Genomic DNA, 56,263 nt, shown 5'->3' with positions numbered 1-56,263 from the left:
CGGGCCAGACGCAGTGCGGCGATAGGACGAATGCTCTCGTCACCACTGGTAGCCACCTGGGTCAGCTGCTCGGCAGCCAGATCCAGCTTGTCCGCCTTGACCGCGGCCGCCGCCAGTTGCAGCGCCGCCAGCTCGGCGTAGGAGTCGCCCTTGTGGGCGCTGATGAAGCTTTGTGCCTGCTCGAAGCCGGCCGCGTCACCCTTGGCCAGCTGGGCGCTCATCTCGTTGTAAGCCTGGGAGGCGGCTTCCTGGGTGGTCTGCTGATGCTCGTTGTAGTAGCGCCAGCCAAAGAGTCCAACCAGACCGATAACAGTTCCTGCGATCACCGAGGTTCCGTTCTCTTTCCACCAGTTCTTGATGACCTCAACCTGTTGTTCTTCGGTGGTATAAACTTCCACAGCTTACTCTCCTTTCGCTGCCAGCAGGGCAATGGCGGCGTCGACCGTGACGGTCTGTTGCTCGGCCTGGCCACGCAGATATTTGATGGTGATCTCCCCGTTTTGTACCTCGGTCTCGCCAAGGATCAGGGCAATGGCCGCGCCGCTTTTGTCGGCACGCTTGAGTTGTTTCTTGAAGTTGCCGCCGCCGCAGTGGCTCATCAGGCGCAAGTCAGGCAGGGCATCGCGCAGCCGCTCGGCCAGCTGGAAACCGGCCTGTTCAGTGCCCTCACCCACCATGCAGAGATAGACATCCACCGCCGGGCGGATATCGGCATTGAGTTCGAGGGTTTCCAGCATCAGCACCAGACGCTCCATGCCCATGGCAAAGCCCACTGCCGGAGTCGGCTGACCGCCCAGTTGCTCCACCAGGCCGTCGTAGCGGCCACCGGCACAGACGGTGCCCTGGGCACCCAGGCTGTTGGTCACCCACTCGAACACGGTGAGGTTGTAGTAGTCGAGGCCGCGCACCAGACGCTCGTTCACCTCGTACTTGATGCCGGCAGACTCGAGCAGGCGCTTGAGCCCCTCAAAGTGGGCCAGGCTCTCTTCGCCCAGGTGATCGAACAGACGCGGGGCGCCCACCAGAATGGCTTGTACCTTCTCGTCCTTGGAGTCGAGCACCCGCAGCGGGTTGCTGTACATGCGACGCTGGCTCTCTTCGTCCAGCTGATCCTTGTACTGCTCCAGGTAGGCCACCAGGGCATCACGGTAAGCCGCACGCTCACTGCTCTGGCCCAGGGTATTGAGCTGCAGGGTGACGTGATCCTGGATGCCGAACAGACGCCACAGGCGGTGAGTCAGCATGATGAGCTCGGCATCGATGTCCGGCCCGTTGATGCCAAACAGCTCGACCCCGAACTGGTGGAACTGGCGATAACGGCCCTTCTGGGGACGCTCGTGACGGAACATGGGGCCCATGTACCACATCCGGCGTTCCTGGTTGTAAAGCAGACCGTGCTCGATACCGGCACGCACGCAGCTGGCGGTCCCTTCCGGACGCAGGCTCAGGCTGTCGCCGTTGCGGTCTTCAAAGGTGTACATCTCTTTTTCGACCACGTCGGTCACTTCACCGATGGCGCGCTTGAACAGATGGGTCTGCTCGACAATCGGCATGCGCACTTCGCTGTAGCCATAGCTGGCCACGACCTGGCGCAGGATCTGTTCTACTTTCTGCCATACCGGGCTCTGCTCCGGCAGGCAATCATTCATACCGCGAATAGCTTGGATCTGTTTTGCCACGTTGATACTCGAGAAAAAGAGGTAAAATTTGGCCGCATTATAGGGATTTTCGACCCCGAGGTAAAATCAGGGTATTCCAATGCGGGATGTAAAATCAGCAACCTAAAGACAGGGCCACCCTGAGTGGCCCTTGGTTGCTCAACCCTCGTCCACCTGGATCTGGTTGGCCGGATCCAGCATGGCGGCCCGGGCGCGAATGCGGCGCTCCAGGGTCGGAATGAGATCCTTGTTGTCGAGCCGGTCGACCCGCTGACCACCCTCGTAGAAGGCGCTCTTGTTGGCCGCGCCGGCAAGGCCCAGATCGGAGACCAGCGCCTCCCCCGGACCGTTCACCACGCAGCCGATGATGGAGACATCCATCGGAGTGATGATGTCTTCGAGCCGCTCTTCCAGCGCATTGACGGTGCCGATGACGTCGAACTCCTGGCGGGAGCAGGAGGGACAGGCGATGAAGTTGATGCCGCGGGAACGGATGCGCAGGGACTTGAGGATATCAAAGCCCACCTTGATCTCTTCCACCGGATCGGCCGCCAGCGAGATGCGCAGGGTGTCACCGATGCCTTCACTCAGCAGCATGCCAAGACCGATGGCAGACTTCACCGCGCCGGCGCGAAAACCGCCCGCCTCTGTGATGCCCAGATGCAGCGGCTGTTCGATCTGCTTGGCCAGCAGGCGATAGGCGCCGACCGCCAGGAAGACGTCGGAGGCCTTGACGCTCACCTTGAAGTTGTCGAAGTTCAGGCGATCCAGATAATCCACGTGGCGCATGGCTGACTCGAGCAGCGCCTCGGGGGTGGGTTCGCCATATTTTTCCTGGATGTCCCGCTCCAGCGAGCCGCCGTTGACGCCGATGCGGATCGGGATGTTGTAGTGGCGGGCACAGTCCACCACGGCGCGCACCCGCTCCTCGTTGCCGATATTGCCCGGGTTGATGCGCAGGCAATCGGCGCCGTATTCGGCCACTTTGAGGGCGATGCGGTAGTCGAAGTGGATGTCGGCCACGATGGGGATGCGGGTCTGCTGCTTGATGAGCTTGAATGCTTCCGCCGCCTCCATGGTGGGGACGGAGACCCGGACGATGTCGGCACCGACCCGCTCGATCCGCTGGATCTGCTCGACGGTGGCGGCCACGTCCGTGGTCTTGGTGTTGGTCATGGTCTGTACCGTGATGGGGGCATCGCCCCCGACCGGTACGTTGCCGACCATGATCTGCCTGGATTTACGACGAATGATGGGAGATTCGTGAGCGGACATGGCGGACAGATTACTCCTGCGGCAGTGAGAGGCGAGCAGTCCGGCCGTTGTTGTAACGGCTCATGTCGATGGACTTGCCCTTGTATTCGATATTGATGGCCATGGGCGCACCAATGATGAATTTGAGCGGCTCGGGTCCTTCCAGTACCAGTTCGTCATTGGCCTTCTTGAGGCCGCTGAACAGGGTCTTGCCATTGGCATCCTTGACGTCCAGCCAGCAGTCGGCGGTGAAGCTCATCTTGAGCTGGGGCACCTTGGCAGGCTCGCTCGCGGCGGTGTCGTCAGCCGGTTGCGTGGCGGCAGCGACAGACGTCTCGGCAGTGGTGGTCGCCACGGCGCTGCTGGCATCCGCCGGCAGAGTGGTCGGCGCGGCATCGCTCACCACGGGGGCTACGGCAGCGTCTGCGGCGGCGGACGCGGCAGGAGCCAGTACCGGCTCGGCAACATCGACGGCCGGAGTGGCGCTCGGCGTATTGGTGTTGCGGGCTGCGCCCATTTCGGTCGCGGCCAGGGCCTCGTCACCGGCGGAGCGACGCGCCGTGCTCTGCCACCACCAGACGACGGAGAGGGCGATCAGCACCAGGATCACCAGCCAGGTCACCACCTTGAGGCGACTGTCATTGGCCTGCTGGCGGGAGCGGCGGGAGAAGCTCTGCATGTCGATGTTGTCGGGCGGCGTCAGGCCCAGCTTGTCATAAGCGGCGAGGATGGTCTCTTCCGGAATACCGACCAGCTTGGCATAGGTACGCAGATAGCCGCGGATGAAGGTATGGGAGGTATGTTTGTCATACGTATCCGATTCAATCGCGGCAATCAGGGTCAGACGAAGGTGAATGCGGGACGCAACCTGTTCTCGCGTCCAGCCGAGCTGTTCACGGGCGTTGCGCAGCAGCTGGCCTGGGCCAACTGCCTGGGAGTCGTCTTGGAAATCGTGTGGCTGTTCAGTAGTCATTGGCTAAGTAACGCTTGGCTTGTTGCGAAGTGGGATATTGCCTTACCAGCTCAGTCCCGAATTGGTGAAGTAGTGCCGGTTTGTCCATGGCCTGCGCCAGCCGCAATCTCAACCAGAGACTGTTCTCGTTCTCGTCCGATACATCGGCAAAACGGGCGAGATAGGCCTGCACATCAGGCAGCTTGCCATCTTTCATGGAAAGCTCCGCCATGTCCAGCAATAACCTTGGATTGCGGGGATTATACCCCAAGGCCAAGCGATAGTACTCGCTTGCTTTATCATTTCTGCGATTTTGCGCGGCGCAAAGTGCCGCGTTTTCATAGGTATCGGCGATCTTGATGTAGTTCGGCTGGCTGACGGCCTGCAGGAAGGCTTTCTCAGCCTCGTCGAAACGACCGCGATTGCAAAGGAAGGCGCCATAGTTGTTCATCGCGTCAGCATTGGACGGATCCACGGCAAGGGCTTTCTGATAACTGGCTTCGGCTGCCTTGTAATCTTGCACCTGCTGGTAGAAGTAGGCAAAACCGATGTAAACCTGAGGATTGGCGGCGTCGTACTGGAGGGCGCGATCAAGGTTGAACTTGGCCTGCTCGGCGTTGCCCTGCTGCAGATACTGGATGCCCAAATCCAGACGGGTCTGGGCTGCCGCCTTGAGGTCGGGACCGACCTCACGCTGGGTGGAATTCTGGCCAGCGTAAGTGGTCTCGGTAACACAGCCTGGCAGCGCACAGAGCGCTGCCACTACGATCAATGTACGTGTATCCATTCCCTGACTATACAATGGCTTAGCAAGTTAAACCATTTTGACGGAAATCCCATCCTGTTGCATCCGATTTTTCATGGTGCGCTTGGTGCGATCGATCACCTCCCCCACCAGCTGACCGCAGGCGGCATCGATGTCGTCACCACGGGTCTTGCGGACGATGACGGTGAAGCCGTACTCCATCAGTACCTTGGAGAAACGGTCGATGCGACTGTTGCTCGGCTTGCCATAGGGGTTGCCCGGGAAGGGGTTGAACGGGATCAGGTTGATCTTGCTCGGGGTGTCCTTGAGCACCTTGGCCAGCTCATGGGCATGCTGCATGTCGTCATTGATGTGATCGAGCAGCACATACTCCACCGTGACTCGGCCGCCGTTGGCGTTGGACTTGCCGAGGTAGCGACGCACACCGGCCAGGAAGGCTTCGATGTTGTACTTGTCGTTGATCGGCATGATCTCGGAGCGCAGCTTGTCGTTGGGGGCGTGCAGGGAGATGGCCAGCGCCACGTCGATCTGGTCGCCCAGCATGTCCAGCGCCGGCACCACGCCGGAGGTGGAGATGGTGACCCGGCGCTTGGAGATGCCGTAGCCGTAGTCATCCATCATCAGGCGCATGGCCGGTACCACGTTGGCGAGGTTGAGCAGCGGCTCGCCCATGCCCATCATCACTACGTTGGTGATGGGACGCTTGCCGCCGACGATCTTGGCGGCGCGCCACACCTGACCGATGATCTCGGAGACTTTCAGGTTGCGGTTGAAGCCCTGCTGGGCGGTGGAGCAGAACTTGCACTCCAGGGCGCAGCCCACCTGGGAAGAGACGCACAGGGTCGCCCGATCGTCTTCGGGGATGTAGACGGTCTCCACCTCCTGGCCGCCAACCTGCAGCGCCCACTTGATGGTACCGTCGGAGGAGCGCTGTTCGCGGCTCACTTCCGGCGCCCGGATCTCGGCGATCTCCTTGAGACGCTCGCGCAGCACCTTGTTGACGTTGTTCATCTGATCGAAATCATCACAACCAAAGTGATAAATCCACTTCATTACCTGATCTGCCCGGAACGGCTTCTCGCCCAGTTCGACGAAGAAGGCACGCATGGCATCCCGATCGAGATCCAGCAGGTTGGTTTTTGTTTCGCTCATCAAGGGCCTCAGCTCACACACTTCATAAATTATCGGCTGACCTACGTCAGGGGGCGGCATTGTACAAATTATGGGTCCGGCTTTCCACCTGGAGAATAAGGGGATATTGACCGAATGACCAAAAAACAAAAGGGAGCCGAGGCTCCCTTGAGATTCTGCTGACGAAAATCAACCGCGCGGGCAGATCTCGGCGTCAGAGAAGAAGTAGGCGATTTCACGAGCGGCAGAGGCCGGCGCATCGGAGCCGTGCACGGCGTTGCGATCGATGCTCTCGGCGTAGCAGGCGCGCAGGGTGCCGGCCAGGGCCTCTTTCGGGTTGGTGGCGCCCATGATTTCACGGTGACGACGGATGGCTTCTTCGCCTTCCAGCACCTGGATCATGACGGGGCCGGAGGTCATGAAGCTGACCAGACCGTCATAGAAAGGCTTGCCCTGGTGCTCGGCGTAGAAACCGGCGGCTTGTTCGCTGCTCATGTGCAGCATCTTGGCGGCGATGACTTTCAGGCCAGCGCTCTCGAAACGGTTGTAGATGGCACCGATCAGGTTCTTGCTGACGGCGTCCGGCTTGATGATGGAGAAGGTACGTTCGATGGCCATTGAGATCTTTCCTTAACTACAGAGATTTATTGTTAGAATCCATGTTCGGCGGCGATTATACGTAAACAAAAACCGAAATAACACACAGAAAAGCAACTTTTTATTAAACAATTCCATCCCTAAAACAACATCACCACTCATCTTGGCCCAGGCCGGCAGGAAAAAATGTGCGCTTGCGCACGATCACCATGCTAACCCCCTGAAACATTGGCTATTGCCCATCTTCTGCAATATGGGAAAGGGCACCCTCAGGTGCCCTTGATGTGGTTCTCTCAGCGGGTCTCCGCCAGCAGGGTGTGGGCGATGGTGCGCATCCCCAGGGTATTGGCCCCCGGTGCCCACAGATTGTCGCCGTTGTCGCTGAAGCAGGCAGCAAGATCCACGTGCAACCAGCCTCGCCCTTCGTTACCCACGAAGCGGGAGAGGAAACCGGCCGCATTGGAGGCGCCGCCCGGGCCACCACCCGGCACGGGGCGGCTGTTGGCTGTGTCAGCATAGTGGGACGGACACTGCTGGCTGTGCCAGGGCTCCAGCGGCAGCGGCCAGGCAGGCTCTTGCTCCGCATCCGCATAGGCCATCGCGCGGCTCACCAGCCCCTTGTCGAGGCCAAACAGCGCGTTGTAGCGTCCGCCCAGCGCCATCACCGCCGCCCCGGTCAAGGTGGCGGCGTCGATGACAAGCGGCGCGCCCGACTCCCCGGCCAGTTGCAGACCGTCGGCCAGCACCAGGCGCCCCTCGGCGTCGGTGTTGACTATCTCCACCGTGGTGCCGTTCTTGTAGGTGAGGATGTCACCCAGCTTGTAGGCGTGACCCGAGACCAGGTTCTCGGCGCAGCAGAGGATAAGCTTCACCCGCTTGTCGAGGCCGCGCAGGATGGCCAGCGCCAGCGCGCCGGTGACGATGGCGGCGCCGCCCATGTCGTGCTTCATGGTGAGCATGCCCTGGGAGGTCTTCATGGAGTAGCCGCCGGAGTCGAAGGTGATCCCCTTGCCCACCAGGGCCGCGGCCACCGGTGCCTTGGGATCCCGGCCTGGGTTGAAGTCCAGCTCCAGCATCACGGGCTCGCGCTCGCTGCCACGACCGACCTGGTAGAGACCGACCCAGCCCGCCTGTTGCAGCGCCTCCCCTTTGAGGATGCGATGGCTGATCTTGTCGGGGGCCAGTTCGGTGAGGAAGGCGGCGGCTTCGACCGCCAGCTCCAGCGGTCCCAGCTGCTCGGGGGTAGCATTGGTCATCTCTCGCACCCAGCGCCCGCACAGCCAGCGCGCTTCCAGCTCCTCCCTGTCCTCTTCGGACGAGGTAGCCCACTGCAGCGCCACCTCCGCCTTGGGTGTCTGCAGCCCCTGGGCAAAGGCCCACTGCTGCTCGCGCTCCCAGTGACCGGCCAGCACCACCTGCTGGATCCCCTGGCTGCACAGGCGCCGCGCCGCCTGCTGGATGTCCAGCAAGGGGGTGGCGGTCACCAGATGGATCACCATGCCATCAGCGCGGTGAGAGAGCAGCGCCCCCTCCCCCCACTCGGCCGGCGCAAATTCTCGGCTCAACCAGACGTTCATGCGCCCACCTCCTGCAACCAGCGGGCAATCGTGCGCAGACCGTGGCCCTTGGCCCCGGTCGCCCACAGATCGTTGCCCGACTTCTGATAGGAAGCGGCCAAGTCCAGGTGCACCCAGCCCTTGCCTTCATCACGCACGAAGCGCGACAGGAAGGCGGCTGCCGTGGTGGCGCCAGCGGTGCCTTCGGCAGAGGCCACGTTGCCCAGCTCGGCAAAGGCGGAGGTGAGCTGGCCCGCGTGCCAGGGCTCCAGCGGCAGCGCCCAGGCCTGCTCGTTTTCGGCTTTGGCGGCCGCCAGCGCGCGCGCCTGCTCGGCCTCATCGAGGGCAAACACGGCGTTGTAGTCGCGACCCAGCGCAGTCTTGGCGGCGCCGGTCAGGGTAGCGGCGTCGAGGATGTAGGCTGCCCCGCTTTCGCTGGCGGCCAGCAGGCCATCGGCCAGCACCAGACGGCCTTCCGCATCGGTGTTCTGGATCTCGACCGAGATGCCGTTGCGATAGGTGAGGATGTCGCCGAGCTTGAAGGCGTGGCCGGAGACCAGGTTCTCGGCGCAGCAGAGTATCAGCTTGACCCGTTTGTCGAGGCCGCGGCTGATGGCCAGCGCCAGGGCGCCGGTCACCATGGCGGCGCCACCCATGTCGGATTTCATCGGCAGCATGTTGTCGGAGGACTTCATGGAGTAGCCACCGGAATCGAAGGTGATCCCCTTGCCCACCAGCGCCGCCAGCACGGGAGCGTTGGCATCTCCGGTCGGGTTGTAGTCGAGCTCGAGCAGCACCGGCTCGCGCTCGCTGCCACGGCCCACCGACCAGATCCCGATGTGACCGGCCTCCTGCAGCGCCTCCCCGGCGGTAATGCGGGCGGTCACCTTGTCACCGGCGAGGCTGCGAATGAGCAGCAGGGCGGACTCCGCCAGGCTCATGGGATAGATCTCCTGCGGGCAGCCGTTGGTCACCTCGCGCACCCAGCGAGCCGCTTTGAGCAGGGCTTCCAGCTCACGGGCCTCCTGTGCTGACTGCTCACCAAAGTCGAGCTCGCGCACACCCTTGGCGGCATAGAAGCCCTGGGCGAAGGCGTAGCGACGCTCCCGATCCCAGCCCTCACCCACCAGCTTGACGCGCTTGATGCCGCTCGACTCGAGGCGTCTGGCCCCGCGCTGGATGGCGCGCAGCGCCTCCTTCTCCTGGCCGCCGCTGCCCAGATGGAGATGGGCTTCGTCGCCGTTGAAACTGAGCAGGGCACCCTCGCCCCAGTGGGCGGCGGCAGCCTGGGAAGACAACCGTACGTTCATCATGTCAGCCATGTTCTCTTGCTTCCTTTTTATTGGCACTTTCATCAACGAATAGGGAAATCGCGGGCACAAAAAAGGCCGCGCCCTCAAGGGTCACGGCCTTCACCATATCATTACTGCACCACGAGATGCTGCACGCGCAATTCACTCATGTGTAATTAAGGGGTCATCAGTGGCGCTCAGACGCCAGATTCAGGGTGTACTTGGGCAGTTCCACCACCAGATCCTCGTCCGCCAGTCTGGCCTGGCAGCTGAGACGGGATTCCGGCTCCAGTCCCCACGCCTTGTCCAGCATGTCGTCTTCCAGCTCGTCGCTCGGCTCGAGGGAGTCGAACCCTTCCCGCACCACACAGTGGCAGGTGGTGCAGGCGCAGGACTTCTCGCAGGCGTGCTCGATCTCGATGCCGTTGCGCAGCGCGATGTCCAGAATGGTTTCACCGGTCGTGCCTTCGAGGGCCGCGCCGTCCGGACAGAGCTCGGGATGGGGCAGAATAATCAGTTTTGGCATATTACACCTTGTTGACGTTTTGTCCGGTCAGCACCTTGCGGATGGAGGCATCCATCCGGCGGGCTGCAAATTCGCCACTGGCAGCGTCCGCCGCCTCGATGGCCTCTTTGATCTGGTTGGTGGTACCCGTGCTGCGCATGGTCAGCAGATGGGCGATGGCAGCATCCAGCTCGGCCCGCTCGGCGGCGCTCAACAGCGCCTCGCCATCGGCGGCCAGAGCGGCGTTGAGGCTCTCGACCACCCGGTCGGCCTCGACCTGCTGCTCCGCCAGCATGCGGGCGTCCATGTCCTGCTGGGCATTGGCGATGGAGGCGCTCAGCATGCTGAGGATGTCGTCTTCCCCCAGCCCGTAGGAGGGCTTGACCTGGATCTCGGCCTGCACGCCGGAGGATTTCTCCATGGCGCTGACCGACAGCAGACCGTCCGCATCCACCTGGAAGGTGACGCGAATGTGGGCCGCCCCCGCCGCCATGGGCGGAATGCCGGTCAGGGTGAAACGGGCCAAGGATCGGCAATCCGCCACCAGCTCGCGCTCGCCCTGCACCACGTGGATCGCCATCGCAGTCTGGCCATCCTTGAAGGTGGTGAACTCCTGGGCGCGGGCCACCGGAATGGTGGTGTTGCGCGGGATCACCTTCTCGGCGAGGCCGCCCATGGTCTCAAGGCCCAGAGAGAGCGGAATGACGTCCAGCAGCAGCATCTCGGCATCGGGCTTGTTGCCCACCAGGATGTCGGCCTGGATGGCGGCACCGATGGCCACCACCTTGTCGGGGTCGATACTGGTCAGTGGCGTGCGTTGGAAGAACTCCCCCACCAGCTCGCGCACCAGCGGCACCCGGGTCGAGCCGCCGACCATCACCACTTCCAGCACCTCTTCCTGTTCGAGACCCGCATCGCGCAGGGCACGGCGACAGGCCAGCAGGGTGCGCTTGACCAGCGGCTGGATCAGCTCGTCAAACTGGCTGCGGGTGACAGAGCCCTGCCAGCCGGCAAAGGCGCAGGCAACGGCATCGGCATCGGTCAGGCCGTGCTTGACGGCGGCGGCAGCGTCCAGCAGCTCGCGCTGGGTACGGGCATCGAGCTGACCGGACAACCCGGCTTGCTCTTTGAGCCAGTCCGCCAGCAGGTGATCGAAATCATCGCCACCGAGGGCCGAGTCGCCGCCGGTGGCCATCACCTCAAACACCCCGCGATGCAGACGCAGAATGGAGATGTCGAAGGTACCGCCACCCAGGTCATAGACGGCGATCACCCCTTCCTGACCGGAGTCGAGACCATAGGCGATGGCGGCGGCGGTCGGTTCATTGAGCAGACGCAGCACGTGCAGACCGGCCAGTCTGGCCGCATCCTTGGTGCCCTGGCGCTGGGCGTCGTCGAAATAGGCGGGCACTGTGATGACCACGCCGTCAAGATCGCCACCGAGGGCGGCGGCGCCCCGCTCGGCCAGTTTTTTGAGGATCTCGGCCGAGACCTGCACCGGGTTGACCAACCCCTGACGGGTCTGCAGCTGCGGCATGCCGTTGTCGGCCGCCACGAATTCGTAGGGCTGCTGGCGGGTATCGATGTCGGCCAGCGCCTTGCCCATCATCCGCTTGGCGGAGACGATGGTGTTGTGGGGATCGAGGGCTGCCTCACGCTTGGCATCGAAGCCGACCCGGATGGTATCGGCCTGGTAATGCACGACGGAGGGCAGCAGATCACGCCCCTGCTCGTCACAGAGGGTGTCGGCCTGACCGCTGCGCACGGCGGCGACCAGCGAGTTGGTAGTGCCAAGGTCGATGCCGACGGCACGCTTGTGCTGATGAGGTGCGGCGCTCTGGCCGGGCTCGGCGATTTGCAGTAATGCCATGGGTAATCAAACTTCCAGCGTTAAAGGATCAAGACTCGAACAGGGAGTCTTCGAATCGTTCCAGCTCCTCGAGGAGCTTGTCGACAAACTTGAGCTTGCGAACGCAGTCAGCGGCCTTCTGATCATCGCCGGTGGCGAGGCTCAGGGTCAGCTGCTGCATCAACTGCTGGTGATCATGCCTGATCTCCTGGCGAAAATCCTTGATGGTCCGCTCAGGGTCGGCTTCGCCTTTCAGATCGGCCAGCCGCTCGCGCCACTCCAGTTGCTGCATCAGAAAAGCGGGATCTTGCAGCGTCTGCTGCTCGCCGCGGATATCGGTACCACGCAGGGAGAGCAGGTACTCGGCTCGGCGCAGGGGCGCCTTGAGGGTAGTGAAGGCATCGTTGATCTGGGCGGCACGTTGCACCGCGGCCAGCTGTTCCCGCTCGGGAGCCGTGGCAAAACGATCGGGATGAAACTGGGTTTGCAACTGACGGTAGGTATCCGCCAACTGACGGGTATCGAGCTCGAAGCCTTCCACCAGCCCAAACAGCTCGAAATGATTCATGCAGACCTCTTAGACCCTGATGCGACCGCCGTCCTGCTCGCCCTCGGCAAACGGGACGGCGTGGTTGAACTGGCCGTGGCCGGCCGGTTCAACACATGCGCAATCAGGTGTAGCAAACATCTCAGACACTGAAGCTTTCGCCGCAACCACACTCGCCCTTGGCGTTGGGGTTGTTAAACTGGAAGCCCTCGTTGAGGCCCTCCTTGACGAAGTCCAGCTGGGTACCATCCAGGTGGATCAGGCTCTTGGCATCGACGATGATCTTGACGCCGTCCTGCTCGAATACCTGATCTTCATCCGCCAGCTCGTCGACAAATTCGAGCACGTAGGCAAGACCGGAACAGCCGGTGGTCTTGACGCCGAGGCGCAGGCCGATGCCCTTGCCACGGTTGGCCAGAAAAGAGGAAACCCGTGCCGCTGCGGCATCTGTCATGGTAATGGCCATACTGCGCTCCTGACCTTAGAGACCTTTCTTCTGCTTGTAATCGGCGATGGCGGCCTTGATGGCATCCTCGGCCAGAATGGAGCAGTGGATCTTCACCGGCGGCAGCGCCAGCTCTTCGGCGATGTCGGTGTTCTTGATGCCGGCTGCTTCGTCCAGGGTCTTGCCCTTGACCCACTCGGTCACCAGGGAGCTGGAGGCGATGGCGGAGCCACAACCATAGGTCTTGAACTTGGCATCTTCGATGATGCCGTCGTCGCTGATCTTCAGCTGCAGCTTCATCACGTCACCACAGGCCGGCGCACCGACCATGCCGGTAGCGATGCTGGGATCGTTCTTGTCGAAGCCGCCTACGTTACGGGGGTTCTCGTAGTGGTCGATTACTTTTTCACTGTAAGCCATATCTAACTCCTGCTAATTCCGTTGTTCACCAAACACTTGCTCTCTTGGCAAGGATCAGTGATGAGCCCATTCGACCGTGTTCAGATCGACGCCGTCCTTGTACATCTCCCACAGGGGAGACATCTCGCGCAGACGACCGATGGAGTCACGGATAAGCTTGATTGCGTAATCAATCTCTTCTTCGGTGGTGAAGCGACCCATGCTGAAACGGATGGAGCTGTGCGCCAGCTCGTCGTTCAGGCCCAGGGCGCGCAGCACGTAGGAGGGCTCCAGGCTGGCCGAGGTACAGGCAGAACCGGAAGAGACCGCCAGATCCTTGAGCGCCATGATCAGGGATTCCCCTTCCACATAGGCGAAGCTGACGTTGAGGTTGCCCGGCACGCGCTGTTCCAGGTCACCGTTGATGTAGACCTCTTCGATATCCTTGATGCCGTCCCACAGACGCTGACGCAGGGCCATGATGCGCTCACCCTCGCTCGCCATCTCTTCCTTGGCAATGCGGAAGGCTTCGCCCATGCCGACGATCTGGTGGGTCGGCAAGGTGCCGGAACGCATGCCGCGCTCGTGGCCACCACCGTGCATCTGGGCTTCCAGGCGCACACGGGGCTTGCGGCGCACATAGAGGGCACCAATGCCTTTCGGGCCATATACCTTGTGAGCAGACATGGAGAGCAGGTCAACCTTGAGCGCTTCCACGTCTACCGGAATTTTACCCACGCTCTGTACTGCATCCACGTGCAACAGGATCTTGCGGGAGCGGCACAGCTCGCCGATGGCGGCGATGTTCTGCACTACGCCGATCTCGTTGTTGACGTGCATGATGCTGACCAGGATGGTGTCATCACGCAGGGCGCCTTCGAGCTGCTCCAGAGTGAACAGGCCGTTGGGCATCGGTTCGAGGTAGGTTACCTCATAGCCTTCGCGCTCCAGCTGGCGGCAGGTATCCAGTACCGCCTTGTGCTCGGTCTTGGAGGTAACGATGTGCTTGCCCTTGCCGGCGTAGAAGTGGGCGACGCCCTTGATGGCCAGGTTGTTGGACTCGGTGGCGCCGGAGGTGAAGACGATCTCGCGCGGGTCGGCACCGATCAGCTCTGCCACTTGATTACGGGCCAGGTCGACCGCCTCTTCGGCTTGCCAGCCGAAACGGTGGGAACGGGAAGCTGGATTGCCGAACAGGCCATCCATGGTGAGACACTGCATCATTTTTTCTGCGACACGCGGGTCCACCGGACAGGTTGCCGAATAATCAAGGTAAATAGGCAGTTTCATGTTTTTCTCCGTTACAGCCTGGGTCACACATCGACCGGCTGTGGAAAGCACGTTTGTTTATAGTTGGACTTTCAAGCTCACATCGCCGCGTTCTGCCCGCTCAACCAGGGACAACACGGTTTTCATCTGTTCGTCTTGCTTGCCGGCAATGCGGCGCACATCCGCCTGATCAACCAGCTCGGCCAGGGTGATATCCCCCAGGAAGCTGGAGATCCGCTCGCTCAGGTCACGCCACAAGGAGTGAGTAAGACACTGGGTGCCGCCGTGGCAGCCGCCCTTGCCGAGGCACTTGGTGGCATCCACCGATTCATCCACCGCGGTGATCACCTGACCGACCGAGATGGCATTCGGGGCCAGACCGAGGCGATAGCCGCCACCGGGGCCACGCACGCTGCTTACCAGGCCATGCTTGCGCAGGCGGGCAAACAGTTGCTCCAGATAGGACAAGGAGATGCCCTGGCGCTCTGAAATATCAGCCAGGGGCACAGGCCCCTGCTCTGCATGCAACGCCACGTCGAGCATGGCAGTCACAGCGTAACGTCCTTTTGAGGTCAGTCTCATATGCCTTACCGTCTTGCGAACCAATCAATATGGGCATATGGTCACATACCCGACTAAATCAGTCAAGTATATGGTTGAGTAATTCAGTCGGGTTTAATCCTGCGGCCTGGGTTTTTGCACCGAGGTCAGAATGCCGCGCAGAATGTTGAGCTCCACCGCCTCCGGACGCGCCCGGTTGAACAGGCGGCGCAGCTTGTTCATCACCTGACCCGGGTGGTCATCGGTGATGAAGCCGGTCTTGAGCAGCGTCTGTTCCAGATGCTGATAAAAACCTTCCAGCTGTTCGGCACTGGGGTACTCCACTGCCATCCCGCTGTCGACGGCTTGCTCTTGCCGCTGCAGCCAGTGCATGCGCACCTCATAGCAGAGGGTCTGCACCGCCATGGCCAGATTGAGGGAGCTGTACTCGGGATTGGCCGGGATGGCCACATGGTAGTGGCACTTTTGCAGCTCGTCGTTGGTGAGGCCGGTACGCTCACGGCCAAACACCAGCGCCACCGGATGCTGCATGCCCTCGGCCACCAGCTTCTCGCCTGCTTCGCGGGGATCCAGCATGGGCCAGCTCAGGGTGCGGGAACGGGCACTGGTACCGATCACTAGGCCGCAATCGGCGATGGCTTCATCCAGCGTCGCCACGACACGGGCATTGGCCAGGATGTCGCTGGCACCGGCAGCCAATGCATTGGCATTGCCATCAGGCAGGGCTTGCGGATCAACCAGCACCATCTGACTCAAGCCCATGGTCTTCATGGCGCGTGCCGCAGACCCCATGTTGCCGGTGTGAGAGGTGTTTACCAACACGATACGAATCTGATCCAACATGCCCAGTCAATCTTCAGTCAAAAATGGCGCGCAATTGTAACATAGCCAATCGCTATTTTGGCACCGTAAATGGCGCTCCATTTCACAACTATCGCGCCGGTTTGTAGAACAAAGCGGCATGAGGCGGGCACAAGGGCGGGCTAAACTTGAAGGATGGGAAGGTGAAAGAGGGGAGACAACATGTGCCCGCGCTGGCTTTATGAGAAGCTGCCGGCCTGCTATCTGCTGGCAGCCATCGGCATCATCGCGCTCAGCCACTCCCCGCTGCTCTGGCTGGCGGGGGGGCTGCTGTTTGTCGCCGGGGCCGCCAGCTGGATGATGCGCTCCAGCTATCGGCGCACCGATCTGGTCATCTTCCCAAACAAGGTCTGGCTGCAGCCGGAGTGGCTCTATGAGGCCCAACCTTTCCTCTGGCTGGTGCTGGGTCTGCTGTTGTCACGCCAGCAAGGCGCCGGTGCCCTGCTGGCGCTGCTGCCCTGCCTCTGGGCCCTGCGCTGCCTGTGGGCCCGCAACCACTATCGCCATCATGCCGAGGGGCTAGCCTCACAGCTGAGACGCCACCCCACCCGCCGGCGCAGAATGCGCCTCTTGCGCTGAGCTGGCCCTGGCCTGCTCGATAAAGGTGGCGAGATCCATCAGCGGATAGCGCACCAGGCTCGGCAACCCGTCCAGATCCAGGCTGTCCATCAGGTTTTTTACCTCCAGTCCCAGCTCAGTATTTCCTTCAATCTTCAGCTTGCGCTGGAAGAAGAGGGAGTCGGGGTCTTCCTTGCGACCGGCGATCAGGATGAGATCGTTGCTGCTGCCGCTGAAGCAGACATCGGCCTGTTCACAGTGACGGGCCACCACCAGCTTGCCCTCCTGCTCGCTGATGAACCAGCAGAGCTCGAGATCCGATACCTCGACCTTGAGCCACTTGCCGGCCAGAAATGCAAAGTCGCCATCGGCGATGGCCTCCTTGAAGACGCTGGCGAGCAGGCGCTCCATCAGATGCTGTTGCAGGGCAAAGGGCACCAGCTTGAGAGGGTGGCGCAAGAAGCGGGGGGCCTGTTCGACCAGGCGATGCTGCAGTTGTTTGAACACGATGAACTCCCAGTTTTTTGCGCATTCAAACACAGGGTCGGCGCCATGATCCTGTTGGAAATCAAACTTGTGCCCACTTACCTCAAGAAGGGTAAAGCCACACAAAGCTGCCTCAGGTCAAAAAGTGGAAGGACGCCGGTGAATACAATCGGGCCACTTTTTGCATTTTTGCCCTCTCGGAGCGTACCGATGGAATTACTCTGTCCGGCAGGCAGTCTGCCGGCACTGAAAACAGCCGTGGATAACGGGGCCGATGCCGTCTATATCGGCTTCAAGGATGACACCAACGCCCGCCATTTCGCCGGGCTCAACTTCACCGACAGCAAGCTGGAGAAAGCGGTCGACTACGTGCACCAGCATGGCCGCAAACTGCACATCGCCATCAACACCTTCGCCCACCCAGGCTCCGATGCCCGCTGGCAGCAGGCGGTGGACAAGGGCGCCGCACTGGGAGCCGATGCCCTGATCATCGCCGATCTCGCCGTGCTCGATTATGCCAGCCGCCGCTACCCGGATCTGGAGCTGCACGTCTCGGTGCAGGCCAGCGCCACCAACGCCGCCGCCATCCGCTTCTACCAGCAGCACTTCAACGTCGGCCGGGTGGTGCTGCCGCGCGTACTTTCCATGCACCAGGTGAAACAGCTGGCCCGCGAGACCGACGTCGGCCTCGAGGTGTTCGCCTTCGGCAGCCTCTGCATCATGGCGGAAGGGCGCTGCTACCTCTCCTCCTATATGACCGGCGAGAGTCCCAACACCGTCGGTGCCTGTTCACCGGCCAAGTTCGTGCGCTGGGAGGAGACCCCAAGCGGCCTCGAGTCTCGCCTCAACGAAGTGCTGATCGACCGTTACGGCCCGGGGGAGAACGCCGGCTACCCGACCCTGTGCAAGGGGCGCTTCGAGGTGGACGGTCAGACCTACCACGCGCTGGAGGAGCCCACCAGCCTCAACACCCTGGGCCTGTTGCCCGAGCTGTTCCAGACCGGCATCCAGTCGGTCAAGATCGAGGGGCGCCAACGCAGCCCCGCCTACGTGGAGCAGGTAACCCGGGTCTGGCGCGCCGCCATCGACGCCTATCAGGCCAACCCAGAGGCCTATCGGGTCAAGGCCGAGTGGGATGCCCAGCTCGCCCGCGTCTCCGAGGGAAGCCAGACCACCCTCGGCGCCTATCATCGCCAGTGGCAATAAGGAGCCCTGTTCATGAAATTCTCTCTCGGCCCCCTGCTCTTCTACTGGCCCAAGGCCGACACCCAGGCCTTCTATCAGGCGGTCGCCCAAAGCCAGGCCGACATCGTCTATCTGGGGGAAACAGTCTGCAGCAAGCGCCGCGAACTGAAAGCGGATGACTGGATTGCCCTCGCCCGTCAGGTGGCGGGCTCCGGCAAGCACGCGGTGCTCTCCACCCTGGCGCTCATCTCCGCCCCCTCCGAACTCAAAGAGGTGAAGCGGCTGGTCGACAACGGCGAGCTGATGATCGAAGCCAACGATCTGGGCGCGGTCCAGCTCGCCAGCGAGGCCGGGCTGCCGTTCGTCTGCGGTCCCGCCATCAACGCCTACAACGCCGAGGTGCTGCGCATGCTGCTCAAACAGGGGATGCAGCGCTGGGTGATGCCGGTGGAGCTGTCGCGCGACTGGCTGGTGCAGCTCAATCAGGATCTCGGCAGCGCCCGTCAGCAGTTCGAGGTGGAGGTGTTCGCCTACGGCCACCTGCCGCTTGCCTATTCGGCGCGCTGCTTCACCGCCCGTTCACTCGATCGGCCCAAGGACAACTGCGAACTGGCCTGCATCGACTACCCCACCGGCCGGCTCGCCAGCAGTCGCGAGGGGCAGAAGGTGTTCAACCTCAACGGCATCCAGACCCAGTCCGGTTACTGCTACAACCTGGGCAACGATCTGGCCGGCATGGAAGGACTGGTGGATGTGGTACGGCTCTCCCCCGAGGGGCTGGACACCCTGACGATGCTGGATCGCTTCAAGGCCAACGAACGGGGTCAGGCCCCCCTGCCTCTGCAACAGGAGCGGGACTGCAACGGCTACTGGCGCCAGATCCCCGGCATGATGCTGGCGCAGTAATTGCGCCCTTACTGGCGGGCACGGTGGTCACTGGCCGATGCCGATGCAATGGCGCCGTAAAACCTGACACTCAAACAGCAAAAAGGCCTCGCTATGAGGCCTTTTCCATATCGTTCAAAGCAGTGACAGTCAGCAAGCTCAGGATGCCTGCTTGCTGCTCTTGCCCTGGGCACTCTGGGCGCCGGGCGGCAGGGGTTTGCGCGCCATCAGCTCCAGCTCGAGCAGGGCATATCTGTGCTCGATGAAGTCATACACGTTGTTGGCCAGCGCCAGCTTGAAGTAGCTGATGGCCTCCTTGCGATTGCCCCTGGCCAGCTCGAACTTGCCGAGGTAGAAGTAGGTTTCGCACAGGCGCTCGGCGAGCTCCCGGTTGTCCTTCACCCCTTTCACCACGTTGCCCATCAACTGGGTAGCGTTGAGTTCGCCGGTATAGAGGCGCACCAGATCCCAGTTCCAGGCGTCGTCGTCATACTTGTTGAGCCGCTCGCGCATCCGGCTCATGGCGGCCGGCGCATTGAGCTTCTGCTCGGCCAGATAGAGCCAGATCACCCGGTAGGGATCTTCCGGCTGCGCCTCGTAGAAGCGCTTCATATCGGCCGCGGCCAGCTCGGGGCGATTGCCGTAATAGAGCGCAATACCACGGTTCAGATAGGCATAGTCATAATCGGGAGCCAGCTCGAGGGCGGAATCAAATGCCTCGTAGGCTTCGTCATAATTCTGCTGTTGCACCAGATAGACGCCGATGAAGTTGTAGGCTTCGGCGAAATCCGGCTTCTCCCGCAGGGCACGGTTGAAATCCAGCCGCGCCAGAGAGCGCAAGCCTACCCGGTCAAACACGACAGCACGCTCATAAAACAGTTCGGCCCGTTGCTCGGTGGTCAATTCCATCTCACTGAGCATCTGCCCGAGTCGCGCCAACGCCAACTCGCTCTGGTAAGAGACCTGCAGGGGGGTCGCCAATACCAGTGAAGCGGGTTGCGGCTTGGGAACTTGAGGCGTTTGAACCTGACTGCTACTGCTGCAACCCCACATGGGGAGCAGCAACAGGATACCAAGGAGGTATCCAATCCCTTTCCTGACGTTCAATGAACACTCCGACGCTTACGCTTGACCCGGCATATGGTAAAGGTCAGCCGACACTTTGTCATGTGGCTGAGCCTCTCTCCCTCAAATAAATCAGGATTCGACAGGGTATCCGGCATCACACCAGCCTCGAAAGCCACCATCCACACTGACCACCCGGCCGTAGCCCATCTTCTGCAGGTTCTCCGCCACCAGAATGGAGCGAAATCCGCCACCACAATAGAGGTAGAGCTCGGTGTCAGGATCCGGATAACGGGTCTCGATGTCCCGCTCGATCACGCCACGGCCAAGGTAGGTCGCGCCCGGCAGATGGCCCCTGGCCCACTCGCTCTCTTCCCGCACGTCGACCAGGTGAAAGGTACGCCCCTCCTCCTGCCAGCGCTTGATCTGGTGCACGTCGGTCTCCTGCACATGGGGGCGAATGGCCTCTACCAGCGCCAGAAAACGGGGATTGTGTTGCATGGCTTGCTCCTTGCCTCTTGGCCAATGGCCGTGGGTGAAACCGTCATAATGGCTCACCCGGATGATAAGAGAAAGGGCGCCTCGTGGCGCCCTTGTCATTTACGGCAGGATCTCTTGCTGATCCGCCCCCTCTTTCTCCACCTGGGTCGGCAGCATGTGCTCCCGCTTGACCCCGAAGAACATGGCGAACGAGCTCGCCACATAGATGGAGGAGTAGGTACCAAACGCCACACCGATCACCATGGCCACCGAGAAACCGTGGATCAGGGGACCGCCCTTGAGCAGCAGCGCCAGCACCACCACGAAGGTCAGGCCGGAGGTGATGATGGTCCGGCTCAGAGTCTCGGTCATGGAGAGATCCAGGATGTACTCGGTATCCCCCTTGCGCACCTTGCGAAAGTTCTCCCGCAGGCGGTCGAACACCACTATGGTGTCGTTCAGGGAGTAACCCACGAGCGTCATCAAGGCCGCCAGCACGGTCAGGTCGAACTCGTACTGGAAGTAGGCGAAGACGCCCAGGGTGATCACCACGTCGTGCACCAGGGAGAGGATGCCGCCCATGGCCAGACGCCACTCGAAGCGTACCGCCACGTAGATCATGATGCAGATGATGGAGGCCAGCATGGCCAGCGCACCGTCCGTCGCCAGCTCGTCACCCACGGAGGGGCCGACGAACTCCACGCGCTTGAGCACGGCGCCCTGATCGATCACCTTGGCGGCCGCCAGCACCTCGTTGCCCTGCTGCTCCACCTTGACCCCCTCTTTCGGGGTCAGGCGCACCAGCACGTCACGGCTGGAGCCGAAGTGTTGCAGGGTCGCCCCTTCAATCTTCTGCTCGTCCAGCACCTCGTGCATCTTCTCCAGGCTCACCGACTGCTGGAAGCCCACCTCGATGGTGGTGCCGCCGGTAAAGTCCAGACCCCAGTTCAGACCCCGATCGAACAGGAAGAACAGGGAGATCACCATCAGCAGGGTAGAGAAGACCACACCCGGCTTGGCAAAGCGCATGAAGGGGATGGGCTTTTCAAAATGTAGAATCTGAAACATGTCTCTTCCTTAGATCGGCAGCTTGTCGAGGCGCCGACCACCCCAGGCCAGGTTGATGATGGCGCGGGATACCGTGATGGCGGTAAACATGGACGCACTCAGACCAATCCCCAGCGTCAGGGCGAAGCCCTTGATGGCGCCGGTACCGATACCGAACAGGATCACACAGGTGATAAGCGAGGTGATGTTGGAGTCGGCGATGGTCGAGAATGCCCGATCAAAGCCCAGGTGGATCGCCTGCTGCACGCCGCGACCGTTGCGGATCTCTTCACGAATGCGCTCGTAGATCAGCACGTTGGCGTCCACCGCCATGCCCAGAGTCAGCACGATACCGGCGATGCCCGGCAGGGTCATGGTGGCCCCCGGGATCATCGACATGATGCCGACGATCAGCACCAGGTTCATGGAGAGAGCAATGTTGGCCACCCAACCGAAGGCACGGTAGTAGATCCCCATGAACAGCACGATCACCAGCATGGCCCAGCCGATGGCTTCCATACCGCTGTCGATGTTCTGCTGACCCAGGCTCGGGCCAATGGTGCGCTCTTCCACGATCTGGATCGGGGCGATCAGCGCACCGGCACGCAGCAGCAGCGCCAGGTTGTGGGCTTCGTTGGCGTTGTCGATACCGGTGATGCGGAACTGGCTGCCAAGGCGCGACTGGATGGTGGCGACGTTGATCACCTCCTCCTGCTTGCGGAACTTGCGCTTGCCGTCCGGACCCGGCTGACCGACCGGCTTGTATTCGATGAATACGGTGGCCATGCCCTTACCGACGTTGTCCTTGGTAAAGTTGGCCATCTTGTTGCCACCCTGGCCATCGAGCTTGATGTTGACCTGGGGACGGCTGTATTCGTCGAAACCGGACTGGGCACCCACGATGTGGTCACCGGTCAGGATGATGCGCTTTTGCAGCACCACCGGACGACCGTTGCGATCGTTGTAGACCTTGGAGCTCGGCGGTACGCGACCGTCGGCCGCAGCCTGGATGTCGGCAGTCTCATCGACCATGTGGAATTCCAGGGTCGCGGTCGCGCCCAGGATCTCCTTGGCACGGGCGGTGTCCTGGATACCGGGCAGCTCCACCACGATGCGCTCGGCACCCTGCTGTTGTACCAGCGGCTCGGCGACACCCAGTTCGTTCACCCGGTTGCGGATGATGGTGATGTTCTGCTCGAGGGCGTACTTCTTCACCTCCTTGACCTTGGCTTCACTTAAGGAGGCCAGCAGGACGAACTCGTCCCCCTTCTGCTCGGTGGTGAAGGTGAGATCCGGGTTCTGACGACGCAGGAAGGAGACCGCCTTGCTCTGGTCGGCTTCGTCGCGGAAGACCACCTGCACCTGATCACCGACCCGGCGCACGCCGGAGTAACGGATCTTCTGGGTACGCAGCTCGGAGCGGAAATCCTGCACCATCTGCTCCTGCTGCTTGGCCAGCGCTTCGGCCATGTCCACTTCCATCAGGAAGTGCACGCCGCCACGCAGGTCCAGACCCAGCTTGAGCGGGTTGGCACCGATGGCTTCGAGCCAGGCAGGGGTGGAAGGCGCCAGGTTGAGCGCGGTGATGAAGTTGTCACCCAGCTTGTTGGCGACCAGATCGCGCGCCTTGAGCTGCTCTTCGGTGTTCTTGAAACGGATCAGAATGAAGCCGTGTTCGAACGCCGCATGCTTGACCGGGATCTTCGCCTCGTCGAGGGTCGCTTTCACCAGGTCAAGGGTATCAAGCTTGACTTCGGCACCCCGGCTGGCAGAGATCTGCAAGGCCGGGTCTTCGCCGTAAAGATTGGGGGCTGCATATAGAAAACCGATGGCGATCACCACGATCACCATCAGGTATTTCCACAGCGGATAGCGATTTAACACGCTGTGCTCCTCGGGAGATTAGAGGGACTGGATAGAACCCTTGGGCAGAACGGCAGAGACGAAATCACGCTTGATGGTGACCTGGGTCTGATCGTTCAGGGACAGCACAATGTATTCGCTGTCGGCGGAAACCTTGGCGATCTTGCCGACCAGGCCGCCGGAAGTGAGCACTTCGTCACCCTTGGAGAGGGAACTCATCAGATTGCGGTGATCCTTGGCACGCTTGGCCTGGGGACGATAGATCATGAAGTAGAAGATGAGACCGAACACGGCCAGCATGATGATCATTTCCATGCCACCACCCTGTGCCGCCGGAGCCGCGCCTTCTGCATATGCCTTGGAGATAATGCTCATTTAACAACCTCTTATTGATGTAAATTTGATAACTAGCTTATAAATCGTTGTTATTTCACGTCATTTTCAGCTAACGGAGGCACGGGCTTCCCTTGCCGACGGTAAAACTCAGTTACAAAGTCGTCTAATTTACCCTGCTCGATCGCGTCCCGCAAACCCTGCATCACGCGCTGGTAATAACGCAGGTTGTGAATGGTGTTCAGACGGGCACCGAGGATCTCGTTGCACTTGTCCAGATGGTACAGATAACTGCGGGTGTAGTTCTTGCAGGTGTAGCAGTCGCAGTCCGCATCCAGGGTGCTGGTGTCCTCGCGATACTTGGCGTTGCGGATCTTGACCACCCCGTCGGTGGTGAACAGGTGACCGTTGCGGGCGTTGCGGGTCGGCATCACGCAGTCGAACATGTCGATACCGCGGCGCACCCCTTCCACCAGATCTTCCGGCTTGCCCACCCCCATCAGGTAGCGTGGCTTGTCAGCCGGGATTTTCGGGCAGACGTGCTCGAGGATGCGGTGCATGTCCTCTTTGGGCTCACCCACCGCCAGACCGCCGACCGCGTAACCGTCGAAGCCGATCTCCAAGAGACCTGCCAGCGACACATCCCGCAGATCTTCATACACGGAGCCCTGGATGATGCCGAACAGGGCGTTCTTGTTGCCCAGCGCATCGAACTTGTCGCGGGAGCGCTTGCCCCAGCGCAGGGACATCTCCATCGACTTGCGCGCCTCTTCGTAAGTGGCCGGGTAAGGCGTGCACTCGTCGAAGATCATCACGATGTCGGAGCCCAGATCGTACTGGATCTCCATGGACTTCTCGGGGTCGAGGAAGATCTTCTCGCCATTGATGGGGTGACGGAAGTGCACCCCCGCCTCGGTGATCTTGCGGATATGCCCCAGGCTGAACACCTGGAAACCGCCGGAGTCGGTCAGGATCGGGCCCTGCCAGTTCATGAAGTCATGCAGATCGCCGTGGGCGCGCATCACTTCCTGACCCGGGCGCAGCCAGAGGTGGAAGGTGTTGCCAAGCAGGATCTGGGCACCAGTTTCACGTACCTCTTCCGGGGTCATCCCCTTGACGGTGCCGTAGGTGCCGACCGGCATGAAGGCCGGGGTCTGCACGGTGCCGCGCTCGAATACCAGCTGACCGCGACGGGCACGGCCGTCGGTGGTTTTCAGTTCAAATTTCATTGCTACCTCGGTTTCAGTCAGAGAAACAGTCTGACAAATAGTAGGGCCGCACCGGCCCGGTACAAGAAGCCGGCCGGGATCCTGACGATCAGGTCCTGAACGGCTTCTGAAGGGCAGCCGCTTAAGCTGCTGCCCGGCGACGGGTAACGAACATGGCGTCCCCGTAGCTGAAGAAACGATACTGCTCGGCCACGGCGGCCTGATAGGCGGCCATCACGTTGTCATAGCCGGCAAAGGCGCTGACCAGCATGATCAGGGTCGACTCGGGCAGATGGAAGTTGGTGACCATGGCATCGACCACCTGGAACTGGTAACCCGGGAAGATGAAGATGTCGGTGTCGCTGAAAAACGGCGCCAGCGGCTTGCCCTGGGCCAGGGTCACCTTGGCCGCGCTCTCGAGCGATCGTACCGAGGTAGTCCCCACCGCAATCACCCGGCCGCCGCGGGCACGGGTCGCCGCGATGGCATCCACCACCTCCTGCGGCACTTCGGCGTATTCCGAGTGCATGTGGTGATCTTCAATCTTGTCCACCCGCACCGGCTGGAAGGTGCCCGCCCCCACGTGCAGGGTGACGAAGGCCGTTTCCACGCCCTTGGCACGAATTTTCTCCAGCAGCGGCTCGTCGAAGTGCAGGCCGGCGGTCGGCGCCGCCACGGCACCCGGCTTCTGGTTGTAGACGGTCTGGTAGCGCTCCTTGTCGGCATCCTCGTCGGGACGATCGATATAGGGAGGCAGCGGCATGTGGCCGATGGCTTCCAGGATCTCCAGCACCGGGCGCGGATCGAGGAAGTGGATCTCGAACAGGGCGTCGTGGCGGGCGCGCATCTCGGCCTCGACGGGCACGCCGTCGGCTCCGGCATCCAGGATCAGGCGGGTGCCTGGCTTGGGGGACTTGGACGAGCGCACGTGCGCCAGCACGCTGTGCTCGTCCAGGATGCGTTCCACCAGCACCTCCAGCTTGCCGCCGCTGGCTTTCTGGCCAAACATGCGTGCGGGGATGACCCGGGTGTTGTTGAACACCAGCAGATCGCCGGGGTTGAGCTGGTCCAGCACATCGACAAATTGACCGTGGCGCAGGGCGCCGGTTTGACCGTCGAGCTGCAGCAGACGACTGGCGGTACGCTCCGCCATCGGATAGCGGGCAATCAGCTCGTCTGGCAGATCAAAATGAAAATCGGATACTTGCATCTTTCACCTCGGGGGAATCGGCGGCTAGTCTAGTTATCCCCCTCTTGCAAGGCAACCCAAAAGACCAAAAACCCAAGAGAGACAAGGGATAGCGAGCAATTATGTGAAGCAGGGCCAGTTAAGAAACCTTTAAGGTTTTGTATTGACCCTGATCATGTTTTGCCGAAGGGGGCTGGGCTAGGGTGAAAGCAGATACACAAGGAGGCCCACCATGATGACCCTATCCGAGATCATGACTGAACACCCCTTCACCCTGGGTCCGGAAAACAGCGTCAAACAGGCGATGGATCTGATGCAGCAGGAGCGGATCCGCCATATTCCCATCGTTGACGACCACCATCATCTGCTGGGCCTGGTCACCCTCTCCGATATCCTGGCCACCCGCGAATCCAAGCTGCTGCTGATCAATCCGGAGCGGGAGGCGGAGTTCACCGACAGCGTCCAGCTCGACGAGATCATGACCCGCCAGGTGGCGAGCGTGGATCCCCATGCCGGCATCAAGGAGGCGGCCCTCTATCTGCAGCGCCACAAATATGGCTGCCTGCCGGTACTCAAAGGGCACAAGCTGGTAGGCATAGTCACAGAGTCGGACTTCATTGCCGTGGCCATCAATCTGCTGGAGCTGATGGAAGAGCAGGAGCCATCTGATGACTTCTGATCTGCATTACCTGTAATTAAATTACAACAAAAGCGTTTTCAGCCTGAATTATCAGCATAAATGGTGAAACACTTTCATTTTGATTGAAAAATTACACCATCAGCTTGCTTTGTGATCTACATCACACTATCATGGCCGCCATGCAATAGTTGCCGAGGGGGAGACGAGGAATTGTGCACCCATCCTCTTCCTCTCATTTGTCTGCAAGTTTGCACACCCCGTAGTTAGTCTTTGCTGTAAAGCTTTTGTTTATATAGCCATTCCTTGTTTGATGACCCGGCCTTGTCCTTGCGACGACGCCGGGATTTTTTTATCCGCGTTTTACCCCCTCCCCTTCACCTGGCACGCTCTCGCCGCCCGTTCGCTCACCCCCGACGCCCCTCTGTGCCATGACTTGGCCGGCACTCTCCCCTCTCCCCCTTGAAAAGCCGAGGTCGCGCACAGATGTTGAATCTCGACAAGGAGTTATCTCTGCATGCTGGCGATATTCATGTTAGGTACAGCAGAGGTGGTTTATCTAATAAGTCGATTTAAGTGATTCAAAATTGCGGCTTTGACCGATTAGGAAAAGCCCCTATGATGACTCCATCGAAAGTTAAACGCCTCGTCTGGCACGACTCTTCACTACCGGACGAGCACATGTACATCACCAAGGAGCAAATACATGTCTACCTACATCAACACTGAAATCAAGCCGTTCAACGCCACCGCCTACCACAATGGCAAATTCGTTCAGGTGTCTGACGCTGACCTGAAAGGCAAGTGGTCCGTGGTGTTCTTCTACCCGGCTGATTTCACCTTCGTCTGCCCGACCGAGCTGGGCGACCTGGCTGACAACTACGCCGAATTCCAGAAGCTGGGCGTCGAGATCTACGCCGTCTCCACCGACACCCACTTCACCCACAAGGCCTGGCACGACACTTCTGACACCATCCAGAAGATCCAGTACCCGATGATCGGCGACCCCACCGGCACCATCACCCGCAACTTCGGCGTGATGATCGAAGAAGCCGGTCTGGCTGACCGCGGTACCTTCGTCATCGACCCGCAGGGCATCATCCAGATCGTTGAAATCAACGCTGGCGGCATCGGCCGTGACGCCCTGGAGCTGCTGCGCAAGGTCAAGGCAGCCCAGTACGTTGCCGCTCACCCGGGTGAAGTGTGCCCGGCCAAGTGGAAAGAAGGCGACGCCACCCTGGCCCCGTCCCTGGATCTGGTAGGCAAAATCTAAGCCTCCCCGCTCTGAAGACCGGCCCGTTCAAGGGCCGGTTTTGTTTACGGACCTCAGAAAAGGCGCCGGTCTGCTTTCTGGCCTGACAAAACGCCGACCCGCATTCAACAAGAAGGAATTCGACCATGTTAGATACCAACCTCAAACAACAACTCAACGGTTACTTGCAGTACATCGTCAATCCCATCGAGATCAGCGTGTCCGGCAACGACAGCGACAAATCCGCCGAACTGCTGGCATTGGCCAGCGAGATCGCCGAGATGTCCCCCAAGATTACCCAGACCTCTGGCACCAACGCCCGCAAGCCTTCCATGAGCGTCGCGCCGAAGGGCCAAGCCCCGCGCGTTCATTTTGCCGGCATCCCCATGGGTCATGAATTCACCTCCCTGGTGCTTGCCCTGCTGCAAAGCGGCGGTCACCCCTCCAAGGCCGATGCGGCCGTGCAGGAGCAAATCAAGAATCTGAAGGGCGAGTTCCACTTCGAGACCTATATTTCGCTCTCCTGCCACAACTGCCCGGACGTGGTGCAGGCCCTCAACCTGATGGCGACCCTGAACCCCGGCATCACCCACACCATGATCGACGGCGCCCTGTTCCAGGACGAGGTCAACGAGCGCCAGATCATGGCGGTACCGAATGTCTACCTGAACGGCCAGCCGTTCAGCCAAGGCCGCATTTCGCTGGAAGAGATCGTCGCCAAGCTCGACACCGGCGCCGCCGAACGCAAGGCTGAAGAACTCAACGAAAAAGCCCCCTACGACGTGCTGGTTGTCGGTGGTGGCCCGGCCGGCGCCGCAGCGGCCATCTATGCCGCCCGCAAAGGCATTCGCACCGCCATCGTCGCCGAGCGTTTCGGTGGCCAGGTGATGGACACCGTCGGCATCGAGAACTTCATCTCCGTGCCCTACACCGAGGGCCCCAAGCTGGCCGCCAGCCTGGAGCAGCACGTCAAGCAGTACGGCGTGGAAGTGATCACCGAGCAGCGCGCCGCCGCCATCAGCCGTGATGGCTACGTCAACGTGGATCTCGCCTCTGGCGCCACCTTGAAGAGCCGCGCCGTGATCCTGGCGACCGGTGCCCGCTGGCGCGATCTGAACGTGCCGGGCGAGCTCGAGTACCGCACCAAGGGCGTGGCTTACTGCCCGCACTGTGACGGCCCCTTCTTCAAGGGCAAGCGAGTGGCGGTGATCGGGGGCGGCAACTCCGGCATCGAGGCGGCCATCGACTTGGCCGGCATCGTCGAGCACGTCACCGTGGTGGAGTTTGCCGACACCCTGCGTGCCGACGAGGTGCTGCAGAAGAAGGCCCGCTCCATGAGCAACATCGATATCATCATGAGCGCCCGCACCACCGAGGTGATCGGTGACGGCAGCAAGGTGGTGGGCATGGATTACGAAGATCGCACCACCGGCGAGATCAAGCACCTGGCGGTGGCGGGTATCTTCGTCCAGATCGGTCTGGTGCCGAACACCGAGTTCCTGAAAGGGAGCGAGGTAGCCCTGACCCGCTTCGGCGAGATCGAGATCGACACCAAGGGCGCCACCTCCCTGCCCGGCGTCTACGCCGCAGGGGATGCCACCACAGTGCCGTTCAAGCAGATCATCATCTCCATGGGCGCAGGTGCCACCGCCGCGCTGGGGGCGTTTGATTACCTCATTCGCAACCCGGCGCCAGAAGCCGCTGCGACCAAGGCCGACGCCATGACCGCCTGATAGCAACCAGATGGACAAAAAGCCGACTCACAGAGTCGGCTTTTTTTATTGGCGCGAAAAGGCTCAGCCGGCTTTCGACGGTTGGCCCTCATCCGATCCGGGCGTGGCATAGCTGGCGGGCACCGCCTCCCCGTCCAGATCCGTTCTCGGTTCCAGCTCCGCCGTCATGGGGGTATTGGGCGGCACCGGGATGAAGACCTGATGATCGGCCAGCGGAATGGGGGCCCGTTGCCGCTTGCGCCAACCGAGATAGCCCGCCAGCAGCAGACCGCAGAGGGCAAAGTAGACGAACAACCCCTCTGGCCCGAACTGCGCCATGACAAACGGTGCCAGCAGCGGCCCGGTCATGGCCCCCAGGCTGTAAGCGAGCAGCAGCCCCTGATTGGCCCCCAGCACCTGATCCGGGCGCAGCTCGTCGCATGCGTGGCTGAGGCTCAGGGGATAGATGGAGAACGCCATCCCCCCCAGCAGAAACACCAGGCCCCCCTCGGCGGGGCCGCGCCAGGCATCCGGCAGCAGCACCATCAACAGGGCCAGCAGCGCCAAAACGGCGCCGAGCAGCAGGATCACCCCCCGCCTGTCGTAGCGATCGGAGAGGCGACCGATGGGGTACTGCAGGCACATGCCCCCCAGGATCACCAGCGCCATCATCTCCGCCACCTGGGAGAGGGACGAGCCGCTGTCGGTGAAATAGAGCGGCAACAGGCCATAGATGGCCCCCAGCACCAGACCGGAGGTAAAGCTGCTGCCCATTCCCGCCGGAGTGAGCCGCACCAGCTCCAAGACGCCCACCGGCTGGGGCGCCACCATGGCCGGGGTCGCCACCCGGGAGATGGCCAGCGGGATCACCGACAGGGTCGCCGCCATGGCGCACAGGGCGAACGGGGTCAGCACCATGGGATCCACCCACTTGAGCAGCAGCTGTCCCAGCGCCAGGGAGCCGTAGAGCAGGATCATGTAGAGGGACATCAGCCGGCCCCGGTTGGCCGGGGTGCTGGAGACCAGCATCCAGGACTCCAGCACCACGAACAGGCCGCCGGTGGCAAAGCCCCCCACCAACCGCAGCGCCGCCCAACTGAGCGGCTCCACCACCATGCCGTGCAGCAGAAACAGAAAGCAGAGCAGGGAGGCATAGGCCGCATAGGCCCGGATATGGCCCACCCGGATGATGAGGCGGGCGTTGACGAAGGCCCCCAGCACCAGACCGCCGAAATAGGCGGCCGAGACCAGGCCGATGGCCTGGGCCGATACCTGCTCGGCAGAGAGGCGCACCGTCAGCAGGGTGTTGAACATGCCGTGACCCAGAATGAAGATCACCAGACTGGTCAGGGGTGAGAGGAACCTTGCGAGTGTCATGGGGTCTCCCTGGTTGGCGCAATTGTGAGCAAAACAGTCATGGTACCGTTTGCTTCCCGCTCGCTTCAACCCCGCGGGATCAGTCAACGCATGACACGCAGGGCCCGCGCCGGACAACTAGAATGGGAATACAGTCCATTCACCCCAGCCCCAGCAAACAGGAACGCCTTCATGTCTGCGAGCCTATCCAAATACCCGATCGCCCCCGAGTTCGAGATCCCGGACTCCCTGCGTCTCTCCTGGCAGAAGACCGTCAACCTGATGGCTGAGCTGTTTCACGTGCCGGCCGGGCTCATCATGCGGGTACACCCTCGCGAGATAGAAGTGTTCATCACCAGCCAGACGCCGGACAACTGCTATCCGGCCGGGGCCCGCGAACACCTCGACTCCGGCCTCTATTGCGAACGGGTCATGGATACCCGCCAGGAGCTTCTGGTGCCCAATGCCCTCAAGGATCCCGAATGGCAGCACAATCCGGACATCAAAGTCGGCATGATCTCCTATTGCGGTCTGCCGCTCTGCTGGCCCGATGGCAGACTCTTCGGCACCATCTGCGTGCTGAGCCGGGAGGAGAACGACTACGGCGGCCTCTACCGGCAATTGCTCCTGCAGTTTCGTGATTCGGTGCAGCAGGGCATGCACACCCTCTACGACAATATTCGTCTGCAGGAGACGCAAGAAGAGCTGGAGCAGCACAAGTCGCAGTTGACTCACACCCTAGACAGTCTGAAAAAAACCCAGGAGGAGCTTATCCACACCGAAACCCTGGCGGCGCTGGGGGCCATGGTGGCCGGCATCTCCCATGAGCTGAACACCCCCATCGGCAACGCCCTGATCGCCACCACGGCCCTGCAGGAACAAACCCGGCAGCTGGCCGCCCAGCTGGGGGCTCAGACTATCCGTCGCACCACGCTGGAGGAGTTCGTGCACGCCAGCCAGGAGATGAGCGAGCTGGCCCTGCAGGCCATCACCCAGTCGGCCAAGCTGATCAGCAGCTTCAAGCAGGTGGCCATCGAGCAGACCTCGGAGAGCCGGCGCAGCTTCGATCTCAGGCGCCTCATCGACGACAACCTGACCAACCTCAAGGCCGGCCCCGGGTTTGAGCAGGTCGTGCTGCACAATCTCATCGACGAGGAGCTGCTCTGCGACAGCTACCCGGGCCCCCTCAGCCAGGTGCTGCTCAACCTGATCCACAACGCCCTCCTCCATGGCATCGGGGATCGCCAGGATGGACGCATCGAGATCCGGGCCCATCAGGACCAACAGTCCATCCACCTGGAGGTGCTGGACAACGGTCGCGGCATGGCGCCCAACGTACTGGCCCATATCTTCGATCCCTTCTTTACCACCACCCTGGGCAAGGGGGGCTCCGGACTGGGGCTCTCCATCTGCCGCCGCATCGCCACCTCGGTGCTGGGTGGCGGCCTGACGGCTCGCTCGGCGCCGGGCAAAGGCAGCTGCTTTACCCTCTCCTTTCCCCGCATTGCCCCTGGCCGCGTCTGAGGGGCAGAGCTCAGCCCCCTCTCGCAGAGTGAATCGAGTGGCGATGCCGGCCAACACAAGGGCGGCGGTGAGGTCTATCCTTGCTGATGTCCACCAGCGAGGTAATCAAGATGAAACCAGCCCTGTTTCTGTTAACCCTGCTTTTTACCGGCAGTGTGCTCGCCTTTCACTGTCCCGCCGACATGAAGAAGATTGACGATGCCCTGGCCAAGTCTCCGCCGCTGAGCACCGAGCAACTGGCACAGGTGAAGAAACTGCGTGCCGAAGGCGAAGCACTGCACAATGCGGGCAAGCATCAGGAATCCGTCGATACTCTGGCCAAGGCGATGGCCATGCTGGGCCTGAACAAGGGTTAGCCCGGCGGCAACCCACTGGCAGCGAGCCGATTGCCCTGCCCCCTTGCGGCCCCTCGTCCCCGATGCGAGGGGCCGCTTTTATCTGACCCGGCTACACCCGACCGCTGTAGAGCAGGGTGTTGTAATTGAAGGCAATCACGCCGTTGACGGCGTGGCGCTCAAATTCCCGGGCAATCAGCGCCGTCAACTCGGTATGGGCCTGCGAACCGGCCACCGGGGCATAGGAGGAGGAGTTGAGCCGCCCCAGCACCCCGTCGAGGTCGAACAGCTGACGGTTGGCGAAGCGCTCGAGCCGGTAATCTCCCTCGAAGAAGGCGGCAAAATCCGCCTCCCCCAGGTTGCGATGATTGACCTCCTCATAATCCCCCGAATAGGTGCGCAGTCCCGCCTCGTAGGCCTTGAGAAACGGGGTGTCAGTCAGCCTGTCGTTCCAGATCAGGGCCACTTTGCCACCTGGCTTTAGCAGCCGCCGACACTCCTGTTTGAAAGCGGGACGATCGAACCAGTGAAACGCCTGGGCCACCGTGATGAGATCCACACAGCCATCCGGCAGACCGGTGACCTCGGCCCGACCGTCAGACCAGCCAACATTGGCAACCCCGGCCAGCAACTGCTGCGCCGCCTCGCGCATCTCCTGATTTGGCTCGACCGCCCAAACCCGCTCCACCCGAGGGGACAGCAGCGCCGTCAGGATACCGGTGCCCGCTCCTATGTCGGCCACCTGGCTCGCGGGTCCCATGGCCAGTTCATCGGCCAGAAAGTCCAGCATGGCCGGCGGGTAGCCGGGGCGGTATTTCACATAAGCCTCAACGCGAGCTGAAAATCGTTCGGTATTGTCCATTCCTCTCTCCTGCCATGTCGCCACCTGATGGCGCTGCTGCTTGCCTTGCCAGCGCCACATACGGATGCACCTCGTGGTCATCCGGTTGCCGCGGGCACAGACCCACGCCCCCCCTCTTCTGAGCAGGCGGCACATCATCTATCTGACCAGATTGACCTGTCATGGCGCCGGAATAAAGAGGCGCCTCACCCTTTTCCTGTCACGCCTGCCACGCACAGCTCGATCGCGCAGGTCTGCTCGGCGACATGAGATCGCCATCACACTCTGCACACGACACAACTGACATTCAGGTTATTAGTCGGCGGTTAAGTAATAAGCTGGGGGCTTGCCGCGTCATTCTTCGCATGGGGCCCCCGGGCTCAACGGGCCGCCGTGTCATGAATGCTCAAGTCGTTCGGCCAACGAGGTTTTTTTCTGAGCCTACACGGAGCGAAAAGATGCAACTAGGGAAAATATCGGCGGCGGTGAGCATGATCCTCTCTGCCGGCGTCATGGCAAAAACGGATAAACCGAACATAGTGGTCATCTTCGGTGACGACATCGGCTGGCAGAACGTCAGCGCCTATGGCATGGGCACCATGGGTTACACCACCCCCAACATCGACCGGATCGCCAAGGAGGGGATCAAGTTCACCGATCACTACGCCCAGCCGAGTTCGACGGCGGGCCGCGCCGCCTTCCTGACCGGCCAGTACCCCATTCGCTCCGGCATGACGACGGTGGCCATGCCAGGTGGCGCCCTGGGCCTGAAGAAAGAGTCCCCATCTCTGGCCGAAGTGCTCAAAGCCGTCGGCTACAAGACCGGTCAGTTCGGCAAGAACCACCTGGGGGATCACAACTTTGCCCTGCCGACCGTCCACGGCTTCGACGAATTCTTCGGCAACCTCTATCACCTCAATACCCAGGAAGAACACGAGCAACGGGATTACCAGAATTTTGCCAAGCAGTATTCAGGCTCGCTCGAGGCGTACAGCAAGAAGTTCGGTACCCGCGGCGTCCTGCACTGCTATGCCACCGAGACCGAAGACAAGACGGTTGACCCGCGTTTTGGCGAAGTCGGCAAACAGAAGTGCACCGATACCGGCCCGCTGGGTCAGGAGCGGATGAAGGAGTTCGACCGCGCCGAGATGATCCCGGCCGCCCTCAAGTTCATCGACGGCTCGATCAAGGAAGACAAGCCCTTCTTCACCTGGGTCAACACCAGCCGCATGCACCTCTATACCCGTCTCAACGACAAGTGGCGCTACGCAGCCGAGCAGTACACCAGCGAATACGACTACCATGGCAGCGGCATGATGCAGCACGACAGCGACATCGGCTATCTGCTCGACGAGCTGGAAAAACGGGGCCTGAAAGAGAACACCATCGTCATCTATACCACCGACAACGGTCCGGAACACTCCTCCTGGCCTTATGGCGCCACCACGCCGTTTCGCGGCGAGAAGATGACCACCTATGAGGGGGGCGTCCGGGTGCCCATGATGGCGCGTTGGCCGGCCCAGATCCCGGCGGGTGGCGTGCTCAACGGCATCCAGGGTCACCAGGATCTCTTCACCACCCTGGCGGCGGCAGCGGGCGTCCCCGACGTCAACAAGAAGATGATGGACGAGAAGAAGCAGTACATAGATGGCGTCAACAACCTCGCCTACTGGGAAGGCAAGAGCAAGGAGTCGGCTCGCGACTCCATCTTCTACTACTTCGAGGACAAGCTCTCGGCGGTGCGGGTAGGCCCCTGGAAGTTCCACTTCGCGGTGGCCGAGAACTACTATGACAACCTCACCCCGCTCACCAAACCCAAGCTCTACAACCTGAGAGCCGATCCGTTCGAGAGTTACGACTCCGTCGATGCCAACGGCCACCTGCTGCAGAAGATGTCCTGGTTGCTGGCACCGGTCAGCGAGATGGTGAACCAGCATGTCAACACCCTGGTCCAGTATCCGCCGGTTCAGGGGGGCACCACCTTCGACATGGCCAAGATGATCCAGGAAGCCATGCAGAAAACCCAGCAGTAAGCGACACGGCGGAGGGTTATCCCTCCGCCACCTTCTTCATGCGGCAGAGCTGGGCACCTCGTCAGGCATCCACCCCGGACCGACCTCGCCCGCCGCCACCAGCAGAGTAACGATGAACAAGATCCGGACCCGTGACACGACGCACCTGGACGTCACCCCGCTCAAAACCGCCAACCGTGACAGCAGCGGCGTCTATGCCCGCCGCTTCCACGTCATGGCCAAACCGGGGGGCTCCAAGTGCAACATTGATTGCCAATATTGCTTCTACCTGCACAAGGAAGATCTGCTCCATCAACCGAGACAACCCAGGATGGATGAAGAGACCCTGGAGACCTTCATCCGCAGCTACATAGAGGGGCAGGATGGCGACGAGATCGTCTTCTCCTGGCAGGGCGGTGAACCGACCCTGCTCGGCATCGACTACTTTCGCCGGATAGTGGCGCTACAGCAACAGCATTGCCCGCCCGGGGTCAGCATCCGCAACGACCTGCAGACCAACGGCATCCTGCTCAATGACGAGTGGTGCCGGTTTCTCAAGGAGCACGGCTTTCTGGTCGGCCTCTCCATCGACGGGCCCCGCGCACTGCACGACAAATACCGGGTGACCCGCAGCGGCAAACCCACCTTCGATCTGGTGATGGCGGCGGCCGCGCTGCTGCGCCAGCATCAGGTTCCCTTCAATGCCCTGACCGTCATCAACCGGCACAATGCGAAATATCCCCTCGAGGTGTATCGCTTTCTGACCCGGGAGCTGGGGGCCAGCTACATCCAGTTCACCCCCTGCGTCGAGGCCAGCGACTTCAAACGCACGGCCCCGCAATTCTGGAACGACAGCATGCTGCCCCTGGTCGGCAGCGAGCTGAGCAAACCCGGCCACCCCATGTCGATCGTCACTGACTGGTCGGTGGATCCCGATGACTGGGGCACCTTCCTGGCAACCGTGTTCGAGGAGTGGGTCAACAACGACCTGGGGCGCGTGCTGGTCAATCTGTTCGAAACCGCCGTGGCCCAGACCATGGGATACCCCTCCCAGCTCTGCGTCACCGCCGAGTTTTGCGGCAAGGCGCTGGCCATCGAGCACGATGGCAGCGTCTTCTCCTGCGATCACTTCGTCTATCCGGAGTACCGGCTGGGGGATATCAAACAGCGCCCCTTGAGCCACATGGCCTTCTCCACCCGTCAGGAGGCCTTTGGCATGTCCAAGCGGGACAGCCTGCCCGAATATTGCCGCCAGTGCCCCTACCTGACGCTCTGCTGGGGCGAATGCCCCAAGAATCGTCTGATCAGGGCCCCGGATGGCGAGCTTGGCCTGAACTACCTCTGCCCCGGGATCAAGCACTTCTTCGACTACGCCGCCCCCATACTGGCAGGCATAGCCCAGGTGTTGACGACGCAGCAGCAGGGCAGATAAGCCGGCAGGCCCTGGTTCCGGGTCTGCCACATGCCCATAAAAAAATCCGAAACCCGCCAACGGGTTTCGGATTTTGACACCTTGATAGCTCTGCTCAGCCCTATTGCCCGACCAGGCCATTGTTTCCCAGGTCACGCTGAGCACCTGCGCTTACTTGGCGTAGTCCTCGGTCGGGATGCAGGAGCAGAACAGGTTGCGATCGCCGTAGACGTCGTCGATGCGGTTGACCGACGGCCACAGCTTGGCGGCGCGCACGGCGTCCGACGGGAACACTGCCTCGGCGCGGCTGTAGCCACGATTCCACTCACCGTCCATCACGTCATCCTGGGTATGCGGGGCATGCACCAGCGGGTTGTCGGCGAGGCTCCAGTGGCCGTCCTGCACCTTGGCGATCTCGGCACGAATGGCGGTCATCGCCTCCACGAAGCGGTCCAGCTCGCGCTTGGATTCCGATTCGGTCGGCTCGACCATCAGGGTGCCCGCTACCGGGAAGCTCATGGTCGGCGCGTGGAAGCCGTAGTCCATCAGGCGCTTGGCCACGTCCATCTCGCTGATGCCGGAGGCCTCTTTGAGCGGGCGGATATCCAGGATGCACTCGTGAGCCACCCGACCGTTGCGCCCGGAGTAGAGCACGGGGAAGGATTCACCCAGCTTCTTGGCCAGGTAGTTGGCGTTGAGGATGGCCACCTGGGTGGATTTCTTCAGCCCCTCGTCTCCCAGCATGGCGATGTACATCCAGCTGATGGGCAGGATGCTGGCCGAGCCGAACGGTGCCGCCGACACGGCGCCGTTGTTGCGGCTCTCCTTGTCGGTCTTGACCACGGCGTGACCGGCCACGAAGGGGGCCAGGTGTTTCTTCACGCCGATGGGGCCCATGCCCGGGCCGCCACCGCCATGAGGAATGGCGAAGGTCTTGTGCAGGTTGAGGTGGGAAACGTCCGCCCCGATAAAGCCCGGCGCCGTCAGCCCGACTTGCGCGTTCATGTTGGCGCCGTCCAGATAGACCTGACCACCGTGCTGGTGAACGATGTCGCACACCTCCTTGATGGTCTCCTCGTACACCCCGTGGGTGGAAGGATAGGTCACCATCAGACAGGAGAGCTGATCACCCGCCTCGGCGGCCTTGGCGCGCAGATCGTCCAGGTCCACGTTGCCCGACTTGTCACAGGCGGTGACGATGACCCGCAGGCCCGCCATCTGGGCGGAGGCCGGGTTGGTGCCGTGCGCGGAGGCCGGAATGAGGCAGATGTCGCGATGCCCCTCGCCGCGGGACTCGTGGTACTTCTTGATGGCGAGCAGACCGGCGTATTCGCCCTGGGCGCCGGAGTTGGGCTGCATGCAGACCGCATCGTAACCGGTCACCTTCACCAGCCAGTTTTCGAGGTCGGCCAGCAGCAGCTGGTAACCCTTGGCCTGGGCCAGCGGGGCGAACGGGTGCAGCTTGCCGAACTCGGGCCAGGTCACCGGGATCATCTCGGCGGTGGCATTGAGCTTCATGGTGCAGGAGCCGAGCGAGATCATGGCGTAGTTGAGGGCCAGATCTTTGGCTTCGAGACGGTGGATGTAGCGCAGCATCTCGGTCTCGGAGTGGTACTTGTTGAACACCTCGTGGGTCAGCACGGCATCGGTGCGCAGCAGATCCTGCGGGATGGCGTGATGGGCCTGGGCCGCCTTGTCGAGGGCCTCGATGTCCAGACCGTGCCCTGTGCCCAGGAACAGCTCGAACAGCTCGGCCACATCGCCACGGGTAGTGGTCTCGGAGAGGGAGACACCCACTGCACCATCCAGATCCGCGCGCAGGTTGATGCCGAGCCCCTCGGCCTTGGCGATCAGCGCAGCCTTCTCGGCGGTCTGTACGGTCAGGGTATCGAACCAGCTGGCATGCTTGAGGGCCACGCCCTTGGCCTTCAGACCGAGCGCCAGAATGGTGGTCAGACGGTGCACGCGGGAAGCGATGGTTTTCAGTCCCACCGGGCCGTGGTAGACGGCGTAGAAGCTCGCCATGTTGGCCAGCAGCACCTGGGCGGTACAGATGTTGGAGTTGGCCTTCTCGCGGCGGATATGCTGCTCGCGGGTCTGCATCGCCATGCGCAGGGCGGCCTTGCCGCGGGCATCCTTGGAGACGCCGATGATGCGGCCCGGCATGGAGCGTTTGTAGGCATCACGGGTGGCGAAGAAGGCTGCGTGGGGGCCACCGTAGCCCATGGGCACGCCAAAGCGCTGGGCCGAACCCAGCACCACGTCGGCACCCAGCTCACCCGGGGACTTGAGCAGCAGGAGCGACAAGATGTCGGCGCTGACGCAGGCCAGCCCTTTCTGGGCCTGCACCGCGGCGATAAGCGCCCGCAGATCTTTCACTTCCCCCGTGGTGGTGGGGTACTGGAACAGGGCACCGAACACCTCTTCGGCGCAGGCCTGCTCGGCCGGGCCGACTGCCACGTCAAAGCCGAAGTGGACCGCCCGCTCCTTGACCACGTCGATCACCTGCGGGTGCACGTCGTCGGCCACGAAGAAGAGGTGGGATTTGGACTTGGCCATCCGCTTGGCCAGCGCCATCGCCTCGGCGGCGGCGGTCGCCTCATCCAGCAGGGAGGCACTGGCCAGATCCATGCCGGTGAGATCCAGGGTCAGCTGCTGGAAGTTGAGCAGGGCTTCGAGACGGCCCTGTGCCAGCTCCGGCTGGTACGGGGTGTAGGCGGTGTACCAGCCCGGATTTTCCAGCACGTTGCGCAGGATGACGTGGGGCACGTGGGTGTCGTGATAGCCCATGCCGATGTAGCTCTTGGCCACCTTGTTCTGGGCGGCATAGCCCTTGAGCTTGGCCAGCGCTTCCACTTCGGTCATGGAGGCACCGATGCCGAGCGGGCCCGGCCGGCGAATGGCGGCGGGGACCGTCTGCTCAATCAGATCGTCCAGGCTCTCGGCGCCCACCACGGCCAGCAGGGCGCGCAGATCTTCCTCACCCGGCCCGATGTGACGGCGGATGAAATCGGTTTTTTGCTCGAGTTCAAACAGTGACTGGGTCATTTCCCTATTCCTGATAAAAAGTCCTGATAACTAAGTGCCTGACAGCCGGCCTCGGCCGGCTTCACTCATGTTCGGGTGGCAGGGTGGCCCCTGCCGGCACCGGATGTCGCTCATAGCGACAGGGGGTCGTCTTGTGGCTGCCCGGTTTGCCGCGGGCAAACCGGGACGGACGACGTCACCCTCGCCGGCCGGCCTCCTGGCCGACGGGCATGCATACAAACGGGCCCTGCGCGATTGGCAGGGCCCGGGGGCATTACTCTTCGTCCACCACGTTCTGGTAGCCTTCGGCATCCAGCAGGTTGGCGAGCTCGCCCGCGTCGTCCAGCTTGATGCGGAACAGCCAGCCGGCACCGTAGGGGTCGGAGTTGACCAGCTCGGGGCTGCCTTCCAGCTCTTCGTTGACGGCCAGGATCTCGCCGCTCACCGGGCTGTAGATGTCAGAGGCGGCCTTGACCGACTCGGCCACGGCGCAGTCATCACCGGCACCAACCTGCTTGCCCACTTCCGGCAGATCGACGAACACCATGTCACCCAGCAGCTCCTGGGCGTGCTCGGTGATACCGACCACTGCCTCGCCGTTGGCTTCGACACGGATCCACTCGTGGGAGGTGGCATATTTCAGTTCGCTCGGGATATGGCTCATTTGTGCTTCCTTTATTCACTTGGATCACTTGTCCCGGCGCGTTCGACAGGCGTTGCCGGGGCAAGGGGGTCTGGCGAAGGGCAGCCCCTTCGCCGCAATGGGGTCGTTACACCAGCTTCTGGCCGTTGCGCACGAAAGCCGGCTTGGTCACTTTCACTGTGACCAGCTTCTTGCGGATCTCCACCGAGGCCTGCTCGCCGATATCACGGGGCACCCGCGCCAGGGCAATACTGTAGCCCAGAGTGGGCGAGAAAGAGCCGGAGGTGATCACACCTTCCCGCTCTTCTCCAGCGGCGGTGGTGAAGGTGACCGGCATGCCGCTGCGCAGCACGCCCTTCTCTTCCATCACCAGGCCCACCAGCTTGGGCTGGCTGCCGGCGGCTTTCTGGGCTTCCAGCGCGGCGCGGCCGATGAACTGGCGATCGCTCGGTTCCCAGGCGATGGTCCAGGCCATGTTGGCGGCAAGGGGAGAGACTGTTTCGTCCATGTCCTGGCCGTAGAGGTTCATACCGGCCTCGAGGCGCAGGGTGTCACGGGCACCCAGGCCGCAGGGGGCCACGCCGTTGTCCAGCAGCGCCTGCCACAGATCGCACGCCTGCTCTTGCGGCACCACGATCTCGTAGCCGTCTTCACCGGTGTAGCCGGTGGTGGCGATGAAAAGCTCGCCAGCCTGCACACCGAAGAAGGGCTTCATGCCTTCCACGGCAGCATTTTGCTCGGCGCTGAACACCTTGGCCGCCTTGGTCTTGGCGTTGGGCCCCTGCACCGCGATCATGGCGAGCTCTGGGCGCTCGGTCACGGTCACCCCGAAGTCCTGGGCATGGTGGCGGATCCAGGCCAGATCCTTCTCGCGGGTGGCGGAGTTGACCACCAGGCGGTAGAAGGTCTCGCCAAGGTAATAGGTGATGAGGTCGTCGATGACGCCGCCTTCCGGGGTCAGCATGCCGCTGTAGAGGGCCTTGCCGAAGAGGGTGAGCTTGGCCACGTCGTTGGCCAGCAGGTGTTGCAGGAAGGCTTTGACCCGCTCGCCGGTCAAATCGACGATGGTCATGTGGGAGACGTCGAACATGCCGGCATCGGTGCGCACCTGATGGTGCTCTTCCAGCTGTGAGCCGTAGTTGATGGGCATTTCCCAACCGTGAAAGTCCACCATCTTGGCGCCGGCTTCCAGGTGCTTGGGATGCAGTACTGTAGTCTGGATCATCGCTGTGTTTCCTTAAGCGTTCGCGACAACACTCACGATCCGCCCCGCCCGGCCGCCCTCCGGCGGTTCACCGGGGTCGCAGCAAGAGCAGAGAGTGCCTGAGTCTGTGCTCGTTCCGGCCCGCAAGGCCGGAGTGATTCCTTGAACGCAGCGGATTATATGCCAAGCGGACGCGCATGCCGCTCAAAAAAAACTAATCCACCGCCAGTCAACAGACTCCAGACACTAAGGTAAAAACAGTGATAAAAACAGACCAAACCCGGCAATGACGATATTAAATTTCGATTTTTACCGTTTCGTCACAATTTGGAGAAAAACGTTTCGCTGCCAGCCCAGATTAAAGGCTGATGCCCAAACCGGGTCATCAGCCTCATCACATTAGTTTTGTTGTGAAAACACCCGAGTATTATTAGATTTTTTCACCCTTGGCCAGAGCGGGCAGCTCCCCCTCCAGCCCCATGGCGGCCCGGATCACCCTCTTACTTCGGCCGGGTCGGCAAATTGTTCCCCTTGGCCAAGGCCGGCAACTCACCCTCTAACCCCATGGCGGCCCGGATCACACTTTGCTTGAGCGGCGTCAACAGGTCGAAGGCGCACAGGCCCGCCCCGCGCACCAGCTTCTTGAGCGGGTTGGCACCGGCAAACAGCCGCTTGAGCCCCTCCATCGCCGCCAGCATGCTGGCCGCCTCGCTCTTGCGCCAGCGCTCGTAGCCGCGCAGGTTGGCGAGCAGACCAATATCCTTGCCCGCCGCTTGATTGCGCAGGATCTGCTCGGCCAGAGCGGCTGCGTCCAGCAGCCCCAGGTTGACCCCCTGCCCCGCCAACGGGTGTATGGTGTGGGCGGCATCCCCTACCAGCACCAACCGTTCGCGGGCAAAGTCACGGGCATAGCGGGCGGTGAGCGGGATGGCGCTGCGCGCCCCTTCCACCTGGCACAGGCCGAGGCGGCCGTCGAACGCGGTGGTGAGCTGGCGGTTGAACTGCTCGTCGTCGCACTGACAGAGCGCCTCGGCACGAGCGGCCGGCAGCGACCAGACGATGGAGCAGAGATCCGGTTGCCACAGGGGCAGGAAGGCAAGCGGCCCCTCGGGGGTGAAGATCTGACGCGCCACCGCTTCGTGGGGCTCGGCACAACGTACCGTCGCCACCAGGGCATGGTGGCCGTAATCCCAGCTGGTGAGCGGGATGTCGGCCTGCCGACGGACCCAGGAGTGGGCACCGTCGGCCGCCACCACCAGTTTGGCCGACAGCGCGCGGCCATCTTCCAGCAGCAGCAGGGAGCCCGCCTCGCCGCTTTGCAGGCTGCTCGCCCGGGCCGTGCTCAGCAGCTGGATGTTGTTGGCCCCTTTACTGTCATCGAGAATCGCCTCCAGCAGCGCCAGCTGGATGACCCGGTTCTCGACGATGTGGCCGAGCTCGGGCTGATGCAGGCTGGCGGCATCGAAGGCGATCCGGCCAAAGCTGTCCTGCTCCCACACCTCCATCTGCCCATAGGGCTGCAGGCGGCGGGCCTCAATGCCGCGCCAGGCCCCCACCTGCTGCAGGATGCGCTGGCTGGCCAGACTCAGGGCGCTGACCCGGTTGTCCGGCGCCTCGTCAAGCGCGGGGGCCGGCAACTGGCCCTCGACCACGGCCACCTTGAGCGCACTCCCCTTGAGCGCAGCGGCGAGCCCCAGGCCCACCATGCCGCCCCCCACAATCACCACATCCACGTTTTGCATCTGCATCGTTTTATGTCCTTTCAGGGCTGATCGCCGGGATCAGCGAGGGGGCGCCCGAAGGCAGACCCCTTCAATACGCAAGCTGTGACCCGTCTCAGGGGCGGCACAGGTCGGCAACAAAGCCCAGGGTGCGGGAGGCCAGCGGCGCCTTGAGGCAGTCCAGCCGCCCCATCAGGGAGAGCGCCAGGTTGCGGCCCGCCACCAGCGGGTCGTGCTCATTGGAGAAGAGCTGGGCCAGCGAGGAGGTAAGCCAGACCGTCTGCGCCTGATCCCCCTTGCGCTGCTGCCAGTAACCGTTTAGCACCTTGAAGCTGCCGATATCCTCCCCCGCCGCCAGGGCCTGACCGACGGCGCGGGTGAGCAGATCCAGATCGCGCATGCCGAGGTTGAAGCCCTGACCGGCGATGGGGTGCAGCAGATGGGCAGCGTTGCCCACCAGCACGGTGCGCTGGGCCAGCGGGTAGTCTGCCACCGTCAGCACCAGCGGATAGACGTGGCGCTGGCCGGTTTGCAGGAAGCGACCGAGGCGCCAACCGAAGGCCTGCTGCAGGCGGGCCAGAAAGGCGGCGTCATCGAGCGCCATCAAGGCCGGCGCCTCATCCCGCGCCACGCTCCAGACCAGGGAGGAGAGCCCCCCCTGCATCGGCAGCAGGGCCAGCGGCCCCCCTTGGGTGAAACGCTCGAATGCCTGGCCGGCCGGATCCTCGGCCGTCTTGACGGTGGCGATGATGGCGCTCTGGCCGTAGTCGTGGCGGCTCACCGCCAGCTTGCACTGCTGGCGCACGAAGGAGTTGCCGCCATCGGCCGCCACCAGCAGACGGGTCTGATAACGCTCGCCACTGGCCAAGGTCAGGTTCACCCCCTCCGTCAGCGGCTCTACGTGTTCGAGCTGAGCCGGGCACAGCATGCGGATCTGCGGGCAGGCAGCGATCGCCTGTTGCAACTCGATGCCCGCCGCCGACAGCTCGATCACCTGGCCGAGGGCAGACAGGCCATACTCGGCGGCCGTCAATCCGGCCTGGCCGAAGTGGCCCCGATCCGACACATGAATGCGGGTGATGGGGCTGCAATGGGGGGCAAAACGGGGCCAGAGCCCGTGCCGGGCCAGCGCCTCGCAGGTGCCGGCGGAGAGCGCGATGGCGCGGGCATCGAAGCCGGGGTGTGCATTGAGCTCGGGGGCGCTCGCCTCCAGCAGCAGGATCTGCAGGGGCTTGGGCCCTGGCAGGGCCGCGAGGGAGAGCGCCAGCACAGCGCCGCTCATTCCACCACCGACGATGGCCACATCGACGTGGTTCAGATCAGATTGAGACATGAGATCAGGGGAAAAGCTGAAAACGTGGGGTCATGCTAACACAAAGCGTGGGGTCGGGATGCGAAGCCACGGGCAAAAAAGCGCACTCCTGGCCATCGCTTGCCGCACTGCGGCCGGCCAATGCTGGCAAACGATGCATGTAAAAAGAGCGCCACCAGGCGCTCTTTTTCGAACTTGCTCGACTCAGTGCAGGGTCGGCGGGGTGCTCGGAGCATCCGGCCGCTTGCCAAACTCCTCGAACGCCATCATGACCCCGAGGCGCACGTGCTCGTAGAGCACCAGGAAAGAGGCTTCATTCTCTTCATCTTCCTGATCGAACTCGGCAGAGACCTGGGTGATGCTGGCGATGTCCTGGATCATCTCCTGCAGCTCTTCGGAGGCCTTGGAGAGCTCCTGCTGCACCACGCCGAAACCGGCCAGAAAGGCCTGGGACCAGTCCACCAGCGAATCGATGCGCTCGTCAAGCGGCGCCTCATCGCTTGGCAACAGCAGTTCGACCCCTTTCTGGGCCATCAGGCTCTCGATCACCTCATGATAGAGATCGGTCATCACCTGGCGCACCGGGGCCGGCAAACCGAAACCGTCGTTGACCAGATCGTTGAAATGGGGCAGCCAGCTCTTGTCGTCCAGGGCCACACCACCGCACACCAGACCGCAGATCACGCCATGGGCCTCTACAGCCGTTGCCATCAGCTCGTGCTGTTCCATCAGGTCGGCCACGGCCGCGTATTTCAGGGGGTTCGTTTTGCTCATCGAAGATCCGCTCAAAGTTCAGGCAAATATGCAGAATTAATGGTCAGGATCCTAGCATTCTCCCCCTTCCAGAGCCAGCAAGGCCTTGAAACTTCTGCATCTGCGCTATATAGTCCCGCCCAGTTGTCCACGTGGATAAAGGCGGAATGACACTCCGCCGTATTGAGGAAGGCATGAGCACAGAGGCCGTAGAAATCGTCATTTTGGGACGTCCCTACAAGGTATCCTGTCCCCTGGGACAGCAGGATGCCCTGCGCCAGGCCGCCGACCAGCTGACTGATAAACTCATCGAGCTGCGTCAACGCTCCAAGGTCTCCAGCAATGAACAGCTGGCGGTGATGGCAGCACTCAATTTCTGCCATGAGCTCTGTCTTGAAAAAGACAAGAATCACCAATACTCTGAGACCATGGACAAGCGGATCAAGATGCTGCAACGCACCATCGAAGCGGCCTTGATCGAGCACGGACAATATGGCGAATCCAGCGACGAAGGCGTACAACCCTAACTCGCAACGTTTTTGAAATTCCCTGGGGTGTTTGTCAGCCGGTTCAAGTCCCCGAGCCGATATTCATACCAAACAGGGGATCTGCCTTCTGGCTATTGCGCATGCTCGGCACGACCGAGAAGCCTGCGGTCAGATCCGATCCCCGCCTTGAACCGACGGTTCAAGGGCCCAAACCGGCAACGGCATCTCCGGGGTACCAACAGCAAAAAGCCCGTCACCAGCGTGACGGGCTTTTTCTTTGCCTGCGCGGCAGTCCCCTCCCCCGCTTCCGTCACCCGGCATATCAGCCCCCAGCGGCGGCCCATAAAAAACCCGCCAACTCGGGCGGGTCTTTTCACATCATTAGGCTCACACGGCCATCTGCTCGTGAGGCGAACCGTGGTGACGCAGCCAGAGGAAGCTCAGCGCCACGATCAGCACCATCAGTGTCATGATGGCGCCCAGGGTCACCTGCCCCTCCATCGGGAAGCAGGCCGCCAGCAGGGTCACGATGCCGGCCCCCAGGTTCTGCATGCCACCGAGGATGGCACCGGCGGTGCCCGCCTGGCCCGGGAAGGGCTCGATGGCGCAGGAGGTGGCAGTCGGATAGAGGATACCGCTGCCGATGAAGTAAACGGCAGCCCCCCCCACCAGGGAAGCGGCACTCACTATCCCGAACAGACCGGGCAGCAGGATGATGAGTGACCCCAGCGCCAGGAAGGCGATGCCAAGGCGCATCAGCTTGCCCTGGCTCAGGCGAAAACTCAGCTTGGCGGAGAGCCAGGCACCGAACAGATAGCCGGGCAGCGGCAGCACGAACAGCACGCTGACGGTACGGGCACTCAGCTTGAGCACGTCGCCCAGCAGCACGCCGGCGGCCGCTTCAAACACCGCCAGACCGGCGAAGGTCGCCATCAGGCAGAGCAGGTTGCCCTGAAAACGCGGGTTGCCGAGCACGTGGCGATAGGCGGCACCTACTCGCAGCGGCTGCTGACGGGCCTCCTCCGGCAAGGTTTCGACGAACCAGGCCAGTATGGCCAGGGTCGCCACGGCGCCAAAGCCGAACAGGAACCAGTAGCCCGCACGCCAGTTGAACAACTCGGTCAGCCAGCCACCCAGCACGGGGGCCAGCAGCGGGGAGAAGATCACCCCCATGCTCACCAGGCTGTTGGCCCGGTTGAGCTCGGCACCGGTGTAGCGGTCGCGCATCAGGGTGCGGCTCATGGCGCCGCCGGCCCCGGTCCCCAGCCCCTGGATGAAGCTGCCCGCCAGCAGCGCCATGAAACTCGGGATCAGCTGGATGGTCAGGGTACCCACCAGGAACACCATCATGCCGATGATGATGATGGGACGACGCCCGATGCGATCCGACAAGGGGCCGTAGACAAACTGGGAGAGGCCGTACGGGATCAGATAGCAGGCCATCACCGCCTGCAGCTGGCCGGAGGCCACGTTGAAGTCCCCCGCCATCATGGGAATGGAGGGCACGTAGAGGGTCTGGGTCATCTGGCCCACAGCGACCATCAGAATGGTCAGAAAAAACAGCGGATAAAAACTGTGCCGATACATATCTCAGTCCCGAAAAATCATCGAAAAGCTGCCCGCCTCTGGCAGAAAACCGCAGAGGGGATCCAACAAACAGGGTCAATCAAAGGTGAAAACTCAAGGCGGAGAACCCGCACCGGCCGGGAGCAGGACACTCCCATGGCTTGCCGTCATCTTAGTGATTCAGATCACGAAAAACGAACGAATCTTTATAATCAGCTTTCCTTAGTTTTTCTAATGTGACGGGGTTTTAGGCCCCGTCAACGATAAAAATCAACGCGTTACCATCTGCTGGGCCTGCTTGACCAGATCCTCCGGCTTCTCGTTGCGCGGCGGTATGGTGATCCCCTTCTGGCAGGCCGGCTTGTCGGCCATCCGGTCCATCCAGGCCTGCAGATGGGGCAGCCCCTCGATGGATATACCGCTCCAGTCATAGATACGCACCCAGGGCCAGGTGGCGATGTCGGCGATGCTGTACTCGTCGGCCAGATACTCGTGCTGGGCCAGATGGCTGTCGAGCACCTCGAACAGGCGGCGTCCCTCCTTCTGATAGCGTTCGATGGCGGCCGGGATCTTCTCCGGGAAGTAGCGATAGAAGACGTTGGCCTGCCCCATCATGGGCCCGACCCCACCCATCTGGAACATCAACCACTGAATGGCCTGGGAGCGGCGCTTGGGATCCGCCGGCAGCAGCTTGCCTGCCTTCTCGGCCAGATAGAGAAGAATGGCACCCGACTCGAACACCGCGAAGTCCCCGTTGTCCCGATCGACGATGGCCGGAATGCGGCCGTTGGGGTTGATGGCCAGAAACTCGGGTTTCTTCTGATCCAGCGCCGACAGGTCGAGCGCAATGACACGGTAGGGCAAGCCCAGCTCTTCAAGGGCAATCGCCACCTTGAAGCCGTTCGGGGTGGCGGCGGTATAAAAATCGATCATCATGGACTCCTTGTGATTCACACATTGGCACAGGACGGACAGGGCCTCGCCCATGTCGGCCAGAGAAACGATGCGGGATGGACAACATGGACATCCCCCGGCCTGAACATGACGAAGCGGCACAATACCGGTCAGTTATGACAAATATTGTGCCGCTTGAACAGCCCGGCGCAGAGAAGGAAGAGCCTAGTTGCACAGCCCCATGGGTTGACGCTGACGCAGCATAATGAGGCGGGAAAGCAGCGGGAAGTAGGACTCCAGCTTGTTCAGCAGCACCCGACTGCAGGCGGGATCGGCAAGTTCAGACTCTTCCAGCACGATGCCGTTGGAGACAAAATAGAAGCGCGGGTCCCGCACATCCGGCCCCTGAATGGTGAGAGTACCGTCTCCCTTGCGCATCAGCAGCGGCAACACCGGCAACCCGAAGGTGTCGCTGTTGCGCTGCCAGGCAAACTCGGGCCAGGCCGCATCCCCGTCCAGCAGCAGGATGGCCGCCTCTTCCTTGCCGGGTTGCCAGTGGGATGGCTGGGTAATGGTTAGCTCGTTGAAGTAGTCGCCGTATCCGGTCGAGTTCCGCAAGGCGGCCAGCAAACCCTGGGTGGAGGTTGCCGACGGTTTTTGACTCACTAATGACAAATTCATGATCCACGTCCCTATGCTCAAGGCAGCCTGTTATTCGGCTGCTGCCCATAAGACTAGACCAAAAAGAGCCTATATTGGAGCCGTCAGATCTGGCAGTCGCCAAGGCCGGAGCGATAACGTATAACAGTTGCCATTGTCGAAAAGACTGGTATTATACCGCGTCCTTTTATTCCCCCGTTCTTTAACATCCAGTGGTGAACCTATGCATCCGATGCTGAATATCGCCGTGCGCGCTGCGCGCAACGCCGGTCAAGTAGTAGTAAAAGCCTTTTCTCAACCCGAGAACATCGAGGTTATCCAGAAGGGCAGCAATGACTTCGTGACCAACGTTGACCGTGAAGCCGAAGCGGCCATCATTCACACCATCAAAAAATCTTACCCGGAACACAGCATCGTGGCTGAAGAGTCTGGTGAGATTGCCGGTACCAATCCGGACTACCAATGGATCATTGACCCACTGGATGGCACGACCAACCTGGTCAAAGGCATTCCGCACTTTGCCGTCTCCATCGCCCTGCGCGTCAAGGGCAAGACCGAACAGGCCGTGATCTACGATCCGATCCGTGACGAGCTGTTCACTGCCACCCGTGGCAGCGGCGCCCAGCTGAACGGCTACCGCATCCGTGTCGGCAAGGCCAAAGAGCTGGCCGGCACCATCCTGGCCACCGGTTTCCCGTTCAAGCAGAAGCACCACATCGAGCCGTACCTGAAGATGTTCCAGAGCATGTTCATCGAGTGTGCCGACATCCGTCGTGCCGGCTCCGCCGCGCTGGATCTGGCCTATGTGGCCGCCGGTCGCGTCGACGGTTTCTGGGAAATCGGCTTGAAGCCCTGGGACACCGCTGCCGGTGAGCTGCTGGCCAAAGAGGCCGGCGCCATCGTCACCGACTTCGTCGGTGGTCACAACTACGAGAACTCCGGCAACATCGTGGTGGCCAACCCGCGCGTCCTGAAAGAGATGCTGGGCAAGATCCGCGAAGAGCTGCCGGAATCCCTGGCCAAGTAAGCCAGCACTACCCGCACTCATCAAAACCCGGCTCAGGCCGGGTTTTTTTATGACCTTTTCATGACCATCTGCCCATCGACGCTGACAAGCAAATCCCTGCCAATGCGCATTACCATCGCTCCTCTGCCCCTCATGGCCAGCGCTGTCTCGACTGGCGAGATCGTGAGCGTCACTGCCGCCTTGTGCGACGTCAATGCTCGATACCAACCGCAGGCCAAGAGTCATGACTCATGCCTTGAGATGATGGAAAACAAAAACAGTCAACCCGGCCGAAGCCGGGTTGACTGTTTGCCTGCAGCAACAGGCCATGACACGGCACCCTGTCTGGTGCCGGTACAGCTATTACGCCAGGCGGAAGCGGCCTATGGTCTGACGCAGGCCGGCGGCCAGCTGGCTCAGTTCCAGGCAGGCACGGGCGGTGTGATCGGCCCCAACGGCAACCTCGTTGGAGGATTCGTTGATCCGCTCCACGTTGCGACCCAGCTCATCGGAGACCGCGTCCTGCTCGCCGCAGGCACTGGCGATCTGAATGGCCATGTCGGCGATCTGGGCGACCGCTTCCTCGATTTGCTGGATGCCGTCGCTGGTCTGCTCGCTCTGCTCCACGCACTGGCGGATCATCTCGCAGCTCTGGCCGGTCACCTCTTTGGCCTGGTTGGCACGGGCCTGCAGGGTTTCGATGATGGCGACGATCTCGCCGGTGGACGCCTGGGTGCGACCCGCCAGGGTACGCACCTCGTCAGCCACCACCGCAAAGCCACGGCCCTGCTCACCTGCACGGGCCGCCTCGATGGCGGCGTTGAGCGCCAGCAGGTTGGTCTGATCGGCGATGCCGCGGATCACGTCCACCACCACGTTGATCTGGGCGGATTCGCGCTCCAGTTCGGTGACCAGGGTACCGGCCTGTTCAATCTCTTCGGCAACCCGGGTGATGGCCATCAGCGAGCTCTGCACATCCTGATTGCCGCGGCGCGCCAAGGCATTGGCGGAGCTGGCCGATTCAGACGCCGTCTCGGTGTTGCCTGCCACATCGGCCACGGTGGCCTTCATCTGGGCCATGGCGGTGGCAACCAGCGATATCTCCTGCTGCAGGCTCTGGATCCCCTGTGCCGACTGCTCGGAGACGGCGCTCACCTCTTCGATGGCGGCGCCCAGCTGGGTCACGGCCGCCACAACCTCTTCAATCAGACCGCGCAGGTTGTCCTGCATCTTGAGAGACGCCTTGGCCAGCATGCCCAGCTCGTCACGACCGATGTGCTGGCGATCCAGCTGATGGGTCAGATCGCCGGCGGCGATGGCGTTGGCCTGGGCCACCACGGCCTGCAGCGGCAGGCAGATCTGGCGGGTCAGGAACCAGGTTATGGCCACCATGAACAGCAGCAGGCTGCCGATGCTCACCATGGCAAAACTGGTCACCATGTTGACGCTGTCAAGCAGGCTGCCGCGGTTCTCTTTGACGAAGCCGAGGTTCACTTCCACCAGGCCGTTGACCGCCTGTTCCAGCTCGCCATAAATGGGGTTGGACTGGAACAGCTGCACCTTGGCCTGCTCCAGCTGGCCCTGTGCCAGCAGTTGATCCACCAGATTGACCGAGTTCAGGTAGCGTTGCCACGCCTGCTTGGCGCCGTTGAACACCTGACGCTCATGGGCGGCACCGACCGTGGCCTCATAGCCCCGGAAGGCCTGCTCGACTTTCTGGACGTTGGCCTGGATCCGGCCGCGACGCGCCTGCAGATCGGTGGCGTCATCCACCATCAGCAGGGCAAACTGGGCGCGGCGCACGTAGGATACGTCGTAGAGCAGGTTCTCGACCGAGAGCACGCTCGGCAGGGTGGAATCGGTAAAATTCAACACGCGATCGCGCACGCCGCGCAGTTCGCTGGAGAGAAAAATACCGAATATCACGTTGACGGCGGCAATGACCGCAAAGACCACGGCAATCTTTTTGCCGATAGACAGATTTTTGTAAAACATGGTGGCTGGTGATCCTCGACTGCTGACAAGCAGGTGCACAGTGGCGATCACATCCGTATGAACTGGTAACCCGGGCTTTCCTGACGGGAGATGGGACGTTGCGAAAGACCAAGGGAAGGGTGGGTTTCGCGAGGGCGGCACTTTACCACAAACCTGCCTACTCCTTCACCAGCTTTCGCCGCAACAAAGCAAGTTGTTTTTCCATACAACCGGATCTTCGTCACAAACTATTCAAGACGACCAAATCATTTCAAATAGTTAGCCGATGAATGCAATCGATGCCCCGGCATGGACAAGTGAGGCCCGGCTCGCTGTAATGCAAGAGTCCCCGGATGGCGCAGCGCCATTCCTGCCGTCAAGCAAGAGAGGTGATCTTCATGGATAACGCGTCAGCCCTGCCCCTTTCCTCCTGGTCAGCCCAGCTGCGCGAGCAGCTGCGGGCACGCCCGGTGATCGCCATCGGCCTGTTCGTTGCTCTGGCGACCGTCGTGCTGTTGCTGCTGCAAAGCCTGGTGATGCTGGCCGCCGGCGACATCAGCCCCGGCGTTCGCTATGGCCTGATCGGTGGCCTGGCCGGCTTTGCCGCCACCGCGCTTGGCGCCCTGCCCGCCCTTTTTCTGCGCTCGGTTCCGCAACGGGTAGAAGACAGCATGCTGGGCTTTGCCGCCGGCATGATGCTGGCAGCCAGCGCCTTCTCCTTGCTGTTGCCGGGGCTCGAGGCGGCAGAGGGGATCACCGGCAACGGCTTTCTCGCCGCCGCCGTGGTGGTAGTCGGCATGACCCTCGGGGTACTCCTGATGTTGGGGCTCGATCAATTCACCCCCCATGAACACGACAAGACCGGCCCCTGCGGCCCCGGTCACGAGAGCTGCTCCCGGGTCTGGTTGTTCGTATTTGCCATCGCCCTGCACAACCTGCCGGAGGGGATGGCCATCGGGGTGAGCTTCTCGCAGGGGGACATGTCGGTGGGTCTGCCGCTCACCACCGCCATCGCGTTGCAAGACATTCCGGAAGGGCTGGCGGTGGCACTCGCCATGTGCGCCGCCGGTTTTCGGCCCGGCAAAGCCGTGCTGGTCGCTATCGGCAGCGGTCTGCTTGAGCCACTCGGGGCCCTGCTCGGCGTCGGCCTCTCCAGCGGGCTGGCCATCGCCTATCCCATCGGCCTCGGGCTGGCCGCCGGTGCCATGCTGTTCGTAGTCTCCCACGAAGTGATCCCGGAAACGCACCGCAACGGCCACCAGACCCACGCCACCCTGGGCCTGATGGCCGGGTTTGCGCTGATGATGACCCTGGATACGGCGCTTGGTTGATAAGGTTCTGATATATGGCGTAATGTTTCAGCACTAGCGCCGCGACATCCGCAGGCAACGTCGCATTTTCCCACGCATCGAGGGCCAGCATGACATGATATTCCGGGTGATGGTGCTGGGTTGTCTGCTGGCAGTCACTCACCGGGCCGTCAGCGCCACCGAGATTTATCGCACGGCGGCGCAGCCCGAGTCCGCCCCCAAATACACCCAGATGGCAGATGGCCGCATCGGGGGGCTCTGCGTCGAACTGTTTCGATTGATGGAGCAACAGGAGCCTGCCCTGCGCATCGAGGGGGATCAGCACTTTATCCCCCTCAAGCGGCTGGAAAAACGGGTGCGCTTCGGCCAGCTCGACTTCCTCTGCGGCGTGGGTGACAACCCGGTCCGCCGCAACCACTTCCTCTATCTACAGCCCCCCATCTTCACCGTACACTACCACCTGGCGGTGCGCAGCGACGACCCGGTCGAGATCCACCACTGGGACGACGTCAGGGCCCTGGGTAATGCAGGGATCATCCTCGTCAATCACGGCAGTGGCGCCATCGAACGGCTGCAGGCCATACAGGGGCTCATCATCGACAGCGGCGGGAGCAGCAGCGCCGCCAACTACGACAAGCTGCTGATGAAGCGCGGACGCTTCGTCTACTACCGCTCACCCGGTATCGAAGCCGATCTGCAGCGCCATCACCTGAGCGACCAGATCCGCATCCTCCCCACCGCCATGGAGACCATCCCCTTCTATATCCTGTTTTACCAGCGCACCTCCCCTGCCCGCCTGGCCCTGTTTACCAGCACCCTGCAACGGTTGGCGGACCGCGGCGAGCTGGCCAGATTGGCCGAGCGCTACCCTTGAGTGGACCTTCCCACCCGCCAGCATCGGAATGCTCGGCGCCATCGCCAACTTTTGTTATGATCCACAACAACTTATTCGGCCAACTGGCCATCAAGACGAGGTGAGTGATGAAAGTAGGTATTATCGGCGCCATGGAACAGGAAGTGGCCCTGCTGCGCAGCCAGATGAGCAACCCGACCACCCTGCAACTGGGCGGCTGCGAGTTCTATCAGGGCACCCTGGCAGGCAAGGAGGTGATCCTGACCCGCTCCGGTATCGGTAAAGTCGCCGCCAGCGTCGCCACCAGCCTGCTGCTGGAAAAATTCGCCCCCGACTGCGTCATCAACACCGGCTCTGCCGGCGGCTTTGCCCAGGACCTGCACATAGGTGACGTGGTGATCGCCAGCGAGATGCGCTTCCACGATGTCGACGTGACCGCCTTTGGCTACGAGATGGGCCAGATGGCGCAGCAGCCTGCCGCCTTCCCCTGCGACGAGAAGCTCATCGCCGTCGCCCAAGCCTGCATTGCCGAACAAGGCAAGCATCAGACCAAGGTCGGCCTCATCTGCACCGGCGATCAGTTCATGTGCAAGCCCGACGCCATCGCCAAGGCTCGCGCCGACTTCCCGCAGATGCTGGCGGTCGAGATGGAAGGGGCCGCCATCGGTCAGGTGTGCCACATGTTCAAGGTGCCCTATCTGGTGGTGCGTGCCATGTCCGACATCGCCGGCAAGGAACAGGTTGAATCCTTCGATGCCTTCATCGAGGTGGCCGGCAAGCACTCCGCCGAGGTGATCATCAAGATGCTCGGCAAGCTGTGATCACACTCACCACTCTGGAACAGATGGCCGCCACTCCGGCGGCCATTTTGCTCGGGGCCGCCCTGCTGGAGGCCATCGTGCCCTGGCCGGCCCACTATCGGCTCTCCGCCGTCGTGCCCCTGCTGACCCGGCTGGGTCACAAGGTGTGTCGCCCCGATGGCGCCCCCGGTCAGCAATTGCAGGCCGGTCTGCTGGCCATGCTGATTGTCTGGCTGCCGTGCGCCGCCGGACTCTGGGCGGTGCGCAATCTCTCGCTCTCGGAGCCGCTGTTCGATCTGCTGTTTCTGCTGCTGATGCTGGAATCGCGCCCGCTGCGGGAGCTGGCCCGCGCCACTCGCGCACTGACAGACCAGGATACCTTGGTGGTGGCCCGGCTGCAGGCGGCCCCCTGGCTCAGACGCGATACCGGTAAACTCTCCCTGATGGGGCTTGCCAAGGCGGTCAGTGAAAGCTGCGCCCTGCGCCTGATAGGACAGTGGGCAGGCCCTCTGCTGGGGTTCGCCCTAGCGGGTGTGCAGGGGGCCCTGTTGTGGCGTCTCGCCCAGCTGATGAACCAGGGCTGGAGTCCGAAACTGCCAGCCTTTGCCCACTTTGGCCGGGCCGCCACCGTGCTCTACCAGGCCCTGTGTACCCCTGCCATCTTGTTGCTGGCACTGCCCTTGTGCCTGACCCAGCTGCGCCAGCTGGCAAGCCGGTTGCGCACGGCGATACGCTGGCCCTACCCCGCGATGGGAATACTGCTGGCGCTGCTGTCCGGCTCGCTGGGCTGCAAGCTCGGTGGTCCCCGCTACTATCAGGGCAGCTTGTTCCGTTTTCCCGTGTTTGACGCCACCGCCGAACCGGATGCCGGCACGGCCCTGCGCCTGCTCAACCGTCTGCAACAAGCCGGTTGGGGCTGGCTGGCGCTGGCATTGCTGCTCACTGTGCTGGAGCACCTGCATGGCTAGATGGCTCATCCTGCTCTGCCTGTTGTGCATGTCACCCGTCCTGCTGGCTGGCACGCCTGCACG

54 protein-coding genes and 1 other RNA gene (2 of these 55 cut by a window edge) are annotated in these 56,263 nt (G+C 61.9%); 18 read left to right on the top strand and 37 right to left on the bottom strand.

What is annotated here, in order from left to right; genetic code table 11:
• The 17 genes from AB5Y95_RS01825 to trmJ form a co-directional block, all read right to left on the bottom strand.
• On the bottom strand, nt 1-398 hold the 5' portion of the coding sequence (locus AB5Y95_RS01825; protein ID WP_010634289.1) for a tetratricopeptide repeat protein. The gene continues 253 nt to the left of window position 1, outside the view; 398 of the gene's 651 nt are visible here — the first part of the coding sequence; its start codon is at nt 396-398; its stop codon lies beyond the left edge, outside the window.
• A 3-nt stretch (nt 399-401) separates the two neighbouring features.
• A complete protein-coding gene (gene hisS / locus AB5Y95_RS01820; protein ID WP_010634290.1) occupies nt 402-1,679 on the bottom strand; it encodes a histidine--tRNA ligase in 1,278 nt (425 codons plus the stop codon).
• Between the two features lie 138 nt (nt 1,680-1,817).
• Entirely contained in the window at nt 1,818-2,933 is a 1,116-nt protein-coding gene (ispG, locus tag AB5Y95_RS01815; protein ID WP_010634291.1) for a flavodoxin-dependent (E)-4-hydroxy-3-methylbut-2-enyl-diphosphate synthase, read from the bottom strand.
• A gap of 10 nt (nt 2,934-2,943) precedes the next feature.
• The gene (locus tag AB5Y95_RS01810; RefSeq protein WP_337076208.1) at nt 2,944-3,885 is read right to left on the bottom strand and encodes a RodZ domain-containing protein; all 942 of its coding nucleotides are present in this window, start codon (nt 3,883-3,885) and stop codon (nt 2,944-2,946) included.
• Nucleotides 3,875-4,666, bottom strand: a complete 792-nt coding sequence (gene tapF / locus AB5Y95_RS01805; protein ID WP_017765910.1) for a PilW family type IVa pilus biogenesis/stability lipoprotein TapF — start codon at nt 4,664-4,666, stop codon at nt 3,875-3,877. Before tapF ends, AB5Y95_RS01810 begins: the two co-directional genes overlap by 11 nt.
• 12 nt (nt 4,667-4,678) lie before the next feature.
• Nucleotides 4,679-5,782, bottom strand: a complete 1,104-nt coding sequence (locus AB5Y95_RS01800) for a bifunctional tRNA (adenosine(37)-C2)-methyltransferase TrmG/ribosomal RNA large subunit methyltransferase RlmN (protein WP_005299790.1) — start codon at nt 5,780-5,782, stop codon at nt 4,679-4,681.
• 168 nt (nt 5,783-5,950) lie between these two features.
• A complete protein-coding gene (ndk, locus tag AB5Y95_RS01795) occupies nt 5,951-6,379 on the bottom strand; it encodes a nucleoside-diphosphate kinase (RefSeq protein WP_005299787.1) in 429 nt (142 codons plus the stop codon).
• 272 nt (nt 6,380-6,651) lie between these two features.
• Nucleotides 6,652-7,935, bottom strand: coding sequence for an aminopeptidase PepB (gene pepB / locus AB5Y95_RS01790; protein WP_010634294.1), 1,284 nt, complete (start codon nt 7,933-7,935; stop codon nt 6,652-6,654).
• Nucleotides 7,932-9,236, bottom strand: a complete 1,305-nt coding sequence (gene pepB / locus AB5Y95_RS01785; RefSeq protein WP_017765911.1) for an aminopeptidase PepB — start codon at nt 9,234-9,236, stop codon at nt 7,932-7,934. Before pepB (AB5Y95_RS01785) ends, pepB (AB5Y95_RS01790) begins: the two co-directional genes overlap by 4 nt.
• 157 nt (nt 9,237-9,393) lie before the next feature.
• The gene (fdx, locus tag AB5Y95_RS01780; protein WP_010634296.1) at nt 9,394-9,732 is read right to left on the bottom strand and encodes an ISC system 2Fe-2S type ferredoxin; all 339 of its coding nucleotides are present in this window, start codon (nt 9,730-9,732) and stop codon (nt 9,394-9,396) included.
• A 1-nt stretch (nt 9,733) separates the two neighbouring features.
• Nucleotides 9,734-11,581, bottom strand: a complete 1,848-nt coding sequence (hscA, locus tag AB5Y95_RS01775; RefSeq protein ID WP_368159404.1) for a Fe-S protein assembly chaperone HscA — start codon at nt 11,579-11,581, stop codon at nt 9,734-9,736.
• 28 nt (nt 11,582-11,609) lie between these two features.
• A complete protein-coding gene (gene hscB / locus AB5Y95_RS01770; RefSeq protein ID WP_017787221.1) occupies nt 11,610-12,128 on the bottom strand; it encodes a co-chaperone HscB in 519 nt (172 codons plus the stop codon).
• A 121-nt stretch (nt 12,129-12,249) separates the two neighbouring features.
• Nucleotides 12,250-12,573: an iron-sulfur cluster assembly protein IscA gene (iscA, locus tag AB5Y95_RS01765; RefSeq protein WP_005299772.1), complete on the bottom strand. Its 324-nt coding sequence runs from the start codon at nt 12,571-12,573 to the stop codon at nt 12,250-12,252.
• Nucleotides 12,574-12,588: 15 nt separating this feature from the next.
• A complete protein-coding gene (gene iscU / locus AB5Y95_RS01760; RefSeq protein WP_005299770.1) occupies nt 12,589-12,972 on the bottom strand; it encodes a Fe-S cluster assembly scaffold IscU in 384 nt (127 codons plus the stop codon).
• Between the two features lie 54 nt (nt 12,973-13,026).
• Nucleotides 13,027-14,241, bottom strand: coding sequence for an IscS subfamily cysteine desulfurase (locus tag AB5Y95_RS01755; RefSeq protein ID WP_368159403.1), 1,215 nt, complete (start codon nt 14,239-14,241; stop codon nt 13,027-13,029).
• 57 nt (nt 14,242-14,298) lie between these two features.
• Nucleotides 14,299-14,802, bottom strand: a complete 504-nt coding sequence (iscR, locus tag AB5Y95_RS01750; protein ID WP_042050887.1) for a Fe-S cluster assembly transcriptional regulator IscR — start codon at nt 14,800-14,802, stop codon at nt 14,299-14,301.
• Between the two features lie 93 nt (nt 14,803-14,895).
• Nucleotides 14,896-15,624, bottom strand: coding sequence for a tRNA (cytosine(32)/uridine(32)-2'-O)-methyltransferase TrmJ (trmJ, locus tag AB5Y95_RS01745; protein ID WP_065018567.1), 729 nt, complete (start codon nt 15,622-15,624; stop codon nt 14,896-14,898).
• A 180-nt stretch (nt 15,625-15,804) separates the two neighbouring features.
• On the opposite strand from trmJ, the gene AB5Y95_RS01740 reads away from it, so the two are divergent.
• Nucleotides 15,805-16,221: a hypothetical protein gene (locus AB5Y95_RS01740; RefSeq protein WP_010634300.1), complete on the top strand. Its 417-nt coding sequence runs from the start codon at nt 15,805-15,807 to the stop codon at nt 16,219-16,221.
• Here AB5Y95_RS01740 and AB5Y95_RS01735 read toward each other — a convergent pair.
• Nucleotides 16,168-16,707 carry an SCP2 domain-containing protein gene (locus AB5Y95_RS01735; RefSeq protein ID WP_025201837.1) on the bottom strand — a complete coding sequence of 180 codons (540 nt, stop codon included), beginning with the start codon at nt 16,705-16,707 and terminating at the stop codon, nt 16,168-16,170. The genes AB5Y95_RS01740 and AB5Y95_RS01735 overlap by 54 nt on opposite strands.
• Nucleotides 16,708-16,896: 189 nt before the next feature.
• Between AB5Y95_RS01735 and AB5Y95_RS01730 the strand changes: the two genes are divergently transcribed.
• Both AB5Y95_RS01730 and AB5Y95_RS01725 read left to right on the top strand, forming a co-directional pair.
• A complete protein-coding gene (locus AB5Y95_RS01730) occupies nt 16,897-17,892 on the top strand; it encodes a peptidase U32 family protein (RefSeq protein WP_005299752.1) in 996 nt (331 codons plus the stop codon).
• Nucleotides 17,893-17,904: 12 nt separating this feature from the next.
• Complete coding sequence (locus AB5Y95_RS01725; RefSeq protein ID WP_368159402.1) at nt 17,905-18,777, top strand: U32 family peptidase; 873 nt, start codon at nt 17,905-17,907, stop codon at nt 18,775-18,777.
• 138 nt (nt 18,778-18,915) lie between these two features.
• Here AB5Y95_RS01725 and nlpI read toward each other — a convergent pair whose 3' ends face one another.
• From nlpI to queA, 7 genes are all read right to left on the bottom strand, one after another.
• On the bottom strand, nt 18,916-19,821 hold the full coding sequence (gene nlpI, locus AB5Y95_RS01720; protein ID WP_017765919.1) for a lipoprotein NlpI: 906 nt from the start codon (nt 19,819-19,821) through the stop codon (nt 18,916-18,918).
• Nucleotides 19,822-19,953: 132 nt separating this feature from the next.
• A complete protein-coding gene (locus tag AB5Y95_RS01715) occupies nt 19,954-20,322 on the bottom strand; it encodes a rhodanese-like domain-containing protein (protein ID WP_017765920.1) in 369 nt (122 codons plus the stop codon).
• Nucleotides 20,323-20,421: 99 nt separating this feature from the next.
• The gene (secF, locus tag AB5Y95_RS01710; protein ID WP_005299746.1) at nt 20,422-21,369 is read right to left on the bottom strand and encodes a protein translocase subunit SecF; all 948 of its coding nucleotides are present in this window, start codon (nt 21,367-21,369) and stop codon (nt 20,422-20,424) included.
• A 9-nt stretch (nt 21,370-21,378) separates the two neighbouring features.
• Nucleotides 21,379-23,232 (bottom strand): protein translocase subunit SecD, encoded by a 1,854-nt coding sequence (gene secD / locus AB5Y95_RS01705; protein WP_005299734.1) that lies wholly within the window; start codon nt 23,230-23,232, stop codon nt 21,379-21,381.
• A gap of 18 nt (nt 23,233-23,250) precedes the next feature.
• A complete protein-coding gene (gene yajC, locus AB5Y95_RS01700; RefSeq protein ID WP_005299732.1) occupies nt 23,251-23,586 on the bottom strand; it encodes a preprotein translocase subunit YajC in 336 nt (111 codons plus the stop codon).
• Nucleotides 23,587-23,636: 50 nt separating this feature from the next.
• Nucleotides 23,637-24,773 (bottom strand): tRNA guanosine(34) transglycosylase Tgt, encoded by a 1,137-nt coding sequence (gene tgt / locus AB5Y95_RS01695; RefSeq protein ID WP_005299730.1) that lies wholly within the window; start codon nt 24,771-24,773, stop codon nt 23,637-23,639.
• 121 nt (nt 24,774-24,894) lie between these two features.
• The gene (gene queA, locus AB5Y95_RS01690; RefSeq protein WP_010634307.1) at nt 24,895-25,962 is read right to left on the bottom strand and encodes a tRNA preQ1(34) S-adenosylmethionine ribosyltransferase-isomerase QueA; all 1,068 of its coding nucleotides are present in this window, start codon (nt 25,960-25,962) and stop codon (nt 24,895-24,897) included.
• Between the two features lie 211 nt (nt 25,963-26,173).
• On the opposite strand from queA, the gene AB5Y95_RS01685 reads away from it, so the two are divergent.
• From AB5Y95_RS01685 to ahpF, 3 genes are all read left to right on the top strand, one after another.
• Nucleotides 26,174-26,620, top strand: coding sequence for a CBS domain-containing protein (locus AB5Y95_RS01685; RefSeq protein ID WP_017765922.1), 447 nt, complete (start codon nt 26,174-26,176; stop codon nt 26,618-26,620).
• Between the two features lie 664 nt (nt 26,621-27,284).
• A complete protein-coding gene (gene ahpC / locus AB5Y95_RS01680) occupies nt 27,285-27,851 on the top strand; it encodes an alkyl hydroperoxide reductase subunit C (RefSeq protein ID WP_005299724.1) in 567 nt (188 codons plus the stop codon).
• A 125-nt stretch (nt 27,852-27,976) separates the two neighbouring features.
• Nucleotides 27,977-29,563, top strand: a complete 1,587-nt coding sequence (ahpF, locus tag AB5Y95_RS01675; RefSeq protein WP_368159401.1) for an alkyl hydroperoxide reductase subunit F — start codon at nt 27,977-27,979, stop codon at nt 29,561-29,563.
• 63 nt (nt 29,564-29,626) lie between these two features.
• Here the strand turns inward: ahpF and AB5Y95_RS01670 are convergent, their stop codons facing one another.
• Nucleotides 29,627-30,919: an MFS transporter gene (locus AB5Y95_RS01670; RefSeq protein WP_368159400.1), complete on the bottom strand. Its 1,293-nt coding sequence runs from the start codon at nt 30,917-30,919 to the stop codon at nt 29,627-29,629.
• 171 nt (nt 30,920-31,090) lie between these two features.
• Between AB5Y95_RS01670 and AB5Y95_RS01665 the strand changes: the two genes are divergently transcribed.
• Both AB5Y95_RS01665 and AB5Y95_RS01660 read left to right on the top strand, forming a co-directional pair.
• On the top strand, nt 31,091-32,422 hold the full coding sequence (locus AB5Y95_RS01665; protein ID WP_054545107.1) for a GAF domain-containing sensor histidine kinase: 1,332 nt from the start codon (nt 31,091-31,093) through the stop codon (nt 32,420-32,422).
• A 110-nt stretch (nt 32,423-32,532) separates the two neighbouring features.
• Nucleotides 32,533-32,778 carry a hypothetical protein gene (locus tag AB5Y95_RS01660; protein ID WP_005299713.1) on the top strand — a complete coding sequence of 82 codons (246 nt, stop codon included), beginning with the start codon at nt 32,533-32,535 and terminating at the stop codon, nt 32,776-32,778.
• 91 nt (nt 32,779-32,869) lie between these two features.
• Here the strand turns inward: AB5Y95_RS01660 and AB5Y95_RS01655 are convergent, their stop codons facing one another.
• Entirely contained in the window at nt 32,870-33,619 is a 750-nt protein-coding gene (locus AB5Y95_RS01655) for a class I SAM-dependent methyltransferase (RefSeq protein WP_368159418.1), read from the bottom strand.
• Between the two features lie 437 nt (nt 33,620-34,056).
• Here AB5Y95_RS01655 and AB5Y95_RS01650 point away from each other — a divergent pair, with 437 nt between their 5' ends.
• Together AB5Y95_RS01650 and AB5Y95_RS01645 are read left to right on the top strand one after the other, a co-directional pair.
• Nucleotides 34,057-35,631, top strand: coding sequence for an arylsulfatase (locus tag AB5Y95_RS01650; protein ID WP_005299709.1), 1,575 nt, complete (start codon nt 34,057-34,059; stop codon nt 35,629-35,631).
• 112 nt (nt 35,632-35,743) lie between these two features.
• Nucleotides 35,744-37,042 (top strand): anaerobic sulfatase maturase, encoded by a 1,299-nt coding sequence (locus AB5Y95_RS01645; protein ID WP_005299708.1) that lies wholly within the window; start codon nt 35,744-35,746, stop codon nt 37,040-37,042.
• A gap of 150 nt (nt 37,043-37,192) precedes the next feature.
• Here the strand turns inward: AB5Y95_RS01645 and gcvP are convergent, their stop codons facing one another.
• The 6 genes from gcvP to AB5Y95_RS01615 form a co-directional block, all read right to left on the bottom strand.
• Nucleotides 37,193-40,069, bottom strand: a complete 2,877-nt coding sequence (gcvP, locus tag AB5Y95_RS01640; protein WP_024942767.1) for an aminomethyl-transferring glycine dehydrogenase — start codon at nt 40,067-40,069, stop codon at nt 37,193-37,195.
• A gap of 253 nt (nt 40,070-40,322) precedes the next feature.
• Complete coding sequence (gcvH, locus tag AB5Y95_RS01635) at nt 40,323-40,712, bottom strand: glycine cleavage system protein GcvH (RefSeq protein WP_010634317.1); 390 nt, start codon at nt 40,710-40,712, stop codon at nt 40,323-40,325.
• A gap of 106 nt (nt 40,713-40,818) precedes the next feature.
• On the bottom strand, nt 40,819-41,916 hold the full coding sequence (gcvT, locus tag AB5Y95_RS01630; RefSeq protein ID WP_117404146.1) for a glycine cleavage system aminomethyltransferase GcvT: 1,098 nt from the start codon (nt 41,914-41,916) through the stop codon (nt 40,819-40,821).
• 479 nt (nt 41,917-42,395) lie between these two features.
• Nucleotides 42,396-43,643 carry an FAD-dependent 2-octaprenylphenol hydroxylase gene (locus AB5Y95_RS01625; protein ID WP_368159399.1) on the bottom strand — a complete coding sequence of 416 codons (1,248 nt, stop codon included), beginning with the start codon at nt 43,641-43,643 and terminating at the stop codon, nt 42,396-42,398.
• Between the two features lie 88 nt (nt 43,644-43,731).
• Entirely contained in the window at nt 43,732-44,949 is a 1,218-nt protein-coding gene (ubiH, locus tag AB5Y95_RS01620) for a 2-octaprenyl-6-methoxyphenyl hydroxylase (protein WP_368159398.1), read from the bottom strand.
• Between the two features lie 183 nt (nt 44,950-45,132).
• Nucleotides 45,133-45,702 carry a UPF0149 family protein gene (locus tag AB5Y95_RS01615; protein ID WP_005299696.1) on the bottom strand — a complete coding sequence of 190 codons (570 nt, stop codon included), beginning with the start codon at nt 45,700-45,702 and terminating at the stop codon, nt 45,133-45,135.
• Between the two features lie 173 nt (nt 45,703-45,875).
• Here AB5Y95_RS01615 and zapA point away from each other — a divergent pair, with 173 nt between their 5' ends.
• A complete protein-coding gene (gene zapA, locus AB5Y95_RS01610) occupies nt 45,876-46,208 on the top strand; it encodes a cell division protein ZapA (RefSeq protein WP_005299694.1) in 333 nt (110 codons plus the stop codon).
• Between the two features lie 16 nt (nt 46,209-46,224).
• Nucleotides 46,225-46,407: non-coding RNA, 6S RNA (ssrS, locus tag AB5Y95_RS01605), on the top strand.
• Between the two features lie 149 nt (nt 46,408-46,556).
• Here ssrS and emrD read toward each other — a convergent pair.
• The 3 genes from emrD to AB5Y95_RS01590 all read right to left on the bottom strand — a co-directional run bounded on the left by emrD (nt 46,557) and on the right by AB5Y95_RS01590 (nt 49,310).
• On the bottom strand, nt 46,557-47,756 hold the full coding sequence (emrD, locus tag AB5Y95_RS01600) for a multidrug efflux MFS transporter EmrD (RefSeq protein ID WP_005299692.1): 1,200 nt from the start codon (nt 47,754-47,756) through the stop codon (nt 46,557-46,559).
• A gap of 249 nt (nt 47,757-48,005) precedes the next feature.
• Complete coding sequence (locus AB5Y95_RS01595) at nt 48,006-48,668, bottom strand: glutathione S-transferase family protein (protein ID WP_005299690.1); 663 nt, start codon at nt 48,666-48,668, stop codon at nt 48,006-48,008.
• 186 nt (nt 48,669-48,854) lie between these two features.
• Nucleotides 48,855-49,310, bottom strand: a complete 456-nt coding sequence (locus tag AB5Y95_RS01590) for a hypothetical protein (RefSeq protein WP_368159397.1) — start codon at nt 49,308-49,310, stop codon at nt 48,855-48,857.
• A gap of 202 nt (nt 49,311-49,512) precedes the next feature.
• On the opposite strand from AB5Y95_RS01590, the gene suhB reads away from it, so the two are divergent.
• Nucleotides 49,513-50,316 (top strand): inositol-1-monophosphatase, encoded by an 804-nt coding sequence (suhB, locus tag AB5Y95_RS01585; protein WP_005299686.1) that lies wholly within the window; start codon nt 49,513-49,515, stop codon nt 50,314-50,316.
• A 342-nt stretch (nt 50,317-50,658) separates the two neighbouring features.
• Here suhB and AB5Y95_RS01580 read toward each other — a convergent pair whose 3' ends face one another.
• Nucleotides 50,659-52,290, bottom strand: coding sequence for a methyl-accepting chemotaxis protein (locus tag AB5Y95_RS01580; RefSeq protein WP_368159396.1), 1,632 nt, complete (start codon nt 52,288-52,290; stop codon nt 50,659-50,661).
• A 377-nt stretch (nt 52,291-52,667) separates the two neighbouring features.
• Between AB5Y95_RS01580 and AB5Y95_RS01575 the strand changes: the two genes are divergently transcribed.
• The 5 genes from AB5Y95_RS01575 to AB5Y95_RS01555 all read left to right on the top strand — a co-directional run.
• Nucleotides 52,668-53,600, top strand: coding sequence for a ZIP family metal transporter (locus AB5Y95_RS01575; protein ID WP_324054513.1), 933 nt, complete (start codon nt 52,668-52,670; stop codon nt 53,598-53,600).
• Nucleotides 53,601-53,694: 94 nt separating this feature from the next.
• On the top strand, nt 53,695-54,453 hold the full coding sequence (locus AB5Y95_RS01570) for an ABC transporter substrate-binding protein (protein ID WP_279484509.1): 759 nt from the start codon (nt 53,695-53,697) through the stop codon (nt 54,451-54,453).
• Between the two features lie 107 nt (nt 54,454-54,560).
• Nucleotides 54,561-55,253 (top strand): 5'-methylthioadenosine/S-adenosylhomocysteine nucleosidase, encoded by a 693-nt coding sequence (gene mtnN / locus AB5Y95_RS01565; protein WP_017786676.1) that lies wholly within the window; start codon nt 54,561-54,563, stop codon nt 55,251-55,253.
• Nucleotides 55,250-56,200, top strand: coding sequence for a cobalamin biosynthesis protein (locus AB5Y95_RS01560; protein ID WP_368159395.1), 951 nt, complete (start codon nt 55,250-55,252; stop codon nt 56,198-56,200). Before mtnN ends, AB5Y95_RS01560 begins: the two co-directional genes overlap by 4 nt.
• Nucleotides 56,193-56,263 carry the beginning of a cobalamin-binding protein gene (locus AB5Y95_RS01555; protein WP_368159394.1) on the top strand. 739 nt of this gene lie beyond the right edge of the window, so 71 of the gene's 810 nt are visible here — the first part of the coding sequence; the start codon lies at nt 56,193-56,195; the stop codon falls past the right edge of the window. The genes AB5Y95_RS01560 and AB5Y95_RS01555 overlap by 8 nt, the downstream gene beginning before the upstream one ends.

The organism is Aeromonas sp. R5-3 (assembly GCF_040908225.1).
GTDB lineage: Bacteria > Pseudomonadota > Gammaproteobacteria > Enterobacterales > Aeromonadaceae > Aeromonas > Aeromonas dhakensis.
The sequence above is the reverse complement of the archived record's forward strand: the minus strand, read 5'-3'. Positions and strand labels throughout refer to the sequence as shown.

What these genes read in the sequence shown, in the direction of transcription:
- pepB (WP_010634294.1), bottom strand. Translation starts at nt 7,935, where the DNA reads ATGAACGTCTGGTTGAGCCGAGAATTTGCGCCGGCCGAGTGGGGGGAG.
- suhB (WP_005299686.1), top strand. Translation starts at nt 49,513, where the DNA reads ATGCATCCGATGCTGAATATCGCCGTGCGCGCTGCGCGCAACGCCGGT.
- AB5Y95_RS01595 (WP_005299690.1), bottom strand. Translation starts at nt 48,668, where the DNA reads ATGATCGATTTTTATACCGCCGCCACCCCGAACGGCTTCAAGGTGGCG.
- zapA (WP_005299694.1), top strand. Translation starts at nt 45,876, where the DNA reads ATGAGCACAGAGGCCGTAGAAATCGTCATTTTGGGACGTCCCTACAAG.
- yajC (WP_005299732.1), bottom strand. Translation starts at nt 23,586, where the DNA reads ATGAGCATTATCTCCAAGGCATATGCAGAAGGCGCGGCTCCGGCGGCA.
- AB5Y95_RS01650 (WP_005299709.1), top strand. Translation starts at nt 34,057, where the DNA reads ATGCAACTAGGGAAAATATCGGCGGCGGTGAGCATGATCCTCTCTGCC.
- emrD (WP_005299692.1), bottom strand. Translation starts at nt 47,756, where the DNA reads ATGTATCGGCACAGTTTTTATCCGCTGTTTTTTCTGACCATTCTGATG.
- iscA (WP_005299772.1), bottom strand. Translation starts at nt 12,573, where the DNA reads ATGGCCATTACCATGACAGATGCCGCAGCGGCACGGGTTTCCTCTTTT.
- AB5Y95_RS01580 (WP_368159396.1), bottom strand. Translation starts at nt 52,290, where the DNA reads ATGTTTTACAAAAATCTGTCTATCGGCAAAAAGATTGCCGTGGTCTTT.
- AB5Y95_RS01685 (WP_017765922.1), top strand. Translation starts at nt 26,174, where the DNA reads ATGATGACCCTATCCGAGATCATGACTGAACACCCCTTCACCCTGGGT.
- ahpF (WP_368159401.1), top strand. Translation starts at nt 27,977, where the DNA reads ATGTTAGATACCAACCTCAAACAACAACTCAACGGTTACTTGCAGTAC.
- pepB (WP_017765911.1), bottom strand. Translation starts at nt 9,236, where the DNA reads ATGGCTGACATGATGAACGTACGGTTGTCTTCCCAGGCTGCCGCCGCC.
- gcvT (WP_117404146.1), bottom strand. Translation starts at nt 41,916, where the DNA reads ATGATCCAGACTACAGTACTGCATCCCAAGCACCTGGAAGCCGGCGCC.
- hscB (WP_017787221.1), bottom strand. Translation starts at nt 12,128, where the DNA reads ATGAATCATTTCGAGCTGTTTGGGCTGGTGGAAGGCTTCGAGCTCGAT.
- iscU (WP_005299770.1), bottom strand. Translation starts at nt 12,972, where the DNA reads ATGGCTTACAGTGAAAAAGTAATCGACCACTACGAGAACCCCCGTAAC.
- AB5Y95_RS01725 (WP_368159402.1), top strand. Translation starts at nt 17,905, where the DNA reads ATGAAATTCTCTCTCGGCCCCCTGCTCTTCTACTGGCCCAAGGCCGAC.
- mtnN (WP_017786676.1), top strand. Translation starts at nt 54,561, where the DNA reads ATGAAAGTAGGTATTATCGGCGCCATGGAACAGGAAGTGGCCCTGCTG.
- AB5Y95_RS01665 (WP_054545107.1), top strand. Translation starts at nt 31,091, where the DNA reads ATGTCTGCGAGCCTATCCAAATACCCGATCGCCCCCGAGTTCGAGATC.
- AB5Y95_RS01570 (WP_279484509.1), top strand. Translation starts at nt 53,695, where the DNA reads ATGATATTCCGGGTGATGGTGCTGGGTTGTCTGCTGGCAGTCACTCAC.
- AB5Y95_RS01625 (WP_368159399.1), bottom strand. Translation starts at nt 43,643, where the DNA reads ATGCAGATGCAAAACGTGGATGTGGTGATTGTGGGGGGCGGCATGGTG.
- gcvH (WP_010634317.1), bottom strand. Translation starts at nt 40,712, where the DNA reads ATGAGCCATATCCCGAGCGAACTGAAATATGCCACCTCCCACGAGTGG.
- AB5Y95_RS01670 (WP_368159400.1), bottom strand. Translation starts at nt 30,919, where the DNA reads ATGACACTCGCAAGGTTCCTCTCACCCCTGACCAGTCTGGTGATCTTC.
- AB5Y95_RS01590 (WP_368159397.1), bottom strand. Translation starts at nt 49,310, where the DNA reads ATGAATTTGTCATTAGTGAGTCAAAAACCGTCGGCAACCTCCACCCAG.
- AB5Y95_RS01615 (WP_005299696.1), bottom strand. Translation starts at nt 45,702, where the DNA reads ATGAGCAAAACGAACCCCCTGAAATACGCGGCCGTGGCCGACCTGATG.
- AB5Y95_RS01715 (WP_017765920.1), bottom strand. Translation starts at nt 20,322, where the DNA reads ATGCAACACAATCCCCGTTTTCTGGCGCTGGTAGAGGCCATTCGCCCC.
- ahpC (WP_005299724.1), top strand. Translation starts at nt 27,285, where the DNA reads ATGTCTACCTACATCAACACTGAAATCAAGCCGTTCAACGCCACCGCC.
- ubiH (WP_368159398.1), bottom strand. Translation starts at nt 44,949, where the DNA reads ATGTCTCAATCTGATCTGAACCACGTCGATGTGGCCATCGTCGGTGGT.
- AB5Y95_RS01575 (WP_324054513.1), top strand. Translation starts at nt 52,668, where the DNA reads ATGGATAACGCGTCAGCCCTGCCCCTTTCCTCCTGGTCAGCCCAGCTG.
- trmJ (WP_065018567.1), bottom strand. Translation starts at nt 15,624, where the DNA reads ATGTTGGATCAGATTCGTATCGTGTTGGTAAACACCTCTCACACCGGC.
- gcvP (WP_024942767.1), bottom strand. Translation starts at nt 40,069, where the DNA reads ATGACCCAGTCACTGTTTGAACTCGAGCAAAAAACCGATTTCATCCGC.
- AB5Y95_RS01655 (WP_368159418.1), bottom strand. Translation starts at nt 33,619, where the DNA reads ATGGACAATACCGAACGATTTTCAGCTCGCGTTGAGGCTTATGTGAAA.
- AB5Y95_RS01660 (WP_005299713.1), top strand. Translation starts at nt 32,533, where the DNA reads ATGAAACCAGCCCTGTTTCTGTTAACCCTGCTTTTTACCGGCAGTGTG.
- tgt (WP_005299730.1), bottom strand. Translation starts at nt 24,773, where the DNA reads ATGAAATTTGAACTGAAAACCACCGACGGCCGTGCCCGTCGCGGTCAG.
- ndk (WP_005299787.1), bottom strand. Translation starts at nt 6,379, where the DNA reads ATGGCCATCGAACGTACCTTCTCCATCATCAAGCCGGACGCCGTCAGC.
- AB5Y95_RS01730 (WP_005299752.1), top strand. Translation starts at nt 16,897, where the DNA reads ATGGAATTACTCTGTCCGGCAGGCAGTCTGCCGGCACTGAAAACAGCC.
- ispG (WP_010634291.1), bottom strand. Translation starts at nt 2,933, where the DNA reads ATGTCCGCTCACGAATCTCCCATCATTCGTCGTAAATCCAGGCAGATC.
- fdx (WP_010634296.1), bottom strand. Translation starts at nt 9,732, where the DNA reads ATGCCAAAACTGATTATTCTGCCCCATCCCGAGCTCTGTCCGGACGGC.
- secF (WP_005299746.1), bottom strand. Translation starts at nt 21,369, where the DNA reads ATGTTTCAGATTCTACATTTTGAAAAGCCCATCCCCTTCATGCGCTTT.
- hscA (WP_368159404.1), bottom strand. Translation starts at nt 11,581, where the DNA reads ATGGCATTACTGCAAATCGCCGAGCCCGGCCAGAGCGCCGCACCTCAT.
- AB5Y95_RS01800 (WP_005299790.1), bottom strand. Translation starts at nt 5,782, where the DNA reads ATGAGCGAAACAAAAACCAACCTGCTGGATCTCGATCGGGATGCCATG.
- AB5Y95_RS01740 (WP_010634300.1), top strand. Translation starts at nt 15,805, where the DNA reads ATGTGCCCGCGCTGGCTTTATGAGAAGCTGCCGGCCTGCTATCTGCTG.
- iscR (WP_042050887.1), bottom strand. Translation starts at nt 14,802, where the DNA reads ATGAGACTGACCTCAAAAGGACGTTACGCTGTGACTGCCATGCTCGAC.
- queA (WP_010634307.1), bottom strand. Translation starts at nt 25,962, where the DNA reads ATGCAAGTATCCGATTTTCATTTTGATCTGCCAGACGAGCTGATTGCC.
- AB5Y95_RS01810 (WP_337076208.1), bottom strand. Translation starts at nt 3,885, where the DNA reads ATGACTACTGAACAGCCACACGATTTCCAAGACGACTCCCAGGCAGTT.
- AB5Y95_RS01755 (WP_368159403.1), bottom strand. Translation starts at nt 14,241, where the DNA reads ATGAAACTGCCTATTTACCTTGATTATTCGGCAACCTGTCCGGTGGAC.
- AB5Y95_RS01645 (WP_005299708.1), top strand. Translation starts at nt 35,744, where the DNA reads ATGAACAAGATCCGGACCCGTGACACGACGCACCTGGACGTCACCCCG.